Source organism: Colwellia sp. MB3u-8 (genome assembly GCF_014076985.1).
Classification (GTDB): domain Bacteria; phylum Pseudomonadota; class Gammaproteobacteria; order Enterobacterales; family Alteromonadaceae; genus Cognaticolwellia.
The window spans coordinates 115,344-173,014 of sequence record NZ_JACGVA010000059.1 but is presented as its reverse complement, the minus strand read 5'-3'; the positions used below and the strand labels follow the sequence as shown (position 1 = coordinate 173,014).

At 39.6% G+C, this 57,671-nt stretch carries 43 protein-coding genes (1 of these 43 only partly in view); 9 read left to right on the top strand and 34 right to left on the bottom strand.

Translation table 11 applies throughout. The features are described from left to right. Positions 1-367: 367 nt before the first annotated feature. A complete protein-coding gene (gene lon, locus H4J54_RS07435) occupies positions 368-2,836 on the bottom strand; it encodes an endopeptidase La (protein WP_182190262.1) in 2,469 nt (822 codons plus the stop codon). A gap of 335 nt (positions 2,837-3,171) precedes the next feature. Here lon and H4J54_RS19685 point away from each other — a divergent pair, with 335 nt between their 5' ends. The 4 genes from H4J54_RS19685 to H4J54_RS07415 all read left to right on the top strand — a co-directional run bounded on the left by H4J54_RS19685 (position 3,172) and on the right by H4J54_RS07415 (position 8,692). Then, complete coding sequence (locus H4J54_RS19685; RefSeq protein ID WP_182190261.1) at positions 3,172-3,840, top strand: response regulator transcription factor; 669 nt, start codon at positions 3,172-3,174, stop codon at positions 3,838-3,840. 85 nt (positions 3,841-3,925) lie between these two features. Further along, positions 3,926-7,540 (top strand): CheR family methyltransferase, encoded by a 3,615-nt coding sequence (locus H4J54_RS07425; protein ID WP_182190260.1) that lies wholly within the window; start codon positions 3,926-3,928, stop codon positions 7,538-7,540. Between the two features lie 272 nt (positions 7,541-7,812). Further along, positions 7,813-8,082, top strand: coding sequence for a DUF211 domain-containing protein (locus H4J54_RS07420; protein ID WP_182190259.1), 270 nt, complete (start codon positions 7,813-7,815; stop codon positions 8,080-8,082). Between the two features lie 22 nt (positions 8,083-8,104). Continuing rightward, entirely contained in the window at positions 8,105-8,692 is a 588-nt protein-coding gene (locus tag H4J54_RS07415) for a hypothetical protein (RefSeq protein WP_259367162.1), read from the top strand. Between the two features lie 135 nt (positions 8,693-8,827). Here H4J54_RS07415 and H4J54_RS07410 read toward each other — a convergent pair whose 3' ends face one another. The 7 genes from H4J54_RS07410 to H4J54_RS07380 form a co-directional block, all read right to left on the bottom strand. Continuing rightward, positions 8,828-17,344, bottom strand: coding sequence for a GH36-type glycosyl hydrolase domain-containing protein (locus tag H4J54_RS07410; RefSeq protein ID WP_182190258.1), 8,517 nt, complete (start codon positions 17,342-17,344; stop codon positions 8,828-8,830). Next, positions 17,344-18,333, bottom strand: a complete 990-nt coding sequence (locus H4J54_RS07405; RefSeq protein ID WP_182190257.1) for a universal stress protein — start codon at positions 18,331-18,333, stop codon at positions 17,344-17,346. Before H4J54_RS07405 ends, H4J54_RS07410 begins: the two co-directional genes overlap by 1 nt. 808 nt (positions 18,334-19,141) lie before the next feature. After that, positions 19,142-19,843: a Crp/Fnr family transcriptional regulator gene (locus H4J54_RS07400; RefSeq protein ID WP_182190256.1), complete on the bottom strand. Its 702-nt coding sequence runs from the start codon at positions 19,841-19,843 to the stop codon at positions 19,142-19,144. A 370-nt stretch (positions 19,844-20,213) separates the two neighbouring features. Then, the gene (locus H4J54_RS07395) at positions 20,214-20,930 is read right to left on the bottom strand and encodes an SGNH/GDSL hydrolase family protein (protein ID WP_182190255.1); all 717 of its coding nucleotides are present in this window, start codon (positions 20,928-20,930) and stop codon (positions 20,214-20,216) included. 187 nt (positions 20,931-21,117) lie between these two features. Continuing rightward, positions 21,118-21,384: a hypothetical protein gene (locus H4J54_RS07390; RefSeq protein WP_182190254.1), complete on the bottom strand. Its 267-nt coding sequence runs from the start codon at positions 21,382-21,384 to the stop codon at positions 21,118-21,120. 92 nt (positions 21,385-21,476) lie between these two features. Beyond that, a complete protein-coding gene (locus H4J54_RS07385; RefSeq protein WP_182190253.1) occupies positions 21,477-21,911 on the bottom strand; it encodes a universal stress protein in 435 nt (144 codons plus the stop codon). 257 nt (positions 21,912-22,168) lie between these two features. Continuing rightward, positions 22,169-23,239 (bottom strand): NAD(P)-dependent alcohol dehydrogenase, encoded by a 1,071-nt coding sequence (locus H4J54_RS07380; protein ID WP_182190448.1) that lies wholly within the window; start codon positions 23,237-23,239, stop codon positions 22,169-22,171. A 194-nt stretch (positions 23,240-23,433) separates the two neighbouring features. Between H4J54_RS07380 and H4J54_RS07375 the strand changes: the two genes are divergently transcribed. Continuing rightward, positions 23,434-26,121, top strand: coding sequence for a cation-transporting P-type ATPase (locus tag H4J54_RS07375; RefSeq protein ID WP_182190252.1), 2,688 nt, complete (start codon positions 23,434-23,436; stop codon positions 26,119-26,121). A 223-nt stretch (positions 26,122-26,344) separates the two neighbouring features. Here the strand turns inward: H4J54_RS07375 and H4J54_RS07370 are convergent, their stop codons facing one another. The 3 genes from H4J54_RS07370 to H4J54_RS07360 all read right to left on the bottom strand — a co-directional run bounded on the left by H4J54_RS07370 (position 26,345) and on the right by H4J54_RS07360 (position 28,071). Further along, entirely contained in the window at positions 26,345-26,773 is a 429-nt protein-coding gene (locus tag H4J54_RS07370; protein ID WP_182190251.1) for a TerB family tellurite resistance protein, read from the bottom strand. A 66-nt stretch (positions 26,774-26,839) separates the two neighbouring features. Further along, a complete protein-coding gene (locus H4J54_RS07365; protein WP_182190250.1) occupies positions 26,840-27,157 on the bottom strand; it encodes a hypothetical protein in 318 nt (105 codons plus the stop codon). A 95-nt stretch (positions 27,158-27,252) separates the two neighbouring features. Then, a complete protein-coding gene (locus tag H4J54_RS07360) occupies positions 27,253-28,071 on the bottom strand; it encodes a formate/nitrite transporter family protein (protein ID WP_182190249.1) in 819 nt (272 codons plus the stop codon). Between the two features lie 228 nt (positions 28,072-28,299). Between H4J54_RS07360 and fdhF the strand changes: the two genes are divergently transcribed. The 3 genes from fdhF to H4J54_RS07345 are packed head-to-tail and all read left to right on the top strand — an operon-like array spanning position 28,300 to position 32,369. After that, a complete protein-coding gene (fdhF, locus tag H4J54_RS07355) occupies positions 28,300-30,411 on the top strand; it encodes a formate dehydrogenase subunit alpha (RefSeq protein ID WP_182190248.1) in 2,112 nt (703 codons plus the stop codon). After that, positions 30,392-31,432, top strand: a complete 1,041-nt coding sequence (locus H4J54_RS07350) for a 4Fe-4S dicluster domain-containing protein (RefSeq protein WP_182190247.1) — start codon at positions 30,392-30,394, stop codon at positions 31,430-31,432. Before fdhF ends, H4J54_RS07350 begins: the two co-directional genes overlap by 20 nt. Beyond that, positions 31,425-32,369 carry an FAD-binding oxidoreductase gene (locus H4J54_RS07345; RefSeq protein ID WP_182190246.1) on the top strand — a complete coding sequence of 315 codons (945 nt, stop codon included), beginning with the start codon at positions 31,425-31,427 and terminating at the stop codon, positions 32,367-32,369. The genes H4J54_RS07350 and H4J54_RS07345 overlap by 8 nt, the downstream gene beginning before the upstream one ends. Before the next feature lie 3 nt (positions 32,370-32,372). Here the strand turns inward: H4J54_RS07345 and ppsA are convergent, their stop codons facing one another. From ppsA to H4J54_RS07255, 19 genes are all read right to left on the bottom strand, one after another. After that, positions 32,373-34,886, bottom strand: coding sequence for a phosphoenolpyruvate synthase (ppsA, locus tag H4J54_RS07340; protein ID WP_182190245.1), 2,514 nt, complete (start codon positions 34,884-34,886; stop codon positions 32,373-32,375). 54 nt (positions 34,887-34,940) lie between these two features. After that, entirely contained in the window at positions 34,941-35,186 is a 246-nt protein-coding gene (locus H4J54_RS07335) for an acyl carrier protein (RefSeq protein ID WP_182190244.1), read from the bottom strand. Continuing rightward, positions 35,183-36,469 carry a dihydrolipoamide acetyltransferase family protein gene (locus H4J54_RS07330; protein WP_182190243.1) on the bottom strand — a complete coding sequence of 429 codons (1,287 nt, stop codon included), beginning with the start codon at positions 36,467-36,469 and terminating at the stop codon, positions 35,183-35,185. Before H4J54_RS07330 ends, H4J54_RS07335 begins: the two co-directional genes overlap by 4 nt. 51 nt (positions 36,470-36,520) lie before the next feature. Continuing rightward, positions 36,521-37,522: an alpha-ketoacid dehydrogenase subunit beta gene (locus H4J54_RS07325; RefSeq protein WP_182190242.1), complete on the bottom strand. Its 1,002-nt coding sequence runs from the start codon at positions 37,520-37,522 to the stop codon at positions 36,521-36,523. After that, on the bottom strand, positions 37,519-38,538 hold the full coding sequence (gene pdhA / locus H4J54_RS07320; protein WP_182190241.1) for a pyruvate dehydrogenase (acetyl-transferring) E1 component subunit alpha: 1,020 nt from the start codon (positions 38,536-38,538) through the stop codon (positions 37,519-37,521). Before pdhA ends, H4J54_RS07325 begins: the two co-directional genes overlap by 4 nt. Before the next feature lie 50 nt (positions 38,539-38,588). Next, positions 38,589-40,367, bottom strand: coding sequence for an acetate--CoA ligase (gene acsA / locus H4J54_RS07315; protein ID WP_182190240.1), 1,779 nt, complete (start codon positions 40,365-40,367; stop codon positions 38,589-38,591). 328 nt (positions 40,368-40,695) lie between these two features. Next, positions 40,696-41,025 carry a YbaB/EbfC family nucleoid-associated protein gene (locus H4J54_RS07310; protein ID WP_182137031.1) on the bottom strand — a complete coding sequence of 110 codons (330 nt, stop codon included), beginning with the start codon at positions 41,023-41,025 and terminating at the stop codon, positions 40,696-40,698. A gap of 64 nt (positions 41,026-41,089) precedes the next feature. Further along, the gene (gene dnaX, locus H4J54_RS07305) at positions 41,090-43,279 is read right to left on the bottom strand and encodes a DNA polymerase III subunit gamma/tau (protein WP_182190239.1); all 2,190 of its coding nucleotides are present in this window, start codon (positions 43,277-43,279) and stop codon (positions 41,090-41,092) included. 9 nt (positions 43,280-43,288) lie between these two features. Beyond that, entirely contained in the window at positions 43,289-43,834 is a 546-nt protein-coding gene (gene apt / locus H4J54_RS07300) for an adenine phosphoribosyltransferase (RefSeq protein WP_182190238.1), read from the bottom strand. Positions 43,835-43,888: 54 nt separating this feature from the next. Next, positions 43,889-44,272, bottom strand: a complete 384-nt coding sequence (locus H4J54_RS07295; protein WP_182190237.1) for a response regulator — start codon at positions 44,270-44,272, stop codon at positions 43,889-43,891. A 21-nt stretch (positions 44,273-44,293) separates the two neighbouring features. Beyond that, a complete protein-coding gene (locus H4J54_RS19410) occupies positions 44,294-44,416 on the bottom strand; it encodes a hypothetical protein (protein WP_259363252.1) in 123 nt (40 codons plus the stop codon). Between the two features lie 230 nt (positions 44,417-44,646). Continuing rightward, positions 44,647-45,906 (bottom strand): tetratricopeptide repeat protein, encoded by a 1,260-nt coding sequence (locus tag H4J54_RS07290; RefSeq protein WP_182190236.1) that lies wholly within the window; start codon positions 45,904-45,906, stop codon positions 44,647-44,649. Between the two features lie 2 nt (positions 45,907-45,908). Next, positions 45,909-46,526 (bottom strand): energy transducer TonB, encoded by a 618-nt coding sequence (locus tag H4J54_RS07285; protein ID WP_182190235.1) that lies wholly within the window; start codon positions 46,524-46,526, stop codon positions 45,909-45,911. A 3-nt stretch (positions 46,527-46,529) separates the two neighbouring features. Continuing rightward, positions 46,530-46,931 (bottom strand): biopolymer transporter ExbD, encoded by a 402-nt coding sequence (locus H4J54_RS07280; protein WP_081149207.1) that lies wholly within the window; start codon positions 46,929-46,931, stop codon positions 46,530-46,532. Positions 46,932-46,943: 12 nt separating this feature from the next. Continuing rightward, positions 46,944-47,468, bottom strand: a complete 525-nt coding sequence (locus H4J54_RS07275; RefSeq protein WP_182136962.1) for a MotA/TolQ/ExbB proton channel family protein — start codon at positions 47,466-47,468, stop codon at positions 46,944-46,946. Then, positions 47,468-48,811: a MotA/TolQ/ExbB proton channel family protein gene (locus tag H4J54_RS07270; RefSeq protein ID WP_182190234.1), complete on the bottom strand. Its 1,344-nt coding sequence runs from the start codon at positions 48,809-48,811 to the stop codon at positions 47,468-47,470. The genes H4J54_RS07275 and H4J54_RS07270 overlap by 1 nt, the downstream gene beginning before the upstream one ends. Beyond that, positions 48,811-49,590: a DUF3450 domain-containing protein gene (locus H4J54_RS07265; protein WP_182190233.1), complete on the bottom strand. Its 780-nt coding sequence runs from the start codon at positions 49,588-49,590 to the stop codon at positions 48,811-48,813. The genes H4J54_RS07270 and H4J54_RS07265 overlap by 1 nt, the downstream gene beginning before the upstream one ends. 510 nt (positions 49,591-50,100) lie before the next feature. After that, entirely contained in the window at positions 50,101-50,793 is a 693-nt protein-coding gene (locus tag H4J54_RS07260; RefSeq protein WP_182190232.1) for a 2OG-Fe(II) oxygenase family protein, read from the bottom strand. Positions 50,794-50,800: 7 nt separating this feature from the next. Further along, positions 50,801-51,532, bottom strand: a complete 732-nt coding sequence (locus H4J54_RS07255; protein ID WP_182190231.1) for a 2OG-Fe(II) oxygenase family protein — start codon at positions 51,530-51,532, stop codon at positions 50,801-50,803. A 131-nt stretch (positions 51,533-51,663) separates the two neighbouring features. On the opposite strand from H4J54_RS07255, the gene H4J54_RS07250 reads away from it, so the two are divergent. After that, complete coding sequence (locus H4J54_RS07250) at positions 51,664-53,508, top strand: tetratricopeptide repeat-containing sulfotransferase family protein (RefSeq protein WP_182190230.1); 1,845 nt, start codon at positions 51,664-51,666, stop codon at positions 53,506-53,508. On the opposite strand, the gene H4J54_RS07245 is transcribed toward H4J54_RS07250, so the two are convergent. The 4 genes from H4J54_RS07245 to H4J54_RS07230 all read right to left on the bottom strand — a co-directional run. After that, entirely contained in the window at positions 53,484-54,662 is a 1,179-nt protein-coding gene (locus H4J54_RS07245; RefSeq protein ID WP_182190229.1) for an aspartyl/asparaginyl beta-hydroxylase domain-containing protein, read from the bottom strand. The genes H4J54_RS07250 and H4J54_RS07245 overlap by 25 nt on opposite strands. Continuing rightward, positions 54,659-55,564: a class I SAM-dependent methyltransferase gene (locus H4J54_RS07240; RefSeq protein ID WP_182190228.1), complete on the bottom strand. Its 906-nt coding sequence runs from the start codon at positions 55,562-55,564 to the stop codon at positions 54,659-54,661. Before H4J54_RS07240 ends, H4J54_RS07245 begins: the two co-directional genes overlap by 4 nt. A gap of 1 nt (position 55,565) precedes the next feature. Next, entirely contained in the window at positions 55,566-57,401 is a 1,836-nt protein-coding gene (locus H4J54_RS07235) for a tetratricopeptide repeat protein (RefSeq protein ID WP_182190227.1), read from the bottom strand. A gap of 175 nt (positions 57,402-57,576) precedes the next feature. Further along, positions 57,577-57,671, bottom strand: the final stretch of a protein-coding gene (locus H4J54_RS07230; RefSeq protein ID WP_182190226.1) for a TonB-dependent receptor. Its footprint extends 256 nt past the window's final position; 95 of the gene's 351 nt are visible here — the last part of the coding sequence; the start codon falls outside the window, past its right edge; it ends in the stop codon at positions 57,577-57,579.

The following is a 57,671-nucleotide window of genomic DNA, read 5'->3' as shown; positions in this document are numbered from 1 at the left end:
ACATCTGTAACGGTATTATTTTTATCGCTTGGCCGTTATGCCAATGACGGTTAAATTTCATTTAACTTGATGGACTAAAGTCCATCCTACATAAGCCCTAGGGGTGTTCATCTGGCGTTGGGCGATTTTTTTGTCGATCTGACTTTAGTCCGTCAGACGTTAAACCGGCAATTAACCTGATGTGTTAACCAACATCTGCAACGGTAGTATTTTTATCGCTTGGCCGTTATGCCAATGACGGTTAAATTTCATTTAACTTGATGGACTAAAGTCCATCCTACATAAGACCTACTAAACCCTACGGGTGTTCATCTGACGTTGGGCGATTTTTTTAGGTCGGACTTCAGTCCGTCAACCCTTAAAAACCCTATTGAATCGGCTTTGTTAATGCTTCATCTAATACAGTATCGACATGTTCAGCCAACACAAAACGCATTTCGTTCTGAATTGATTCAGGTAAATCAGTCAAGTCTTTCTCATTTTTACTGGGTAAAATAACCGTGGTTAAACCGGCTCGGTGTGCAGCCAAAATTTTATCTTTTATTCCCCCCACAGGTAACACTAAACCCCGTAAGGTAATTTCGCCCGTCATGCCAATATGATGAAAAATCGGCCTATCCGTTAATAACGACACTAACGCGGTAATGATAGCAACGCCAGCAGACGGCCCATCTTTTGGTGTTGCCCCAGCGGGTACATGCACATGAATATCAGTATGCTCAAAAAAATCTTCAGCAATACCTAATTGCTTGGCTTGGGATCTTACGTAACTTAACCCCGCTTCAACTGACTCACGCATTACATCGCCTAATTGTCCGGTAATGGTCAAACCCTTTTTACCTGGCATAGCGCTGGCTTCAATAAATAATATATCGCCCCCAACGGCGGTTACCGCCAAACCCGTTGCTACGCCTGGGCGTTCAGTACGTTCAGCGAGATCATAAGAGAACGGCGGTTTACCCATTAATTCTTCCAACATAGCGTTATCAACAGTGAGCGACTCACCACTTTTTGTGGCAATTTTTATCACTAATTTTCGACAAATAGCGCCTAAACGTCGATCCAAACTACGTACGCCCGCTTCTCGGGTGTATTGACGAATAAGTGTCAGCATCGCCGTGTCACTTATAGTTAACTCATTAATATGTAAACTGTTTTCTCGTAATTGCCGAGGTAATAAATAACGCTTCGCTATATGAAATTTTTCATCATCGGTATAGCCCGATAAGGTTATAACCTCTAATCTATCTCGTAACGGCCCAGGAATGTTATCGAGTTGATTAGCCGTGGCAATAAACATTAACTGACTAAAGTCAAAAGCGACTTCTAGATAATGATCACGAAATTCGCTATTTTGTTCTGGATCTAAAATTTCAAGTAGCGCCGACGCAGGATCACCGCGCTGATCGCCAATAATTTTATCAACTTCATCTAACAATATAACCGGATTATTAGTCCCCACGTCGCGCAATGCTTTAATAAACCGACCCGGCATCGCACCAATATAGGTACGACGATGACCCCGAATTTCAGCCTCATCACGTATGCCTCCTAAACTGATACTGACCAACTTACGTCCCAAGGCATGTGCTATTGAATGTCCTAATGACGTTTTTCCAATACCTGGAGGCCCGACAAAACAAAGAATAACGCCTTCTCGTTCTCGTCGAATATGGGGTGACGATGCACTCTCATCTAATGGCTTAGTTAATAACCTTTTCTGCCGCAGCTGCCTGACCGCCAAGTACTCTAAAATACGCTGTTTTATTTTTTCCAAGCCATAATGGTCTTCATTAAGAATTTTCTCAGCCTGTTTAATATCAAGCGTGTCTTCCGTCGTTTTTTTCCAAGGTAACGCGAGTAACCAATCAAGATAAGTTAATATCACGCCCGACTCTGAAGATGATTGTGGGATATGTTCTAAACGAGAAATTTCCTGCCTTGCTTGCTCTTCTGCTTCGGTTGACATGCCACTGGCTTCGATTTTCTTAAGGTATTGCTCTATTTTAATTTGTTGACTATCTTCTTCACCCAATTCGCGTTGAATAGCCTTCATTTGATGGCGCAAAACATAGTCACGTTGTGCCTTGTCCATTTCACCATGGGCTGCACTTTGTATTTTCTTACCTAGCTCAAGTACCTCCATTTCGTGTTGGATAAGATCTGTTAGTTTAAGCATTTTTGCCACAACATCTTTCATATTAAGTATATCTTGAGCATCAGCCATCTTCATTCGCATACTCGAACTGACTAAATAAACCAGTTGACGACAATCTTCTGTTTGGCTTAATGCACTCACTAATGATTTAGGTAAATATGAAAGTATGTTAATTAATTCGCTAAACGACTTTAACAAGTTATTTCGTATTGCTTGTGCTTCAATATCTCCTGCTTCTGGTTCAATATCAGTAACAAGATGAATTTTTGCCCGTAAATAGGGCTTTTCGCTCAGCCAAGCGTCAACCGAAAATTTATCAAGCCCTTGTAACAACACTGTGGAGTGATTATTTTCACCCTTTGAAATTCGTAATATCTGTGCAATACACCCCACTTGATAAAGATCTAAAGGTGCTGGCTCTTCAACGTCTTGATCTTTATATGCAAGAGTTGCCAATAAATTATTACCTGCGGCCACATCCTCGAGCAATTTCAACGAGCGCGCTTGACCAACAGAAATAGAGTTGACGTTGTAAGGGAATAAAACTAGATTTCGTAATGGCAATACCGGCAGGTTATCAGGAATAGCGACTAAGGCTCTAGGCTGTTGATTTACATCAACTGATTGCTGCTGATTATCCTCTTTTACTTTAATACCTTTAACATTAATGTCTGACATCTGGGTTCCTTAATATTACAAAATTATAAATTTATTTTTCGTAACATGATCATTACTGCTTGGGTTAATTCACCAAGCATAATGCTAATCCCAGTTATTAATTTACACGCTGATATTTATCAGTTCAATTTCGTATTATTCTGTTTAAAATTGTTTTAGTGTTTTAAAGTTATAATGTGTTTACATTAGCGATATTTATAGCTATTGCTTATTCTTAATGAGAATCAAGCCATTTAAACTACAAAATGTTGACGCTAAAACTTGATATAAATGGCGAAAATAACTTGATGAGATGGGCAAAACAATAAGTACAATATTGTTAAGGAGTGGATCAAGTGTCTGGACTAAAAGTACAAAACATTTTTATTGTTGACGATCATGAACTCGTTCGCCAAGGACTACGTCAGTTGGTTAATGGTGAAGCAGACATGCATATTTGTGGTGAGGCCGCCAATGTCTATGACGCACTTAACATGCGCTCTACCCTAACAGCAGACGTTGCTATTGTTGACTTATCATTGCCCGACGGTAATGGTCTGGATTTGATCAAACAGCTTCATGCTTGGCGACCACAAATGGGGATTATCGTCTTATCAATGCACGATGATGAATTGTATGCAGAAAGAGCATTAAATTGTGGTGCGCTAGGTTATATCAATAAACAAGACTCAGCTCAAAAATTACTCCTTGGCATAAGACAAGTAGTAAAAAATAAAATTTTTATTAAAGCAGAACTTCTTGAAAAAATACATAAAAACCCATCACGATCAATAACCTCTAAAAATACTATCAACATTCAGATACTGACCGACAGAGAGTTGCAAGTTTTTGAAGCTATTGGTCAAGGCATCACAACAACAAAAATTGCCCAATTACTCAATGTTAGTGTAAAAACTATTGAAAGCCACCGGCGTCACATCAAAGACAAATTTCACTTAAGCTCTGGTTTAGAGCTAACGCGCTCAGCGATAATCTGGAGTTTAGAAGTCATTTCAGCTGAATAAAAATATTTTTATTCTTAGCACAACACTTAAAATGAAAGAAATCACTTTAGAACACACTCACTTTCCCACCGAAACTAGGTGCTACATGTCTGGAATAAATGCAACTAAACCTAAGCTGATTGTGGCTATTGGCGCTTCTGCTGGCGGGCTTGAATCATTTAGTGCCTTCTTTGCTCATATGCCAAATGACAGTAATATAGCCTTTGTTTTATTACCTCATTTAGACCCAACACATAACAGCTTGATGCCAGAGTTAATATCCAAAACAACGGCTATGCCGGTTTGCGAAGCGATAGAAAATATGCAAGTGCAAGGGGATCATGTCTACATACTCCCGCCCGGTAAACTGCTTTTTATCAGTGACGGGCGACTGCACCTTTCACCGAACGTTAAAAATCGCACCCAGTGGATTGCGATTGAATATTTTTTACGCTCTTTAGCGCTCGATCAAGGTGAACATTGTGTTGCCATCATTTTGTCTGGCACTGGCAATCATGGCACATTAAGTTTTCGTGACATAAAACTTGCAGGTGGCATGATCATAGCTCAAGACCCAGCTAGCACTACCTATAATCAAATGCCTATAAATGCCATTAATAGCGGATTAGTTGATGTGATTGCCCGACCTGAAAACATGCCAATCTTGTTAACAGAGTTTTCCAACCACCCTTATTTGCAAAGTAAAGCTGACCAAACTGATCAACAGGTATTTAATTGCATCTACTCTATACTGTCATTATTGCACAGCCGCACAGGTTATGATTTTAGTGGCTATCGGAAAAATATGTTATTAAGGCGCATTCAACGACGCATGTGTGTGTGTCATACCGAAACAATACAAGACTATCATCAGTTTATGAAAAATAATCCAACCGAAACCAGCTTATTAAACAAAGATTTATTGATTGGTGTTACCGCATTTTTTCGTGATGAAGAGGCATTTTCAGCATTAGAAACCCATGTTTTTCCTGAACTTGTCGCGCGAAGTAGTGCAGATAATCCTGTTCGTATTTGGATCCCTGCCTGCGCCACTGGAGAAGAAGTTTATACCATCACCTTATTAATGTTTGAGGCTTTTGACCAAGCGAAGAAACAAATTAACCTGCAAGTTTTCGCTAGCGATATTGATGAAAAGTCAATAAATGTTGCTCGCAGTGGGATCTATGCTAAAAATATCGCTGAAATTATCTCTGCCGAGCGCTTAGCAGGTTTTTTCGACGTGACTAATAAGGGAGATTATCAAATTAAAAAAGTCATTCGCGAAAAAATTATTTTTTCTAATCAAAATTTGCTAAACGACGCGCCATTTTCTCGACTAGATCTAATCAGCTGTCGTAATCTGTTTATTTATTTACAGCCAGAGCTGCAAGCTAACGTGCTCGATTTATTTTATGTTGCACTGAAAACGACAAGTTATTTAATGCTAGGTCCGTCTGAGTCTCTGGGTAAAAATAAACATAAATTTGTAACTATATCCAAAAAATGGCGTATTTTTAAAAAGATTAAACCGTTAATTAAAAGCCCATTGGCTTTACCCGTGAGCCGCATGTCAACACCAAATATCTCAATAGATCAAAGTACTATAAGCAATAAATTTAGAGCTGACTCACCTTCTCGTTATAATGAGTTGGTTAATCGTGATTTACTTGCCGCTTATGCGCCAGCGGCTGTATTGATTAATCGTTCATTTGAAATACTCCATTATCAGGGCCCTACGGTTAATTTTCTTGAGTTTCCAAAAGGCTCCCCTTCTAATGATCTATTAGTCTTATTACGTGAAGGACTCAGAGCCAGGGTGCGTTCAGCAATTAATTATGTACAAAAAGAAAATCAGGCTATTACAGATCACCAAGCCAGAGTAAAACGTAATAATCATTATGTAACTTGTACACTTACCGTTCGCCCCGTATATGAGCCAAACCTTTCAACTGAGTTGCTACTGATCACTTTTGAAGACAAACATCCTTTACAAAATAACTCGCCAAAAAATATTCCAGTAGAAGATACTCTTAGCCCCCCCCTCCCTGATCAGTATTTAATAGCAAACAGTGACACCGCAGCAAACACAAACATAGTCACTCAACTTGAGTATGAACTAAACGCTACTCGCGAAGATTTATACAGTACGGTTCAGGAACTGGAAAACTCCAATGAAGATCTACAAGTAAGTAATGAAGAAGCCATGTCGATGAATGAAGAGTTGCAATCTACCAACGAGGAATTGGAGACCTCTAAAGAAGAACTGCAATCGATGAATGAAGAACTCAACACCGTTAATACCGAATTACAATATAAAGTTGAAGAATTAGAACGAAGTTACAATGATATCAGTAACTTACTTTCCAGCACAGATATTGCCACTGTCTTTCTTAATCGCGACATGCAAGTGATGTTATTCAATCCACCCATTGGTGAATTGCTCAACTTACGTGAAAGCGATATCGGTCGTCCTATTAGTAATTTTTCTGCCAATGTATCCAATAAAGCTTTAATGACTGACGCAAAAAAGGTGCTGGAAACATTAACCCCGATTGAAACCGATGTATGGAGTCATCATAAAGATCAAAAGCGGCGCTGTTATTTACGTCGAATAGTGCCCTATCGCACCTTAGATGATCATATTAACGGTGTTGTGATCACTTTTGTCGACATTACTGAGCGCCATCATCAAAAACAAATATTGGAACAATGTGTGCAAGAACGTACGCATGCGTTGCACGAACGAGAAGCACGGCTAAGCGCCATAATGAATTATGCTTTTGAAGCTATACTTGTTTTAGATTTATCAGGCAAGATTACCGAATTTAATGACTCAGCCCAAACAATGTTTAATTATAATAATAAAGAAATTATTGGCAAAAACATTCAAGCATTAATTCCCTCAATCAATATTAAACAGCTAACTAGCCAAGCACATACCCTTGAATCATCTGCTCTGTCTACCTTGATTCTAGCAAAAAAAGAATTGATAGGATTAAGGAAAAATGCGCTTGATTTTCCCATCGCACTCTCCTTAACCAAGGTCAAGGGTCGAGCACTTTACATCGGTATTATTAATGACTTGAGCGAACCTCAAGCATTAAAAAAAGCCTTAATTAACATCAGCACCTATGAGCAGGAAAAAATTGGCCATGAAATTCATGATAATTTAGGCCAACGTTTAACTGGGATTAACTTACTGGCGAGTAATTTAAAACGCTCTTTGCCTAAAAGTGACATAAAAAACAATCAAGCAATGGACCTTATAATAGAACAATTGAGTCAAGCCATTGGTGATACACGAGATTTTAGTCATATCTTAGCCCCTATTTTATTACCTCCGCATGGCTTACAAGACGCCTTAACCACCATGATGAAATTATTTGATTCATCAGGTATTAAAAAGAAAATAAAATTATCTTCAAACCTAACCATTGTGGATTCCATAGTAACAACTCAAGTCTACCGCATCGCCCAAGAAGCCATTAATAATACTTTAAAACATGCTAAAGCCCGAAAGGTAACACTGCAACTACAAGCGCAAGGAGAAAACACCTGTTTAGAGATCACTGATGATGGCCTAGGTTTTGATATCAATGATCCAAAATTTACTCAAGGTATAGGTATACAAATAATGCGATATCGGGCATCTAATATTAATGCGACCTTAGACATTGTCTCATCCAAAGGCAAAGGTACAAGTGTGCGTTGTGTGTTTTAACACTCAAATTTATTTTCATCACTTCAATAAACCTAACTAAATAGTAAAGTAGTAAAGTAAGAATATATCAAAATAAAGCCACAGCACATCACAAATGATGTGGGCAGACTAATAATAACCCGCATGCATTTTAGTTTTTTATACTCGTATTATCTTAGCATTACCCGTGCATTCGATAATTTGACAGTATCATGGATAAGTCTATAGTTATAAATGATGACATCCAAAAGTTAAATAACGAATAATTATAGTCAACATTAGGAGTTAGTTTAATGGTTCGCGTTAAACGTTTGGTACTCGATATTCTAAAACCCCACCAACCCAATGCGATAGAATTTTGTCAAGTTTTAGCTTCGGTAGGTGGAGACTATCATGTGACTTTAACTGTAATCGAGATGGATGAAGAAACAACCACAACCGAAGTGGTAATAGAGGCAAACCATATTGATTTTGATGCAATTTGTGCTGCTATTACCTCAGTAAGTGGCTCAGTTCATAGTATCGATTTTGTCGAAGTACAAAACGACACTCAACAAGAGTAACCGATGAATCTGGAATAGCATTTTGATTAGCACTTTAAAACAGGTTGCCTTATTGTTGAGGATCACTAACTCGCAAGACATTATACGCCGGTACTTTGTGGTTAACGGCTTCGATGGTGCGCTAACAATGCTTGGCATCATTGTCGGTTTTAGTCTTGGTTCCACCGCCAGTTTGACCGTCACCATTAATGCTTGTGTAGGAGCTACTATTGCGCTTGCAATTAGTGGTTTGAGTAGCGCATATATCAGTGAACATGCAGAGCTTAAACGCACGTTAGTAGAACTTGAAAACATTATGTTAGTTAACATGGAAAATACGGCTCATGGACAAGCAGCACGCTGGGTACCTATTTTTGTTGCGCTAGTTAACGGTTTGTCACCTTTGGTTATATCATTATTAATTATTGCTCCGCTATGGTTGGCCGATGCTGGATTTTCGTTAATTGTCCCACCTCTGTTAATGGCTAGCATTATCGCGATGACATTAATTTTTTTTCTTGGTATATTTCTAGGCCATGTCTCCGGAGTGTCTTGGTTAATAAGCGGTCTAAGAACCTTGCTGATCAGTTTAGTGACAATCTTTCTTATCTATCTGTTTAGTAAAAAATAATCTCAATGAAATTAGTCTAATATCCATCAAAAAAAAGAGACCGTATTTTATGCGTTTACCCGCCGAGTAACTTCAACCTATTAACCTCAATGTATGCGCTTCCAACCTTAGTCTATTTTAAATTAATGAGTAGCTTTAATTCGTCTCTTTCCCCAAGAGTACTTCAACCCTTAATAGTTCATTATCACTCGGTAATGCGACTTGCTGCCCTGTTATTACCTTGCCATTAACGCTGATTTTAATGACACCACAGCCGACTCCCTCAGGGTCTTTCACTGCAAGCTCAATAGTGCCGTCTTCTCGAGTTAACCTAGCGCTATAACTGCCCCATGACTTAGGAATACAAGGGTCAATCAAGAGATATTTATCACGATAACGTATCCCTAAAATGGCTTCAGTTCCTAAGCGATAAGCCCACGCCGCTGAGCCCGTATACCAAGACCAACCCCCGCGACCAATATGAGGCCCAGCCGTTGCTATATCTCCTGCCATTACGTAAGGTTCTATTTGATAAGTGGTCATTTCTTGTTCCGTGCTAGAACGCTCAATAGGGTTGAGCATATTAAATATTTGCATCGCCCCATCTCCGTCTCTGTCTTTTGCCAACGCCCAACCTAACCAAGTAGCCGCATGCGAGTATTGTCCACCATTTTCTCGAGTGCCCGGAGGATAAGCCTTGATATAACCAGGGTCTCGCATGGTTGCGTCAAACGGGGGCCATAGCAGTCGAACTAATTTATGCTCTTGATCAATTAATTCATTTTGAGCCGAGGTCAATGCCTGCTTAGCACGCGTTTTATCAGCTTTACCACAGAGGGTTGCCCACGATTGTGCGATAGAGTCGATACGACATTCTTGGCACTCACTTGAGCCCCAAGGGAGTTGCATATCATCGAAAGCGCGTCGATACCAAGCACCATCCCAGCCATTATTTTCCACAGCGCGGCAAAGGTCTTTAGCTCGCTTACGCCATTGTAAAGACAAATCATTTCGCTGTTGTTGATCGCATAAAACAGTAAATGCATCAATCACAGCAATAGCAAACCAGCATAACCAGACGCTCTCACCCCTACCTCGAACACCCACTCGGTCCATGCCATCATTCCAATCACCCGTACCTATTAGCAATAAACCATGCTCTCCAGATGAATCAGTGCCACGTTCGATTGCCCGTTGGCAATGTTCAAAAAGCGAATAGCTTTCGCTTGAACGTTCATACTTACTGTATCGGTCTGCTTCCTGTGTGGTTAAGGGCTCTCCAAGTAAAAACGGAACTTTCTCATGCAATATCGAACTATCGCCACTGGTTTCAACATAATACGAGGTGACAAAAGGTAGCCACATCAAATCATCAGAACAATGTGTTCGTACACCTCTACTATAAGGTGGATGCCACCAATGGAGTACGTCACCACGGTCAAACTGATGTGCTGCACACTCAAGAATATACGCTCGAGCCAAAGCAGGCTCTATGTTTACTAGCGCCATCATGTCCTGAAGTTGATCGCGAAATCCATAAGCACCGCTTGATTGATAAAAACCTGAACGCGCAAATATTCGACACGCTAAAGTTTGATAGATAAGCCATTGATTCATCATTAAGTTAAAAGACAGTGACGGTGTTTCTACCTTAATGGCATTACATACCTTTTGCCAGTGCGCCTTCATTAAGGTCCAATCTTGGTTAATAACACCAGCAGAGCGCCATTTCTTAATGAGTTGTTGCACATGATTATCATTTTTACCTTGACCAAAGATAAAGTGGATATCGACTTGTTCATGAGGGGCTAAATCAATATGCACTTGCAAAGCGGCACAGGGGTCAACTGCAGATCCTACTTTGCCACTCATCCCCCAACGAGCTAATGCGGCAGGCTTAGAGAAATGCCCTTCACGACCTATAAATTCAGCTCTGTCTGTAGTGAAAGCATGCACTGGATAATCAGAGAATAAAAAACTTACATCAGTCGAAAAATCACTGCTCCAACGATTTTTAGCTAAAATTACGCCCTCATCAGCTGAGTATTCGGTAAATATATGCGAACCACTATGGGCTCGACTGACCCCGTTAACAAGTTCAGCATAATAAGTAACCGTTAAACGTCGAGCGACACGGCTGGTATTATTTAAGCGCAGACGGGTGACTTTAATCGGGTCTTCATGGGCAACAAATACGCTTAGTTCTTGCTCTAATTGATGCCAATGGCTACGCCAACGACTATAACCCACGCTATGGGTGACTTCACAAGGGTTACCTGTTCCTACGGGATTTGGGGTAACTGTCCACACTTGTGCTGTTTGTTCATCACGTAAATAAACCGCTTCACTGGGTTGGTCAATAACGGGATCATTCGTCCAAGTCGTGAGTCGATTTTCACCACTGTTGCCAGCCCAGGTATAACCACCACCAACTTCGCTAACAATACTGCCAAAATTAGCATTAGCTAACACGTTACACCAAGGTGCTGGTGTTGATTTATTTGCCTCAAGATAAATAATGTATTCATTGTCGGTAAAGCCACCAAGGCCGTTAAAAAAAGCCAAATCTTTGCGGCGCTGTAATTTTGGTATGTCAGGTACTTCATCAGGGACCACCATTCCCCGAAAAGGAGGCAAGAGTTCTGTCTGAGGATAAGCGAGCGCTAGCTGCTGTTTCAATGAAGAATGAGCGCCTAAAATGACATGAGCACTCGCCTCAAGTAAATGTGTTTGCGGATCTGAGATTTGATCTGAATGAATAACATGAATACCCGCCCTTTGCGCCACTAAAGTTTCGATGTCTAACTCATGTATAAGTTGCTGTATTTGCGCACCAAACTTGTCTTCATAACCAGAAGGGCCTTCTTGTAATATCACAAAATCAATCTTGACCCCTTGGTGATGCCAACGTCGATAAGCAAAAAATAGCAGTCGCAATAACGCCACATTAGTTTCATCAACAAGTCGCAACAACAAAATGGGAAAATCACCCGAGATACCAAATGGCCAAAGTGCTGACTGGCCCAATAAATTATCCGTGATCACTTTATTTGCGGCGCGTAATACGTCAACCGGATAAATAATGAGTGCCAATAATTGCTGTAATTCGGGTAAATAAGCAACGGCATAATCGAAGGTTTTCATCTCATTACTGACTTTAAATAAGGCATCATGAAAAAGTAAATCAATGGCAGAGTAAACTTCATAACATTGGCAAACATCAAACAATGCGTGTCGCGAACTGGCTGCAATAGTAATAAAGGCAAAAGATTCACTATGATAAGGCGATAATTCAACATTAACCTGTAGAGACATAACCGCATCAAGTGTCCAGCCAAGAGTTTGCGAAACACCATTAGTGACTCCTTGAGGACTTTGTATCGAGCCATTTCTACCCATAAATTTAGCACGGTCAGTCTCATAGCCAACCAAGTTTACCGCGTCACTATCGGTCAGTAATCTGTGCATCATAGCAGGAGATTTTTCTTGTGGTGAGCGCGCACGACGTTCAAAAATCAATGCATTCATGTTGCTGGCTAATTCACTGTGAACAAATAATTTGCTAAAGGCTGGATGACTTTGGTCGGCGTCGCTTGGGGTTAAGACCACCTCAGCATAGGTGCTTACTTGAAGCCTTCTTGACGCGGCTGTTTCATTTATAAAACTTAATCGTCTGACTTCTACATCATCATTTGCCGCGACCGCGACTTCCATACGTAAGCTAATGCCTTTATCGTGGCGATTAAATTCTACCATATGAGCATGGAATACCACTTCGTATTTATCAGCGCGTTTATTTACCGGTTGTCTACCTGCAGACCAAACTTCGCCACTATCAAGGTCACGGATGTAGATCCACAAACCCTGATTATCGAGCGTTGAATCCGCTGACCAACGTGTTAAAGCGTTATGGCGCCATAATATACCTCCTGATCCCGAGTCGGTCAGCAAGGTGGTGAAACGACCATTACTTAAGGTATGCATCTGCGGAATAACGCCATGCAGTTTAGGTTTCCAAGTGGGTAAGTGTGGCAATTGATGCATGGGTACATGATTGATTTCCGCTTCGGTTATTTCATCAATAGGAAACTCAAGGGCATGGGTTGTCGGTATTTGTTCATGTAAAAGCAATTCTACCGTTTGCACCATTGGACACGACTGAAAACGCTGGGCAACCTGATCATAAAATATCGCATTATCTAACGCGGTTAATATCATGCCTTGATGATGCGCCATATGAGAACGAACGATAGAAAAACGTCGATTCTTAGCGACTCGCCCTGGGGTGTAATCAATTGCTTCATACATACCATAAAGGCTCATCATACCGAGCTTGGTTAATTTTTTAAGGTTTTGCACGGCGCGAAGTGGATAAATAGCTAATGCCAGTGCGGTAGAATAAGGTGAAATAACCGTATCTTCCTCTAAACCACGCTTATAGCCTAAACTGGGTACGCCAAAGGCACGATATTGATAGTTATGTTGAAAATCAACTGCCGCATACCCAGACTCAGAAATTCCCCAAGGGGTATTGCGTTTTTCAGCTAATTTAATTTGTTCATCGACCGAAACTTGTTCACTTTGAGCCAATAAAGTTCCAGCGTGACTTCGCAGTAATATGCGCGGCATCAAATACTCAAACATTGTGCCTCCCCAAGAAAGTAAAACACTCCGGCCAGCAACTTTGGTGACAGAACGCCCTAAAGTAAACCAGTGTTTTATCGACACATCTCCCTTTCCTATCGCGACAAGACTCCCCAAACGCGCTTCTGATGCGAGTAAGTCATAATGGTGTGTATCCATAATTCCGGTAGTGGCATTCCAACCAATATGAAAAAGTGCAGCGTCTTTATCATAGAGTAAACAAAAATCCATCGCCGATACTTCTTCACTCGCCAATGTAGCGATAGTATTTAATTCTACTTGCAGGGTTTGGGCATTCTTTTTCGATTCACTTACTGCAACCGCCAGCCGATTAAGCCATAAGGTAAAATCATTCGCAGGTTCCTCTAGCCAAAGACTCGGCTTTTCGTCACGTAAAGTGGCAATCATCGCTTGGGCTGACTCACAAGCGAAAGGCACTTCAGCCAAGCTTAGCGTTGGCGTTAAGACTTGATTAAAAGCACTTATGGCTTGATAGTAGCTACTTGTATCTTGGTGCAAGGTTTTTGGCTGGGTTTGCAATAACACAGACAACCAAGGTAATAAGCGGTCAATATCACGTAACATATCACGTAGATGTTGGTGTAAACGCCCTAACCAAACACGGACATCTCGTAGTTGTGAAACCCTTGAAACCAAAGACTTTTTAGTCAGTGTTGTCACCAAAACACGGTCAAAATTAACGCAGTCATCTTGACAAAGTTCGTGTATGGTTAACCACCAAAGATCTGAACTTTTTTTGGCTTTATTAGCCTTATGACGGATATCAGCTATTAATGTTACTAATAGGGTAAAGTCATGGTGTTTGTCTGTGTTAAGTAACGCCAAAGACTCTTCAATCAAGGCGATATTATCCATCAAGCCATCCCAACGTGAATAGGTAAATATGGCAGTGTTTTGCACTTCTTGGCAGCTTTTTTCAAGGGTCATTAAAGCCGCCGCCAAATTACCGCTATCAACCATTGAAATGTAACGAGGTGAGAGTACTTCTAATGTTTGAGTGTCATACCAGTTGAAAATATGACCACGATAATGCTCAAGTTTAGTCAGTGTATTCATGCTGGCCAGTAAACGAGCAGCCAAATCTGTTGGGCCAAGGTAACCAAAATCCCAAGCAGAGACATTAGACAAAAGCATCATGCCAATATTGGTTGGAGAGGTACGATGTGAAACAGTACCATGCGGGTCTTCTTGATAATTGTCAGGCGGTAACCAATGATCAGACGGTCCAACAAAGGTCTCAAAAAATAGCCAGGTTCGTCGAGCCAAACGGCGTAAAAATATCACCTCATCATCGCTTAAGCTTTCTTTGTCACTCGATAGTGTACGCCCTAGTACCCTGGCTATTTCTGGTGCGATAAGCCACAAAAACAACAAAGGTGCAGCAATAGGTAATACGGCTAAATTAACACTAGCAACGGCTGCAGCTAGCGATAAGGTCAGCAGTATACTTGTGCTCATTTCACGCCAATAAAACAACCGAGTATCCTCACCATTGAGCTGATTGTCAGTATCAGACGCGGTTACCCATTCCAACATTTTACCCCGGCTAACCGTCATTCTATAAAGTGTTCGAGCAATAGCATCGGTGGCAATAATCGCTTCATAAGGCAGAAATATGAGTAACAATAACCAGCGACCCGCCACCTCACGTGGCACGATAAAAGAATGCATCAAACTTTTAAAATTAGTCGCACGTGCGACCCCTAGCATGAAATGACAAAAATTATGTCCAACAGGGGCAAGTAGCGCCATTGCGGTCCAAACTAGGGCGTTACCGGGCAACCATAGCCAACCCGCAATAATCCATAAAAGCAATGTTGGCGCAAAAAGGCTGCGTCGTAAATTGTCGATTATTTTCCATCGTTCAATCACACCAAAACGGTTTTTAACCTTGGTGCCATCAGCCTGAAATACACTATTGGCTAGCCATGGCATAAGCTGCCAGTCTCCGCGTATCCACCGATGTAAACGGCGACTAAAGCTGAAATAACCTGTAGGGAAATTTTCATAAAGCACAATGTCAGAAGCCAGTGCTACCCGGCCCAAGATCCCCTCGAATAGATCATGACTTAATATGGTGTTTTCCGGAATACATTGCTTGAGGCTGCGCTCAAAACTAGCGACCTCATAGATGCCTTTGCCAACAAAAATGCCAGTACCAAAAAGATCTTGATAAACATCAGACACGGCATGGCTATATATATCAATAACACGATCGCCAGAGGCCAATCGAGTAAACCAAGTGTGGCGGTGCATGGTAGGAGCGATTTCAATACGGGGTTGAATAATGGTATAACCTGCAATAACCTTGCTTGTTTTATCATCAAAAACTGCACGGTTCAGCGGATGCGCCAAGGTACCAATTAGCTTAGCCGCAGCACCCCGACAAAGCTGTGTATCACTATCAAGGGTGATCACATAACGAATATCATTCAGCCCTAACGGCTCTCCCTCATGAACAAAAATAGCTTCACTGTTTTTGTCGCTAAGAAAACGATTGAAATCGCTTAATTTACCGCGTTTTCTCTCCCAGCCCATCCAGCAATTTTCACTGAGGTTGTAACGTCGCTCCCGATGTAATAAGTGAAATGGCTCGGTATTGACAGCACCGTATTTACTATTGAGTGCTCTGACACCTTGAGTAACACGATTAAGATAATCCGCGTCACTGGCAATACTTTGAACTTGCGCGTCAAGATAATCCGTTAACAACACAAAACGTAGTGCAGGATCGCTATTTGACAAATAATGAAGCTCTATTTGTTTCAGTAATATGTCAATATCGCTATCACTACTTAACATGCTAGGTATAACAACAGCCGTTTTATATTGGGGGTCTATACGCTGATCAAAGTCTAGCTTATTTAAAACTCGACTTGGCCATAGTAGGGTAATCAACCAATTAATAATAGCAATCGATAACATGGACGCGGGTATTAATGTTAATGCCAAACCCGCAAAATATGTTAAGGCTTGAGCATCGTTTTGATAGAGATAAACAACAACCACAACTTCTGCCAATATCAAAGAGAATGCTAGCGCTAATAAATATAATACGCTGGAAAATTTTCCACAAAAACGTTGAAAACGCTGCCACCAAGACACCTGATAACCTAAATCATTTTCTAACGCCATTAATCCTTCATCAACCAGCCAATAACCTACATGGGAATAACGTTCGCCATTAGCACTTTCACAACAGGCTAATGCTACCGCTCGCTCGGCAATATGAGCTTCATCATGGGCAGTTGCCCTTGCTAAGTTTTCAATAACTTTGCAATACCTATCACGGCTGTCAAAGTCAAGGCTTTGATATATGTCTGCCGGCTCATGGCGAAGCTTTTCCTCAACCACACTGACTTGCTCAAAGAACTTACGCCATGGGATTGTTTCTATCACTGAAAGACAATGAATAGCTCGACTTAAATAATCAATTTCATCACGAGAAACCATTAAAGGCTGGCTAATATCGTCACGCGAATAAGGCACAGTGAGTTCAGGCACTATATTGTCTACCGCTTCGACAATTAATTGGATACAAACCAAACGCAATAGTGTCGGTAAGGCCCATAATTCAGAAATATTGAGCGTCGTTTCTTGTTGATAGCCTTTAACAAATTTAACCAAAAAATTTAACGACAGTTGGATACCTGTGGCCGCTAATAAGCCACTAGCCAGGGAATAAGCCCGCGGTAATGACTGACCACTGGTGTTTTGTAGACTAGGTAACAGCCGATAATAGCTGGTTGGCATATCGATTTGTATTTGAGTAATGGCGCGGTCAACAACATAGCCATTGTCATAGACCCACTCAGCGACTTTCGCGGTATTAACATCACGGGTATTAAACAAGAGTTTTGCCTGCTCAAGCCACTTGGGTATTTTGGGCAGTGCATTAAGTAAAGGGATTTGAGCAGGCGGACGATACGACACGGTTTGACTTTTAGCCAACTCCTGCGCCTTTATCGCTAACAAAACTTCATTAGATATTTCCGCCTGAGGATTCATTAATAAGCCCTCTGAGGATAACGTCCTTCTAACTCAGGTTGATCAATATTGCTAGGCCTGAGTAAATCATCTTGCGGTGTTATACCTCTGACCAACAACACAGGCACCTTACTATTTGCCAAAAAATCCATGGCAATATTACCATGGTAACGCCCTGCTCTAGCAGAACGACCATGCGCGTTCATAATCACCATATCGATGTCATCTTGGGCTACCACTTGTAATAATTCGTCACACACACCATGTTTGGGGATCAGCATCGAACTGATGTTTAGAGTGCTTAACAATGATAATTGTTTTCTCACCTGTTCTAGATAATTGGCTGCAACTTGTTCATTATGTCGCTGAATACTATTTTCCAATGCTATTTCATCATTGTTAAACGGCATAATATGAGTCAGTCCAGATTCTGGTACAACATGGGCTAATAGTATTTCTGCCTGCTGATCTTTGGCGATGCTTAGCGCAACAGGCAGTACACTTTCTGCCCAGACGGAACCGTCTAGCGGCACCAGTATTTTTTTACAGTGAAGAGGTTGCTCTTGATGTTTTTGATATTGTTGATGCTCTTTTGCTGGCACCAATAATGTTGATACTTTGCTGCCAAAAAGTAGTTTTTGACTATTACTGGCTAATGGCCACTGCGAATAACCATTAGCACCATGACTGCAAAGTACGACCAGATCGACAGGGTGTTTTTTTATCCAATGACTAATTTCTTCTGCCGCTTTACCTTCAACAATATGGCTAGTAACTATGTTAGTGTTTGCTGGGAAATTTGACATAATATCATCAAGATATATTTCTATTTCTTGTTTTTGTAGCGCCCAAAGAAAAGGGTCAACCGGTGTTTTAATATTATTGTCTGAAAATTCCAGAACATGTAGCAGGGTAATTTTTGCTTTAAAAGCATGTGCTATCGCCAATGCATAGGGAATAGCCTGCTTAGAAATAGCGGATCCATCAAGGCAAATTAAAATATCACGCATGATATACATCTCCTTCATAGTTAAGGACACAATTATTGAGCCTCTTTTTTAGGGATAAACGTAAATACAAAGGAATTCGCTGTAATACGCTAAACATTGTCAGTGCTATATTTCAGGCACAGTTGAAATGCGCCAAGGCAGTAATAATGTATGTTAAGTGGACTATAAATAAGAAGGGTATTTTTTAAAATGATAATAATCAGGTCAAGAATGATTAACTAAAGTATAACGTCTTAAACTGTATTAATCTTGATGTAATCTCTTGATGAGTCGCACTTAATTATTAAGCTGAGACAACAATTGCCATGATGAGTTTAATAACTGAGTTTTAATAACTAAGTTTTAATAAAATATCAAAAAAAATTTATCCTGTTAAGCGAATTAATACCAGTTCTATTTCTCTCCACTAATTAGTGACCAGTATTTCAACAGCGATTACTGCCATTGCCCTATGTTAATTGGCTTTACTGACCATAAACGTCATACGCTAACTTGTTGCTCAACTATTTAAATCTCATCTTAAATTATCGCTGCTCAATTCACCCAGAGATAATAAAACATGTTTATTTTCTCCAATGGCTTGTGCTCAAATAAGTACATTAAAATTGAGTCACTCAGTAATAAATAATAACAAGTGACCTACTTCACGAAATAACCAGATAACAGCAGCATTTATAAAGCCCTGAAAAATATCAGGGAAGCATAAAAAAGCGTTTTATGCTTCCCTTTCGACAAACTCAACGCATTTATTTAACCGAGACCTTAACCGAGACCAACAGGTGATTTTACAATAATCATCCTATTGTGCTTAGCGATGTTGCGCCATTTCACTTAAGTGCAGCGCATTTATAATCGTTACATTTCTCCGTTCCATTTTTACTGAGCCTTCTTGTTGTAACTGAGTCAATGTTCTGCTGACTGTTTCTGATGCTAGCCCTAGATAATTACCTATGTCATCACGAGACATACTTAATTCAAAATTCTTATCTGAACAGCCAAGGGATTTGTAGTTATCAGCCATATCCATTAAAAATGCCGCTATCCGTGCTTTAGCTTTTTTCTTATTTAACAAAGCAATATTACGACCCTGTTTGCTCAAATTATCGGTGGCAAGCTTGATTAACCAACCCGGTACTAACTCAGCGAGTATGTTTCTAAACTGTTGTAATGAAATGGCACAAACTGCCGTGGTTTGTAAGGCAATAGCCGACGAACCATATTGCTGTGTATCTAAACCATCAAGCCCAAGGATATCGCCTGGAATTAAAAAGTTTAAAATTTGTTCATCACCATCATTATGGGTAACATAACTTTTAATTGCCCCTGATTTAATTATATAAAGGGCACTCAGCTCATCACCCGCATGATATAAGTGTTCATGAGCACTCAGTAAATATGAATTAATGGTTTTAATATAAGGCGTACTAGCTAATAACTGTGCGGCAACGCAATTTTGATATCTAATACAACGTTCACATTTACTTGCTTCCGCGTATTTAAGGTGTTTCATGGCTTTCCCTAAGATGTTTTTACGATCATGTATTTATTTCTACTATTAATCATTATTCAAAGGATAAAAATTAGTAATAAGGGAAAACCTGATATAAAGCTTATTAGTTAACTCTCAAGAAATATTGATGTCTCCTTGTTTGCTTATACCTAAGTTAATTTATGTAAAAATAGCGATCGCTGACCTTATTTTCAATGACAATAAGTAGACGAATTACAACATTAATCAGCTTGAGGCAAGCCGAGTAAACATCACAAGATAACGAAGTTTTAAGCAGAAAATAAACTGTGTGAACAATAGCCTTAAATAGGATTAACAACCATCACCCATATATTCAGATCCTATATAAGATAATCAACAAAGTCATTTATTACGCGTTGATGTCATCTAAAGATGATGTAATTGTTTTAGCTGCCTGATTCGCCCAAGCTTGATAGGCTACCTTTGATGGGTGAAATCCATCCTTGGCGATGTACCTTGGTTCAATAGGTCCATCGATATCAAAGCTAGTACATTGGCTAAAGTTTTTAACAACAATAGTGAGCCGGTTATTTAACTGCTTAGAACGCTGCCCCCACCACCAACGTAACGGTAAAGGAAAGGTGGTAAATTCTTGCATGGGTGGTAAGTTTGATAGCAGTATTTTTTTTACTGAAAATTTTGATACTAGGATATTGATCATCACATTCATACTCTTTTCCCATCGACTTAAATGAGTAAAATGCGTTACGTCATTAACACCAATCGATACGAGTACCACATCAAACACTTGCTCTTGTTGATGATGTAACATAACCAGTACATCTTCAGCAGTGGCCCCGGTCTTTGCAAGTAACTGCCAATTAACACTATAAGAACAGCCAAGTAATGATGATAGCTGTCCGGCTAGAGCATCTTCCTGTCCATCGACACCAACACCTAACGCTGCTGAATCGCCAATGATGAGTAATCTCAGTTCATTACCCGCACCACATACACCTAAACGAGCTCCTGTTGGCTCGGGCAGTGATACTGTCATTTTATTGATAAAAATGGCTTGTGGTATCAATACCGGCATTAACAAAACGGTTGTTATTTGATGGAACATATTAATCACCCTCCCTGAATTTTTTACCTCTTTGTGTTTTTACCTCTTTGTGTATTACTATCGATAAACGGGAAGTTGAATGCTATTACAGCTTATGCGGCTAATAGATAATATTCACCCTTTCATCATTAATACTGTTATTAACAAGCTTAGGTGACAGCGAGCAATCATATCCTTGTTGCGGTAATCACTTTAAAAAAGCTTTAGCCTCATAAGCGTCATCTAATTCATTTCCATGGTGTTGAACAATCACCTTATACTCTAGCGCTTCAAGTTCTTGTAATTCTTGTCGTGTTGCATTTTCGTTGGCTTCTTTCTTGGTTAGTACCAATAAACGGTTATAATCACGTTTTTGCATAATCAGCTCTATTAATAAATAAAGATCATAGTCTGCGGTATACACGCCAAGGATAAAATGATAAATATCAGCCGAGTTAACATATAAATTTCGCAAGCCTATCTAACCTCAAAATGATTGAATTAGTCGCAAAAATCACAATAAAAATACCTTATTGATACGATAATAAAAATCTCAACAAACCTTATTCAAGGTACTAGCACTATAGGTATACCGATAGAGTGAGCCAGTTTATTAGAGACACTGCCAACAATAATTTCAGAAAAACGCGAACGTCCTCGTCGACCCAAAAAAAGCATATTGGCATGTTCCGTTTTGGTCTTATCATGTAAAATTTCAGCTGGGTCTCCCCTTAGCACTTCACTGTCTAAATGAACATTTGATTTCTTATATTGATCACACAAAGACGACAGCATGTTCAAGGCAATTTTTTTTTCATCTTCATTTTTTATCATAGGCACAATACCGCCATCAACAACAAATGGCTCAGATAGGATCGGGGTAATAACTTGCACCAATTTAACCTTAGCACCTGTTTTCTCAGCTAATAAAATAGCACGTTCTAGCGCTCTTTTTGCCCATTCACTGCCATCGATGCCAACAATATACATAGGTTTGTCCATACTATTATCCTCATTTATTAAGACCTAATGCCAAGCCAATAATCAAAAATCGTTATACTGAAAAACTACTCTATTATTAACTTGCCACTTATATTTTGCTTGTAAGAGTGTGATTAAATCCATTAGCGCGATAACAATCATAGCCATTAAAATTTTCACATGGTTGATCTACCCTTTTTTGGATAGCGCACTAAGGCTAACCTTTTTAATTGACTTTATATGGCTAGTATTTCAGTCGTGTGCCGTTCTTAAAATATTCAATTAGGGGTTATCGCAATTTTCAGCACGCCGTCACTTTGATTGGCAAATAGCGCATAAGCATCTTCTATCTGATCAAGCGAATAATGATGAGTAATTAAGGCTTTGAGATCAATTCGCTCAGATTCGATCACATTCATCAATCTACGCATCCGCTCTTTTCCGCCAGGACATAAAGAGGTAATTATTTTATTGTCGCCTAGTCCGGCATGAAAAGCATCGAGGGGGATAATTAAATCCTCAGAATACACGCCAAGGCTAGATAATGTGCCTCCAGGCTTGAGTGCTCTTAGGCAGTTTTCAAAGGTTGACTGCAGCCCTAATGCCTCAATGGCCACGTCGACACCGCGCCCTTGGGTAATGCGCATAATTTCTTTAACGGGTTCAGTTTTTCGATAATCAATGACAAAATTAGCCCCTAACTGTCTGGCCATTTCCATTCGCCGTGGTACTGTTTCTATTGCAATGATGGTGGTTGCACCGCGCAACTTAGCCCCTGCGGTAGCACATAAACCGATCGGCCCTTGGGCGAATATAGCCACACTATCACCAATTTTTATGTTGCCTGATTCAGCTCCAGCAAAACCGGTAGACATAATGTCTGGGCACATAAGCACTTGCTCGTCGGTGAGATTATCAGGTACCAGCGCGAGATTTGCCATCGCATCTGGAACCAATAAAAATTCAGCTTGAGCACCGTCAATAGTATTGCCAAAACGCCAGCCACCAAGTGCTTTTAGGCCATGTCTACAGCTGCCACCATCTTGCGAATGAAGTCCATCAAGGCAAGCGTGTGAATAGCCGCTAGGGCAAATTGCACCCGCAATAACACGCTGACCTTCTTGATAACCAGCAACATTAGCGCCTAACTTCTCTATTATCCCGACCGGCTCATGGCCTATTGTCAGGCCTCTGGCGACTGGATATTCTCCCTTCAATATATGAACGTCTGTGCCACATATTGTTGTTGTAGTTACCCTTATTAACGCATCATTAGGCCCAATATTGGGTATAGGTTTGTCATCAAGAACGATTCGACCAGGCTCAACAAAAATAGCCGCTTTCATCATCTCAGCCACAGGAATTTACTCCAAAAATTAGTCTTGAATATAAAGGCTATCATGGCTGCTGTGGGTGAGAACTGATATTTGTCAGTTCGACAATGAGTGTAAACGCGTATTCTTTAGCTGGTAATTCAGAAATTGATTCAGATGATGAATGTTTAGTGCATTCAAAAATTAGTATAGCTATTGGAGGGATAAGGATGTCAAACAGTTATCATACTGAACAGGTACAAACAGTCTTCGAATTACTCGAGGCAACACCGAGTGGACTATCAAAAGATGAGGTAAATAAAAGACTGACAAAATATGGACCGAACACCTTACCCGAATCAAAGGGACGTGGTTTATTAGTGCGTTTTTTATACCAACTGCATAATATTCTCATTTATGTCTTAATAGCAGCGAGTGCTGTTACCGCAATCTTGGGTCATTGGATAGATGCCAGTGTGATCCTAGCTGTTGTTTTGATTAATGCCATGATTGGCTTCGTGCAAGAGGGTAAGGCCGAGAATGCTTTGAAGGCCATTCGGCGGATGCTTTCTCCAAATGCCATGGCGTTACGTGATGGCAAAAAAATAAGTGTTGCTGCACAAGCCTTAGTACCTGGCGATATCGTCATGTTGCAGTCAGGCGACAAGGTCCCCGCAGATCTACGACTATTTTATGTTAAAGGGCTTCAAATACAGGAGGCAGCGCTAACAGGAGAGTCGATAGCAGTAGAAAAAATCACAAGTCCTGTTGCACAAGAGTCCATGATAGCTGACCGTCGATGTTTAGCTTACTCAGGCACTCTAGTGACTCATGGTCAAGGCAGCGGCGTGGTTATTGCAACAGGTGCACAAACTGAGATTGGTCACATTAGTAAACTTGTATCACAAGTAGACTCATTAACAACGCCATTATTACGTCAAATAGCCCAGTTTGGACGCTGGCTTACACTCGCCATTTTAGCGATTGCTATGTTTACATTCATTTTTGGTTCACTAGTAAGAAACTATACACTCTCTGAAATGTTTCTTACCGCTGTCAGCCTTGCTGTAGCGGCAATTCCAGAAGGTTTACCTGCCATTATGACAATCACCCTGGCCATTGGTGTACAGCGTATGTCAAAACGAAATGCCATTATCCGTAGATTACCTGCCGTGGAAACTTTAGGGGCCGTGAACGTCATTTGTACTGACAAAACAGGTACCCTGACGCGCAATGAAATGATGGTTCGAATGATTGCCACGACTAGCAGTTTATTTGAACTAACTGGCACCGGCTACGATCCTCATGGCTCAATAATGTTATCAGATATGGATGTGTTTCCTGAAGAGAAATCACTTCTGTTGGAGGCTATCAGGGCTGCGGTGCTATGCAATGATGCATCACTAGAACTAAAAGAGGGAGAATGGCTAGTGCATGGTGATCCTATGGAGGGGGCTTTATTAGTATCAGGTATCAAGGCTGGATTAGACCTTGAGGCAGAGACTAAGCTATATCCCCGCACAGATCTGATTCCTTTTGAATCCGAACATCGCTTTATGGCGACACTTCACCATAAACACACAGGTGATGCCTTTGTTTTCCTAAAGGGTGCCCCCGAGCGTATTTTAAAGATGTGCACGTATCAGAAAACAGCACAAGGTGTTCAGACATTAGACAGTGATTACTGGTTAAGCCGTATTAATGAAATGGCTCATCAAGGCCAGCGCGTATTGGCTATTGCCGTTAAGCCAGTTAATGATAAGCAGCTGGAATTAAAGTTTAGTGACGTTGAGAATGGTCTCATTTTGTTAGGCATGTTTGGCTTGATTGACCCGCCTCGTGAAGAAGCTATAGAGGCTATAAAAGTCTGCCATGCAGCGGGTATTCGGGTAAAAATGATTACAGGAGACCATGGTATTACAGCCCGTGCTATCGCCCAGCAACTCAACCTGATTAATGTCGACGATATACTGACCGGACAGGAACTGGACCTCATGAGTGAAGAGGAATTACGCCAGCGCATCCAAGATATTGATGTCTACGCACGTGTCAATCCGGAGCATAAGTTACTTTTAGTTAGGCTGTTGCAAGAGCTGGGGCTAATTGTTGCCATGACCGGAGATGGCGTGAATGATGCCCCTGCCCTGAAACGTGCTGATGTCGGCACAGCTATGGGTCATAAAGGTACAGAAGCGGCCAAAGAGGCCGCTGAAATGGTATTGCTTGACGATAATTTTGCCTCTATCATTCATGCGGTAGAAGAAGGACGCACCGTTTATGACAATATCAAAAAATCGATTCTTTTTATTCTGCCCACCGGTGGTGGCGAAGCACTGATCATTTTGGCGGCAATTTTATTTGGTTTTCATCAGTTACCGTTAACGCCAGTACAAATTCTCTGGGTCAATATGGTGACCGCCGTTACTCTAGCATTGTCATTATCATTTGAGCCGCCCGAAAAAAATGTCATGAAACGCCCGCCACGTAATTCTAAGGAACCTATGCTGACGCCCCACTTAATTTGGCGTATCAGTTTTGTTGCTGTTATTTTGATGAGTGGAACAGTCGGCCTTTATATTTGGGAAATGAAACAAGGTATGAGCATTGAGCATGCACGCACAGTAGCGGTGAATACCTTGGTTATGTTTGAAATATTCTATTTATTTAACTCACGCTATTTAAAAAATAGTGTCTTAAATTGGGCCGGACTAACCGGTAATCGTTATGTATTAATCGCTATTGTTATACTTATTTTTTTACAGTTAGCTTTCACCTACCTAATACCCATGCAGACTTTGTTTGGCACAACAGACATTGACTTAACTGTATGGCTACGTATTTTTCTCGTTTCTTCTTCGGTATTGTTTTTAGTTGAGGGGGAAAAATATTTTAGGCGACGTGCAGAACGAATGACATAATGAGTTATATATAACCACTGTCTAATTTTCCCAACGGTTAATCGTCATATGGGTTGGAGGATAATGATAGGCAAGGGCTTAAAAAATTGTTTGGTTAGCTTTTTATATTGTTGGAGAAATGCATAGCACATCAGCTTTAGTTGCTTTAGGTAAGAAATTTAAACCAAAATCAGCTAATGAGTATTTGGCTTACTGCTCAGTAAATTTTTTAAAACCCTATTCATTATTTATCCCTAAGCTGCTTAACAAGGTCTGGGAATATAACTTTCCATGTTTCATAATATATCTTCAGTTCTTCGCTATCGACACCATCAACGCCAATCAATTGATTTAATTTAGCCATGAATGCCATACGTAAATTAGGATTCTTCTTTAGGTACATATCAACCGTTAATAAATCAGATTCTAAATCACTTTTAAGGTTTTTCACATAGTGATAAAGCAGCATAATTTGTTGTTCTGACAGCTGAAGCTCCTTGGCCATAATAATTTTGAATTCTTGCTTTTCATTATTATCTTCCAAACCGTCAGCACTAATCACATGATAGAGCAAAGCAGCCAATGCGATATGAAGGTTCAGTGAGTTTGGATGCTCAAATAATTGGCTTTCTTGATCTCTGGCTTCAAACCATTGTTTAAATGATTCAAACATACTTACCTCCTATGTTGATATTTGTGCAGTTCGTGGTGCTGACATTGAAATTAGATAATCTGAAATTCAAACAAAAACCACTGAACTGCTAATGGCAACACAGCCTTTTTTTATCCAAAGCAGGACCATAACCGCATCTTCGCCATGGCTATTAATAAGATTAGGTAGTTTTTCAATCAAGCCTATATCAGCACTATTAAATTCATAATACTGCGTATTTTTGGCATAGGGTTCTGCAATTAATACCACTTTATTGGTATCATAGGGGTGTTTACCCAAAGCACCAGAAAAAGCCACATGCTCATTTTTAAATGCCGTAATATTAAAAGCGAGATGATATTTAACTAATTGAGTACCTTGGGCTGCAATAATAAAATATGACATAACCGACCTTATTTAGCTGGGAGCTTAGACCTGAGCTTAGACCTAAACTTAGGCCTGAGTTTAACTGTGAGCGATGCAATTATTTTAAGTTAATATTAACTAGGATTGCGCCGATAAATAATGTGATAAACAAAAGCAACAAAAAAACTACCACCCACAAGATTACCCATAATTACCGGTACTAAATTACTAAAAAATCCAGACCAAGTTATCGCAGCAACAGCCAAATCGGTGTTGCCAAAAGTCTGCGCTAACATCGCCAAAGGAATGATGTACATATTAGCAATGCAATGCTCGAACCCTGCGGCAACAAAAGCTGAAATAGGAAAAACAATAGCCATCACTTTATCGATAACGCTTCGTCCCGCAAAGGCCATCCAAACTGCCATACACACCAAGACATTACATAAAACGCCTTTAAAAAAAGCACTCCAAAAGGGCAAATTACTTTTAATAAGGGCTATTTTGATATATTGCTCAGCAATAGCCCCCTGGTTCATGTCAAGATGACCCGACAGAAAAACTAATACGGCAAGACCTGCTGCCCCAATAAAATTAGCAAAACAAACAATAAACCAGTTTTTTAAGATCTGGGCTGTCGATATCTTACCTTCGGCCCACGCCATCACTAATAGGTTATTACCGGTAAATAATTCCGCGCCAGCAACAATGACTAAAATTAAACCCAGAGAAAATGCTACCCCTCCTAGCACTTGGCTAATAGCAAAACCCAGGCTGGCATCTGACTTTATCAAGACAAAATAAAGGGCGCCTAAGCCAATAAATGCCCCCGCAAGCATACCCAACATCAATAACGATAATAATGGCAAACGTACTTTAGCAACACCTACATCATTAATACGCTGGGCAATTTCTTTTGGTGAAAAGGCATCAGAACCAAATATCTCAGACATATCAACAAACCTTATGCGATCAAATATGAATAATTTCAAACCTAAGAATAAACCTTAGCTGTTCACAAAATATACTTATCTCAGTGTTGGCTGATTTATATCAGGCAAAGCAAGGTTTGGCCGATAAGCAGACGTTTTTTAAACTCTATACTCAATGTATTAATGTAACAGTTGGCTTTGCCGGTGAATTTTAATCAAATTTTAATCAAAGTAACGGGGGGATTAGACGTGGCTAATAAACTCATAAATACTATTTGTCCCTTTTGTGGCGTAGGTTGTGGTATAGCTTTATCTGTAGACGAAAAAGGTAAACTTATCGGCGTTGAGCCACAACCCTCACACCCTATTAGTCAAGGGAAACTCTGTGAGAAGGGTTGGAGTACCGCCTATGCCATCACGGATAAAAACCGCTTAACACAACCGCTAAAACGTATTAATCATCAATTTTTTCCTATTAGTTGGCAAGAAGCCCTTGTGAGCATTGCTGAAGAATTAAATCAGATTATTGAATATAGTGGTACTAACAGTGTCGGTGTTATTAGTAGCGCTCGAGCGACTAATGAAGATAACTACGCCGCACAAAAATTCGCTCGGGCGGTATTAAAAACAAACAATATCGACCATTGTGCCCGTATTTGCCATAGCCCAACTGTTGCCGGACTAAAGCAGTCTTTAGGCTCTGGCGCAATGACCAATAGTGCCAAAGATATTTTCGACACTGATTTGATTATGGTCTTTGGCGCCGACCCGACAGAAAACCACAGTATTTTAGGTGGGCATATTATGCAAGCACACCTCAATGGCTGTAAATTAATCGTCATAGATCCAAGGAAAATACGCCTGGCGAAACTAGCGCCACTGCATTTACAGCTCAAGTTAGGCAGTAATATTGCGCTGATAAATGCAATGTTACATGTCATCATCAAAGAGAAATGGTATGACAAAGATTTTATTGATCAACGTTGCGAAGGTTTTGAGCACCTAGCTAAACACGTTGAAAATATTACACCAATATCAGTTGAAGCAATAACAGGCCTTAAAGCCGCAGATATTTACCAAGCCGCAAAGCAATATAGTCAAGCAAAACGGGCAATGATTTTCTATGGCATGGGCATCACCCAATACATGAGCGGTACCAATAATGTTATTTCCTTAGCTAATTTAGCGTTAATCTGTGGCCATATTGGCAAGCCGGGTACTGGGGTCAATCCACTTAGAGGACAAAATAATGTTCAAGGTGCTTGTGACATGGGCTGCTTACCTAATGTTTATCCAGGCTATCAAAATGTTGATGATGAAAAAGCGCATGAAAAGTTTAGTAACGCTTGGCATACAGAACTAGCAAAGGCCCCAGGATTAACCTCATTAGGCATGACCAAGGGCGCTTTATCGGGAGAGTTTCGCGCACTTATACTGTTTGGAGAAGACCCCGTAGTGACCGACCCAGATCAAAATCATGTTAAAGCATCACTCAAAAATTTAGACTTATTGGTTGTTGCTGAGCTCACCTTAACCGAAACAGCGAAGCTCGCCGACTTTGTTTTACCCGCGGCTTCTTTTGCTGAAAAAGAAGGTACCTTTACTAATTGTGAACGCCGAGTACAGAAATTAAACCAAGTTATCCCACCTGTTGGGCAAGCAAAAGGTGATTGGCAATGGCTACAAGCGTTGGCAAAACAAATGGGGTCTGAGCAACTAAACTGGTCAAATTCACAAGAGGTATTTAATGAAATGACCTCCCTAACTCCGCCATATCAAGCGATGAATTATCAAAAACTTGAGGATAATTACGGCTTACAATGGCCCTGCACTAATGACAGCCCCAAGGGTACCGCCATTTTACACAGCACAAGTTTTCCTATTGGCAAAGCAAGATTAATTGCAGTAAACCATAGTGATATCGATGAAATGCCTGATGAAAACTTTCCATTGCAGCTGACCACTAATCGGCTACATTTTCATTATGGTTGTGGCTCAATGACCCGAAACTCGCCTTTGTTAGAAAGAGAAATACCCCCTGGTATTTTATTTATTAATCCCATTGATGCCAACAAGCTTCATATCAGCCATCAAGACGCTGTCAGCGTTAAATCGCGTCGAGGTTATTTAGAGACCAGAGCGATAGTCACTAATGACGTGCCTGTTGGACTGGTTAGCATGCCTTATCATTTTAAAGAAGCGCCATCGAACCAACTCACCAATACCGCGCAAGATCCGATCACTAAAATGCCTGAGTTAAAAGCCTGTGCGGTCATGGTTGCAGCATTAGCGAAAGGGCAAATACCAAAAACAATCGAGCAATTGCAGCAGGAGCCAAAATATGAAAATTTATTTACTTGATGACTTGCAGCATTTGCAAGCACATTTAGCTCAGGATTATCAATTTCATCAGGTGGTCACAAACAACAATGGCCAATATCATTGGCAACAACTCGCCAGCGACGAAACTCAACCTCTAGTACATGACAAACCACAGAGCTCAGCCAAAGGCTTCTTTTTTGCCGAACAAGAAAGTTTACTGGTTTTTAATGGTGAATATTTTCAAGAAACCTTACCTACACCCAAGCCTTTTGTTTTATTTGGCGTACAAAGCTGTGATTTAACGGCTATTCATTATCAGGATAAATTTTTTAAAGACGATCGCTATTATCAGGCAAGGCGCCAGCAATGCTTATTGGTAGGGCTTGATTGCATTAGTCCTTGCGAGCATGGTTTTTGTCCGACGGTGAATGCAGGGCCAGGTGTAAGAGAAGAGCACGCAGATATTATTTTACACCCGCTAGGTCATAAATGGCTAGTCATTGAACAAACGAGTAAAGCTGCAGAAGCATTACAAGCATTAGCCCTGATAGAAACACACTGGCATTATTTAACCCAAAGAGACTTAGCATTACATCAATGTGAACAAAAGTTTCCTGACGATAAATATATCACTGATGGTATAAAAAAGTTAAATTCAGGGACAATAACGAATGAGTTTTGGCAAACGTTAGCCATACAATGCTTGGGTTGTTCTGGTTGCACCACGCTCTGCCCAACTTGTTCTTGTTATGGCACCAGAGCGATAAAAAAAGACAACAATGAGTTTAGTCAGCAGCGTTTTTGGGACTCTTGTCTTTATGAAGGTTTTCAACGAGAGGCAAGCTTTAATAATCCCTCGGCAGAAGCAGGCACAAGAGTAGAGCGTTTTTGGCAGCATAAGTTTGCTGATGAATTTTTCACCGAATTTTCTCGCCATGGCTGTGTAGGCTGTGGTCGTTGTGAACAAACCTGTCCGGGTGTTATTGGCGTACATTCAGTGATGAAGCGCATCACTAAAGAAGGTGGTCAAGAAAATGGGCCTGAGGTGACTCATGCTTAGTCATATTCCTGATTGTATTGAGTTAGTGGATTACATTGATGATGGTGAGCAGGCACGTCATTATTTGTTTCGGCTTTTAAATTTAGCACAAAGTAAAAATAAAAATCATCCACATGATTGGCAACAAGTACAACCAGGACAGTTTTTTATGCTCAATGTCCCTAGCATAGGCGAAGCCCCCTTCACCTTTACCGAACCACCCAATGAACGAGGTGAGTTTAAAGCTTTTATTCGACAAATGGGGCAAGTCACCTCAACTTTATTCTCTATGCAACGCGGTGCTATTCTTGGTGCGCGTGGCCCTTTTGGCCGTGGCTGGCCGTTGGATAAAATTGTTAATCATAATACGCTCATTATTGCCGGTGGCTGCGGATTAGCGCCTTTAGTGACTTTAATTGACAAATTAACTAACAACTCACATGACAAACCAACTGATAAACTAGCTAATAAAGCCAAAAATAAACAGCAACTCATCTTAATCTATGGTGCTCGTAATAAAGCCGCGCAGATGTTAACCCCAGAACGTGCGCGTTGGCAAAAGCAGATCAAGATATATAATACTCTTGATGCCATTGATGAACATCCTAGTGCTAATGCCAATGACAATACCCGTGCTAATACCAGTGTTAATACTAATGATGAATTATGGCCAACTACTGTTCAAGGTAGCCCTTTAATGATGTTACCCAAAGCACTGAGCACTTTTACTCGTCCACCCACAACGGCGCTGCTTTGTGGCCCAGAACTGATGATGAGTAGTGTCGCCACTTATTTAACTGAGCAAGGCATGGCAAGTGATGCTATTTTCCTTGCGCTTGAACGACGCATGCATTGCGCCGTTGGTTTATGTGGCCATTGTTACATCAAGCATCAATATGTTTGTAAAAGTGGTCCCACCTTTAGCTGGCATGATTTACAGCAACTCAAAGCACATTAATCATTAAAGATTTTTTTGCTTATTTATCGTGTTTTCTGCTAAGGCAATATGTACGCTAGCCTTAGCAACTGAGTCAGGGTTCAATGAAATAGAATCAATACCGCATGCCACTAAAAACTCGGCGAACTCAGGATGGTCCGAAGGGGCTTGTCCGCAAATCCCTACTTTGCAACCACACTCATGAGCGACTTTTATCACTTGTGCAATCATACTTTTAACCGCATCATTCCGCGCATCAAATAAGCTTTTTAACTCAGTTGAATCACGGTCTATACCTAAAACAAGTTGAGTTAAATCATTGCTGCCAATAGAGAAACCATCAAAACGCTGAGCAAACTCTGCTGCCAAAATAATATTAGACGGTATTTCACACATAACATAAACCTGCAAGCCCTTTTTACCACGCGTTAACCCCGCTTCACTCATCACAGCAAGCACTTTATCCGCTTCATCGGGTGTGCGACAAAATGGGATCATCACGATGACATTATCAAACCCCATTTGCTCTCGCACTTTAACAATCGCCTGACATTCCAACATAAAGGCTTCGCGATAAAGTTTATGGTAATACCGTGAGGCCCCCCGTAAACCTAGCATAGGATTTTCTTCGATCAGTTCAAAAAACTCCCCGCCCAATAAACCACGGTATTCGTTAGATTTAAAGTCGGACATACGCACAATGACAGGTTTTGGGTACTGTGAAGCGGCAATTTTAGCGACGCCAAGCGCAAGATTATCAACAAAATAATCTCCACCTTGTGCATAGCCACGGCATAATTCGCTAATTTTTTGTTTAACTTTACTATCAGTCACTTTTTCAGGGTGTAATAACGCCATAGGATGCACCCCTATTTGACTGGAAATAATAAACTCTATGCGGGTTAAGCCTATCCCCGCAACTGGCAAAGCGCTCCATTTAAAAACACCATCGGGCATCGCGGCATTGATCATAATATCTGTGTTGGTGTGAGGTATGTCAGCTAAATTTACCTCTTCAGTTTCAAAAGCTAATCTGCCTTCATAAACAATACCGAGTGTGCCTTGGGCGCAACTTAAGGTAACTTCTTGATCATTTTTTAGCACTTGGGTGGCATTTTCACAGCCAACAATCGCGGCAATTTTTAGCTCGCGACTAACAATCGCTGCGTGACTAGTTGGACCACCCGTATCAGTAATAATACCTGCCGCTTTACGCATTAAAGGTAACCAGTCAGGATCAGTTTTTTGGGTCACTAACATAGCGCCTTCAGGAAAATGTTCAACATCTTCAGGGTTAACGACTTTAAACACCTTACCCGTAGCAATAGCACTGCCAACACTGGCACCTTGCACAAGTATTTTTGATTTTTCTTTCAGTTTATAATTGACTAATACCGAATGATTTTTCTGTGATTCTACTGTTTCAGGACGGGCCTGAACGATGTAAAGCTGCCCTGAACCACTATCTTTTGCCCATTCCATATCCATGGCTTTGCCGTAATGTTTCTCGATTATCACCGCCCAGTTTGCCAGTTGCAGTATTTCATCATCAGATAAAACTAAGCTAGTACGTTCTTCAATACTGGTTGCTAGCGTTTCAGTACTTGCTTCTACTTTACTGATATGGATATTTTTCGATTTATCCGCATGGGCAAAGCACATTTTCTCTAATTTGCTGCCACATTTTTTTTCAATAATAGGTCTAAACTTCTGTTGTTGCTCATTAGAGGTAACTTTTATATTTTGTGCTAACAATGGCTTAAAAACCATAAATCTGTCTGGCGTAACGCTCCCTTTTACTATTGTTTCGCCTAATCCCCATGACCCATTGATTTCAACAACATCACTAAAGCCGGTTTCGGTATCAAGCGTGAACATCACCCCTGCTGCTTGAGCATTAATCATTTGTTGAATACCAATCGACAAGGCGACTTTCTCATGTTCAAAGCCTTGTTTTTCCCGATAAACAATGGCTCTATCGGTATAAAGCGAAGCAAAACATTGTTTACAGGCGATCAGTAAATGTTCAATGCCGATAACGTTTAAGTAACTCTCTTGTTGTCCGGCAAAGCTTGCTTCGGGTAAATCTTCAGCGGTAGCCGAACTTCTTACCGCAACACTGGCCATATAAGGGGCTTGGTTTACTAAGTCATTTTGATTAAGTTTGTTGTGTTGAGTTGCTTGTATTCTTTTTGATAAGTCTTGATAGGCTTGAGTAACCTCACTGCTTTGCTGCTCGGTAAAGTCACCATGAGCAATTAATTTTCTGATCGCACTGCCGGTAGTGGCCAAGTTTTGTTGTGCTGAAGCATAGGCATCAATATGATGTTTTATTTTTTCATTGAGCTTATTTTGTTGTAAAAAATCGACAAATAATTGTGCGCTGGTCGCAAAACCAATAGGTACCTGCACTGCTGTCTCACTCATGTTGGCGATCATTTCGCCTAAACTGGCGTTTTTTCCACCCACTTGTTCAAGGTTAGCGAGCGTTAATTGCTCAAACCAAAAAATAGTTTGTGCTTGTTGTTTTGATTGCATATTTATCACCTTTATCCGCTCGACATTATCCACTCGATATTACCGACTATAAACTTAGCTTTTCTTATCGTTAAGAAAAGCTAACGCACTATTAATACTATGAAATTTAGGGTAATCACCCTCAATAATTTTTATTCCCGTTGATTTTTGCAACGCCGCTAAATAATTAATAAAGTCCATTGAGTCTAAGTCACACTCTTCACGGATATCTTCATCAAAATCAATGGTGTTTTTTTCAACTTCAGGCGCAACTTCCTTTATAGCCTCGATAATCAAGCGCTCGATTTCTGTTGTATTCATAATTGCTCCGGTTTTTGTAAATTTTTAGCCAAGCTATTTAAAAACTTCGCCGCGAGCATGCCATCAACGACTCGGTGATCGGCACTTAAACAAAGCGTTATTTGCTCACCAATATCAATTTTTTCATCGCATACTTGCGGAACTTTTTTTACTTTACCAAAACCGATAATAGCGACTTGTGGCGGATAAATAATGCCAAAAACTTGATCAACACCACGCTCCCCCATATTAGTTATGGTAATTGTGGCGCCCATCAGTTCTGAGCTACGTAAACGCTCACCACCTTCAATCGCTCGACTTCGACGCGTGATATCACGCAAAGCAGACATAATTTCTGGTACCGATAACTGTTCGACATGGTGCAATGCAGGTACAACGACCCCACCAGCTCGTAAACTAATGACATTGGCAATATTGATTTCACTCGCTGGCTCAAAATTCCCCTGTTGGTAAAAGCCATTTAATTGCGGATATTTTTGTAAGCTTATAGCAACCGCTTTAAGTACTAGTGCAATAAGTAGAATATGTGTTTGGGGTGTTTTGTCTTTATTGGCTTGTTGTAGCCATTGCTGTGCCTTGTTTATAGGCAGGTCTACACTCAGATAAAAATGGGGGATTTCTTGCTTAGATTTCGTCATAGCAGCCGCGATCGCACTACGCATGTTTGCTAATGGCTCGCCCTCAGTTAACCGCGTTTTGGGTGCTATCTGCGCAATATCTTTTAGTATGATGCCACCATTAGGACCACTGCCTTTAATCCTCGACAAATCCAGCTGCTGTGCTTTTGCTATTTTACGAACAATGGGCGAAGCAAGTACCCTATTGGTTTTGTTATTGCTATGAGTTTTGGTATTGATGTTTAGCTTTTCAGTCGATTTTTTTTGCGATTTTATTAACGGTTTTTCTGTCAAGGCTTCTGCCAATAATGAAACCGGCTCATCAATTATTTTCTCGGGTGTTGTTTGTTCAGTGGTTATTGGTTCTTTGATGATGTCTTCAGTGCTAGTGTTTTGATTTTTAGATTCATTTAGTGACTTTTCTTCGGTGTCTATCCTTGCCAATACGCTACCGACAGGAACAGTGTTTACCGGTTGAACTAATAACTCGGTAATAATGCCGTCGTGGTAGGCTTCCATGTCAATAGCACCCTTTTGTGTTTCAAGCACGGCAATAACATCGCCATGTTTTACCTTATCACCTACCTTGACTAACCACTCGACCAACATGCCCTCGCTCATATCTGCCCCCAGTGATGGCATGGTAATGTCTATGGATTTTTTCATGCTTGCCTTCCCCCCTATTTTACCTGACCTGCTGAACGTTGGAGCGCAGCGTTATTGTTCACCTGCAAATAAAATTGTTGCACAACGGATGATTTGTTCTACCTGAGGTAAAGCCGCTTGTTCGAGGTGACTTGGGTAAGGAATAGGCACTTCTTGAGTACAAACTCGCTGTACTGGCGCATCTAAATACCAAAAAGCTTGCTCCATAATAATAGCGCTGATTTCACCTGCTACACTGCCGGTTTTCCAGCCTTCATCAATAATAATAGCGCGGTGTGTTTTCTTAACACTGGCTAAAATGGTGTGGTTATCTAATGGTCGCAAACAACGTAAGTCAACAACCTCGACATGAATATTCAATGCCTCAAGCGCAGAGGCGGCCATTAAAACTTTAGGTAAGCTGCCCCCATAGGTGATCAGAGTAATATCTGTACCTTGCTTACGCACTACGGCTTTTTCCATATCAGCGTCTGGTGCATTAAAGACTTCACCTTGGTTATTTAATAGCATGACATGCTCAAAAATAAGCACAGGATCAGGGTCTTGTATTGCTTGTGATAGCATATAACGGGCATCGTTATGCGTTGCTGGGCTTAATACTTTTAAACCAGGAATATGGGCGTATAAATTTTCCCAGCTATGAGAATGTTGCGCGGCAAGTTGTAAACCGGCACCACATGCCATGCGAATAACAATGGGGACATTCAGTTGACCACCTGACATATGACGTAACGTGGCGGCACTATTAACAATTTGATCCATTGCCAACAAGCTAAAATTAACCGTCATCACCTCTACTATTGGCCTCATTCCCCCTAACGCGGCGCCGATACCTACCCCGACAAAACCTGATTCGCATAGCGGCGTATCAATAATTCGCTCTGCGCCATAATGTTCAAACAAGCCTTTACTTACGCCATAACAGCCACCATAACGTCCAACGTCTTCACCCATTAAAAATGTACGTTCATCGTCGTTTAGGCATTGTTCAATACCCGCACGTAAGGCTTCGCGGTAAGTCATTGTTTGACTGCTGTTTGTTTGAACCTTCATGCCAAGCCTCCTTGTTCTGCCTTGATATTTATTTTCGGTGTTGCTGGGCTATAAACATCTTTACAAAGATCTTCAACAGGCTCCCATTGTCCTTGCTCGGCAAAGTTAATGGCTTCGATTATCTCTTGTTTAATTTCTGATTCAATGCCGTTAAAGTCACTATCACTGAGCTGATGATTTTGTATCAACCAGTGCTTTAATTGCTTTACAGGACCGTGCTTTTTCCACTGTTCTATTTCTGCTTTATCACGGTATAGCTGACCATCAAAGCTTGAATGTCCTCGAAAACGATAAGTCTGACACTCTAAAAAATAAGGTTGTTGATGACTTCTAACGTGCTGAACGGCTTTAGTCGTTGCCGCTTCCACGTTGACCACATTCATACCGTCAACTTGCTGCGCTGGCATGCCATAACTTTGTGCTTTTTTGGCAATATTGATTTCTGATTCAGATAAGGCCAATGCTGTACCCATGGCATAACCATTGTTTTCACAAATAAATAGTATGGGTAATTGCCATAACACGGCAAGATTCATTGCTTCATGAAACTCACCTTCTGCCACGGCTCCTTCGCCAAAAAAACACACGGCTATCGCTGATTTTTCCAGTTGCTTATTTGCCATAGCTAAACCTGTGGCCAAAGGCAACCCAGCTCCAACAATGGCATTGCCACCATAAAAGTGCTGCTTTTTATCAAATAGGTGCATAGAGCCGCCACGCCCTTTACTGCAACCATTCGTGCGACCATACATTTCAGCCAACACAGACTTCATTGATAAACCACGCGCAAGCGCGTGACCATGTTCACGATAAGTGGCCACAATGTTATCTTCTGGGGAAAGCGCCGCCATCACGCCTACGGCTACAGCTTCTTCGCCAATATAAAGATGAAGAAAACCTCGTATTTTCTCTTGTGCATAAAGCTCAGCGCATTTTTCTTCAAAAAGACGAATACGTAACATTTGTTTTAATTGTTCAAGTAAGTGCGCTTTATCAAGATGTAATTTATCATTCATTTTTTATTACTCTTTTTTCTTACTATTTTTCATTACCTTCTTATTGAACATTATTGTTCATCACTTTCTAAGGTGGAAATATCACCTTCGGGTAAATTGAGTTCACGTGCCTTTAATAAGCGCCGCATTATTTTACCACTACGAGTTTTAGGTAAATTTTTACGAAAAATTATTTCCTTAGGCGCAACTGCCGCGCCTAATTTTTTACGGGCAAAACCTTTTAGCTCTTTTTGTAATGCGGCTAAGTTGTGCTCACTGCATTCAACATCAGGGTTTAACGTCACATAGGCTTTAACCTTTTGCCCGGTGATTTCGTCAGGAATACCAATAACACCCACCTCAGCGACAGCTTCATGCTCCATCAAGGCACTTTCAATTTCAAATGGGCCAATTAAATGACCTGACGATTTGATCAAATCATCAGCCCGACCTACAAACCAGTAATAGCCTTGTGCGTCTCGCTTAGCGAGATCGCCAGTTAAATACCAACCGTCTTGAAAACACTGTTGATATTTTTCTTCACGATGCAAATAGCCACGAAACATTGAAGGCCAGCCTTGTTTTAATGCCAGCTCACCAATTTGCATAGCTTGCTCTATCGTTTCAATACGCCCTTGTGCATTACGCTTAACAATAGCGGCCGTTATACCCGGTAAAGGTAAGCCCATTGAACCGGGTTTTATTGGCTGACTGGCAAAATTAGCAATCATGATGGCGCCTGTTTCTGTTTGCCACCAGTTGTCATGAAAAGGTAAACCCAGTACTTTTTCACTCCATCGCACGGCCTCAGCATTCAAAGGTTCGCCAACACTAGCGATGAAGGTTAACGCGGATAAATCATATTGTTCACGAATAGCGGATCCTGCTTTCATCAACATGCGAATCGCGGTTGGCGCGGTATACCAAATGGTTATTTTTTGTTGCTGTAAAATGTGATACCAACGCTCAACTTCAAATTCAGCTTCATCGACAATCATTGTTACGCCCAAACAAAGTGGCGCAATAATGCCGTATGAGGTACCCGTCACCCAGCCAGGATCAGCAGTGCACCAATAAATATCGTCTTGTTTTAAGTTTAAGGCGTACTTTGCCGAAGCTTGATGGGCAACCACCGCTTGATGCACATGAATAACGCCTTTAGGTTGACCCGTTGTACCGCTAGTAAAGTGCAGCAAAGCCATGTCATTAGCATGAGTTTTAGCACAGGGATATCTGTTGTCAGCATCAGTAAGCAGTATGGTTAACCAATAACAGCCTTTGTCTAAGGGATGAGAAGAGGGAGCTGAAATGTTTTCATGTTCAGGACTATCGATGAATAGAATAACTTTAAGATGAGGCAGTTCATGCCACCAAGTGGCAATTTTTTTATCATATAAACGCTTAGTGGTAACTAATACATTAACTTCGCCTATCTCCATGCGAGAACGAATAGGCTCAGGGCCAAAGGCAGAAAATAAGGGGGTGAAAACGCCGCCAAACTTTAACGTCCCTAGCGCTGAAATATACAGTAGCGGTAATCGCCCCACTAAGCTAAATACCCGTACGCCTGGCTCAAAACCCAACTTAGCTAACACACTAGCAAAAAGGCTGGTTTGTTCTGCTAAATCACGGTAACTATAATCAATTAATTGTTCATCTTTACCAAGCCAGCGAAGTGCTACTTTGTCTTCAATGCTGGTATTTAAATGCTTATCAACGGCTTGGTAGGCAATATTAAGTGTTTTTTTGGGGTCGGTTTGCCCATTAAAGTCATCACAAGACTGCTGATAATCATACAAATTTGTATCACGACTATTATATGACATCTTATTAATTATATTTTCAGACATACGAGCAAGATCAATCAAGTAAACGATACAAAAAGTATAGTGTTCATCTAATTTTCTACGTTTGCTTTTACTGATCTACATCAGGTTAAAACACAATAAACAGCAGGCGTTATATCGAAGCGTGTAAATAGGGTGATGTGCAAATTTCAGAGAGAAATTACCCCTTAGGTATCGTAAAGTAAGCCAAACTATATTTCAGAAATGGCAGAGAAACTTGGCCAGAACTACGAATCATCACTTTATGAAAAACTTTATTCTGTTTTTTGACCCACATATGACCCATACAAAAAAGCCCGCCTTAAAAGCGGGCTTTTTCATGCACTTAGAACTAGAAAGGCATTTTCATCCCTGGAGGCATTTGCATACCACCGGTTAAAGCACCCATTTTATCTTTATTTTGCTCTTCAACACGACGCACAGCATCATTCATTGCTGCGGCGACTAAGTCTTCAAGCATATCTTTATCATCGGCTATTAAGCTGTCATCGATAATAACACGACGTACGTTATGGTTACCTGTCATAGTGACTTTAACCATACCTGCACCTGCTTCGCCGGTCACTTCCATTTTGGCTAGCTCTTCTTGTGCTTTTGCCATTTTAGCTTGCATGTCTTGGGCTTGCTTCATTAAGTTACCCATGCCACCTTTCATCATAATTTTTCTCTCCAAATGTAATATGCCGCCAAAGATAGTAGTTAACGGCTAAAAGTTCAAGTAGCGATTAACGCGCTACAACAGTTTCTTGGTCAAGCTTAGCTTGAAATTGTTGTTGCAGGGCAATAATAATTTCATCTTCAGCTAATACTTGTTTTGCATATTCATAGCGCTTGGCATTAATATCTGCTTGGATCTGATAAGGATCAGAAACGGTTTTCTCAACAATATTTACTTCAACGGTAATTTTACGTTGTAAATATTCAGATATTTGTGCTTCTAATTGCTTATGTGCAGTATCACTATTTAAGTGTTTAATTGATTGATCTAGTTGTAAAATCAATAAATCATCAGTAGACCTATCATCAATAGTAGCGTGGATTGCTAGCTGCCTCAGGCGCGCGAGCAAAGACATACTATCAATCATGTGTGCCCATTTATCAACTTGGTTTGCTAATTTAATCGTCGCTGGATTGATAACACCTTCATTATAAGGTTGCTCAGGTAATCTTGCTAGCTCAGGAACACTAGGCTGCTCTACAGCGGCATTTTTTACCGGGTTGACACTGGTATTTTCTCTAGTGGCTAATGATGGGCGCAAGGCAGCGCCATTAGACTTTTTTCCACTATCCTCCATTGACTTCTTACGACTTCTGAGCATATTTCGTGTCGCGATTGCTGCCGCAACGGGTGATTCGAATACTTTTTTGTGATCTGTACCCAGTGGTAAGTCTGAACAATTGTTAGTGGTGCTAACAATAGTTTTATCTTCATCATTATGATTAGCAGTAAGGTTTTGCTCAATAGGACTTTGATCAACAGGGCCTTGATCCATAGGGCTTTGAACACTATTGCTCTGCTCAGGTTGTAATATATTCTCTGCGGATATTGGCTCAATAAGCGTATGAGCTTGATGTTCAATTGCCCGCATTTCTTCTGCTAAAACATCATTCGCTTCAAGTTCTTGATCAGGGGCTATACCTGCGTCTGAAATCGATTTGTCTTCATTTATATTAACGCTTGCTTGCTGTTGATTCTCTGGTAAGGCTGATTTTTTTTCTGGATTGAGGTTTTCATCCATATTAGCGCTAGCATGAGCTGCTGACGTTGGATCACTAAGCGAGATATCATCAGATATTTCTTTACCTGCTTCGGGTAAATTATGGCTATTAACAACCGGTTTGAAAGCAAGTAAGCGAAGTAACATCATATCAAATGCAGCTTGTTCATCGTCTGCATAAGGTAAATCTTTTCTGGCAGTTAACACTATTTGATAATACAGCTGAACATCTTCAGGCGACATTAACTGACAGAAACGCGTTAGCAGTTGTTGGTGCTCTACCGGTAAGCTAAAATTAGCTTTAACCACTTGTGTCATCGCTATTTGATGCAGTAGTTGGATTAGATCAGCTGACAATCGGCTATAGCTTGGCGCATATGAGGCAATCACAAGTGAAAGCTGCATTAAAGCGGCAGAGTCTTGTTTTAATAAGGCGATGATAATTTTAAAGACCCAGTCGCGGTCAACACCACCTAACATTTGCTGCACGTCATTTCTGGTTATATGGCCATTACCTTGCGCAATGCATTGGTCGGTCAAACTTAAGCAGTCACGCATGCTGCCACGGGCCGCTTTAGCGAGCATAGCAATTGATTCATCATCAAATGATACGGCTTCTTTTGTGAGTATTTCAATGATTTTATCGCTAATTTGTTTAATCGTTAGCGCTTTTAAATGAAACTGTAAACAACGAGAAAGTACCGTAACGGGTAATTTTTGTGGATCAGTAGTGGCAAGGATGAACTTTACATGCTCTGGCGGCTCTTCAAGTGTCTTTAATAAGGCATTGAAACTACTGCGCGACAGCATATGAACTTCATCAATCAAATAGACCTTATATCGACCTCTTGTTGGTGCATATTGTACGTTATCTAAAATTTCACGTGTATCGTCAACTTTAGTGCGAGATGCTGCATCAATTTCAAGTAAATCTACAAAGCGACCTTGATCTATATCCACACAAGCATCGCAAGTGCCACAAGGCGTTGCTGTGATGCCTGTTTCGCAATTTAAGCTTTTAGCAAAAATTCTTGCAATGGTAGTTTTGCCAACACCACGAGTTCCAGTAAACAGATAGGCATGATGTAATCTTTGTTGGGTCAGGGCATTAACCAAAACAGTCACAACATGTTCTTGGCCCATCAACTCACTAAAGGATTTTGGTCGCCATTTTCTTGCTAAAACCTGATAGCTCATTCTTCAGCCTTAATCACCAGCGTATTGTAGTAAAGAGAACACAGATAAATCCATGTCTTCGAGTTTTTTTTCACCACCTAAGTCTGGCAATGATATAACAAATGCAGCATCAGTTACCTTCGCACCTGTTCGTCTTATCAGCTTGGTAGTTGCTTCAATAGTCCCGCCTGTTGCCAATAGATCATCAATAATTAAAACATTATCATCTTGGGTTAACGCATCTTGATGAATTTCTAAGGTGTCGTGACCATACTCTAGCTGGTAGTCTTGCCTATAAGTAGCTCTTGGCAACTTACCTGGCTTGCGCACCGGAACAAAGCCTAAGCCCAATGCTAATGCTAACGGAGCTCCAAAAAGAAAACCACGCGCTTCAGTACCAACTACTTTAGTAAAACCACCCGCTTTGAATTTATTCACTAAGATGTCTATGGTGAGTTTGAATGCTTCCGCATCATCCAAGATACCCGTTACGTCTCTAAACATAATACCGACTTTGGGATAATCTGGAATGGTGTGAATTGCGGATTTAAGTGTATTGATTTGTGTTTCAGTCATATTCTAAGCGTCGAAAAATATTTTAGTTACAGAATAAAGCAATTCATTGCAAGATTATAGTGACTGATAGCGAGTATTTACCGATAGTAAGCCGTTTATCAATTTAAGTAGGTTTGGTACGTCAATCGGTTTATCAATTACCGCTGAGAATAAGTTGGTATTACAAATCAGCTTTAACGATTGATGACCTTGCGTTGTCATCAAGATAACTGGTGTATCTAGATAAGTTTTATGCTGGCGTATGTGTTTAGTTAGCTGGATACCATTCATGATAGGCATCAAGTGGTCGACGATCACTAAATCGTAGTATTCGTTTTGTAACTTTTCAGAGGCATCTAGACCATGACACCCTGTATTGACAAAATAACCTTGAGCGAATAACAGATCACTCAGGCTATTGAGTATTAACGGATTATCGTCTACAACAAGAATTTTCATTTTAAATAAAACTGTTGTTGGTTAATTTGACAATAATGTAAACCAACCGGCCAACATGGGTAGTAAAGGTGCTGCGAACATCACAAATAACGCGGCAAATAAATGACGCTTAGACGAACTATCTTTGAAGTTTTCTTCTGACATTGAAATTCCAATTGATTGACTAAACGGCGCGAATTGTAGTCTAAAAAGGCTATTAAAAGTAGCTTTATTTGATTTAGAACAACTAATTTAACTCTAGTTTAAAGTTTTATTTGAGATTTGGAATTGATGTGCTAAGAAGTCATGATTGAGTAAGTGACTCTTCAAGATATAAAAAAACCAGCCTAATTGGCTGGTTTTTAGTGTCATATCTATTAATTAAGTATATAAAATTAGATAGAAACGTTCTTACGTCGTGCTGTGTCTTTAATAAAGCTTTCCCAACCCTTAGCTGACTTACGGGTTTTAGGATCTTTCCTTGCTAAACTAATCGCTTTATAAGCTTGTTTATATTGTTCTAAATAAAAGTGAGATTCTGCGATACTCATTTGCAGTCTACCTTCATTTTTAACACCAAGCTCTATTGCTTTAGTTAACGCTACGATCGCTGGCTCAAATTGCTCATTTTGCTTTAATAACATACCTTGTTTGCTGTAATGTTTAGCAAGGTTAGTCATTTTAGCTAATTCGCCATAATATTTAGCCGCTTTATCAATATTCTGCGCAGCGTGCCAAGCGTTAGCTACTGAAGATAAATTTTTATCATCACGTGGTACTAAGCCAGAATCGATATGCTTTTCTAACAGTATCGCTGCTTTATATGGCACTACATTTTGCGAATATAAACTTGCTAGTGTTTTAATTTCAGATTCTTTAACAAGGAAACCTTGTTTATAAGCCAGATCAAGTGTTTGTAAAGCTTTCTGGTAATCTTCAACTAGCAGATAGAACATACCTAACTGCGTCCACCAAGTTTTATCTTCTGGGAATATTTGGATGACAGTTTCAAGCGTTTTAACAGCATCTTTATATTTTTTATTTTCATAAAATGAAGTAATCTTCAATATATAAGGATTTTTGTTTTGCTTGTCACCATAAGCTGCAATCGCATTATCTGCTGGCACAATCATTTCATCTAATTGTTTCAACGCATAATGAGCATTAGCTATTTTCGTCCAAGTATTACCGTCAGATTCACCGGTAAAATCCATCCAAGCTTGATAATTAACTAATGCTTCTTCATAAGCCTTGGTCTGCATCTGTAAATCAGCTAACAATTTAATTGCAGCGCCATGATCACCCTCGTTAAGAAGATCAGGTTCAACCGCTGCTTTTAAATATTTAATTGCATTAGCTTCTTCATCACCCATGGTTGCATACATAACTGCTATAAAACGGGAAACATAAGCTTTGTCGTAGTCTTTACTCGCATCAATATCTAAAAGAATAACTAAAGCACCTGGAATATCATCCGCTGAATAAGCTTCAAAGGCTTTTGCTACTTTTTTACCGACACTAGGACCAACAAGCTGTGTTTTACGCTTTGGTTTTTCAGACTTTTCAGCACCAGCTGCAGATACTTCTGCAGCTATTGGCAATTGAATTAGAACAACTGAAATAATTAACAGTAAAGATGAAAAAATCTTATTCATTACTAATTCCCTCCATCCATTTTAAAGTCAAGTCTTACGGTCAAACCTGTTTGTCTCATAGCTTTGCCATCAACAACTTTTGGTTTGTATTTCCATTTTCGCAAAGCTCGTTTAGCTTCTCTGTCGAAAACACGTCTTGGCTCTGCTTCAATGACGTCAACATCTTCAACACCACCAATTTCATTGATAGTAAATGAAAGCGTAACCCAACCTTCTTTACCATCACGAGCAGCTTGTATTGGGTATTTAGGCTCAATACGAACTATGGGTGTTGCATCTCCGTCACGACCAAAACCAGCACCAGGTGCAGAAATACCTGCATTTGCTCCGGCTAACTGTACACCAGGCATATTAAACGTTAATCCACCCGAGTCGTTATTAGCTTCAGGCTCTGGAGCTTGAGGCTTAGGTGGCGTTTTAGGCGGCGGCGGCGGCGGCGGCGGAACACGTTGACGGCGTTCAGCAGCTGACTTAGGTGGCGTCGTATTAACTTCTACAATGATATTCTCTAATCCTACTTCCTTGGTTCTATCACCGCTAGAAACAAGGAAGGCCATAAAAGAAAACAAAGCAAATGTTACTGCCGCGCCTAGTAGTATAGATACTAAAAAGCGAACCATAGACTACCCCTTAGCTGCAGCGATAGATATTCTGTCTATGCCCGCTTCTTTAATTGCATCCATTACTTTAACAACTACACCATGTTTAGCGTCTTTGTCAGCTTGAATGATTACAACGTCAGTTGGTTGCTCAGCCAATAATTTTTCAATATTGGCCGCTACGCGTTCAACATCTACACGACGCTTATCTAACCAAATTTCACCATTATCTTTAATTGCAACAAAGATATTAGCTGACTTTTGCTTCGATTGATTTGCCGCTTTAGGTTTATTAACTTCAATACCAGCTTCTTTAACAAAAGAAGTAGTTACGATAAAGAAAATCAGCATGATGAATACGATGTCAAGCATCGGTGTCATATCTATTACTGCTTCTTCGTCCTCACGAATACGTTTACGTGCCATTCGAATATCTCTCTAGTGATGAGGTAAACTGTCAACCAGTTTAGCCTTTGCTAGTTTAACTTTAGCGTCTAACCTTGAACTGAAAAACACCCCGGATAATGCTGCAACCATACCCGCCATTGTCGGAATTGTTGCCATTGATATACCAGACGCCATCAGACGCGGATTACCAGTACCTTGTTGTGCCATTACTTCAAACACACCGATCATGCCGGTTACGGTACCAAGTAAACCAATTAGTGGACACATTGCCACCAAGGTTCTAATTGTGAGCATACGTTGCTCTAGTAGTTCTGTCGCTTCGGAGATCCAAGTATCTCTAATTCGATGTGCATACCAAGAAGTAGTATCTTCTCTTGCATCCCAACGTCCGACAATATCGTCTTTCATTTTAGGATAGATTTTAGATAGGAACCAATAACGCTCTATCATCATTATCCACATCAATAAGAGTGCGAAGGCAACAACGTAAAGTACGTTACCGCCAGTCGCAATAAAACTCCTGACAGATTCCCAAAGCTCTATCAGGAATAACATTATTTAGACTCCTTCTCTGCAATAGCAGCGATCAAGCCAGCACTTTGCTCGTCTAGCTTTTGCAATACAGATTTACTTTTACCAGCAACAACGCTGTGGATTAAGATTAATGGCAATGCACAAATCAAACCTAGGGCAGTTGTTACAAGCGCTAGAGAGATGTTACCCGCCATAATTTTCGGGTCACCTGTACCGTATAATGTAATCGTTTGGAACGTCATAATCATACCGATTACTGTACCTAATAGACCCATTAGTGGTGCAATTGCCGCGAACATTTTGATTAAGTTAATACCACGGTCAACTTTAGGTGTTTCGCGTAAAATAGCTTCATCAAGTTTAAGTTCAAGTGTTTCCGCATCAACCGCTTTGTTGTCAAAGTAAACTTGTAACAAGCGACCCAGTGGATTATTGTCGTTTGGTTGTTCAAGATTCTTCTCTTGAGCGCGAATTTTAGAACTCATGCTGCCAAGAACAATCATACGTTCTAAAGCAATAAGAAGACCAAAGAATAGCAATACAGTGATGGCATAGCCTACTTCTTTACCTTCATGATAGAATTCCATCAATGTTTTCTTACGCGTTTCAAGCGTTAAGATAGCACCACGAGATGGATCAACATAAAGAGGTGAATAACCAGAAGTTTCACCAAAGAAAGAAGCCGCAGTATCAGCGATATAACCAGCAGGTTGCTTAGCTAGTGGCTGTACTTGACCAACTTCATCATTATAGTTTAAGTAACCGTTTTCAGATACTAAGTTGAAAGTACCAATACGTGTTACTGATTCAGTAGACTTTGAACCATCTAAGTTAGTTACTTCTGTAGTAAACTTAGATACTTCACCTGACTGAGTCATTTCAGTTTGCAGAGCAAACCATAATTCTTCAAGCTGCTCAAGTTCAGGGATAGCTTTTGAATTAGCAATCTTGTCCAACGTGTCACCACGACCAGGGTATTCAGCTGAAACAATTGACGTTACAATTGAACCATAAGCATTAGCTGCAGCTGCACGACTTACGCCGAACATTTCACCTAAAGTACCTTGGGCATTGTCTAACTCTACAGATTTTTGCGCTAAAGTAATTTCATTAGCGGCATACTCTTTTGTCAAACGTTTGTTTCGTGCTTGTTGATTTGCTAGTTCTGTTTTAGCTGTGTTCAATAACGATTGCTTGTCAGAACGCGCAGAAATAAATTCCGCTTCACGTTTTTTATCAATTTTAGCTTCAGAAATACGGTCATTTTTAACTTGTTTTAATAAGTCATCTAACTGGTTCGCTGATGCTGAAGCTGCTAATGTCATTGAAGCAGCAAATAATACGAAATTAATAACTTTTTTCATTATTCTGCTCCTGCTGCAAATACGGGTAGTTTAGCTAGATCAAGTGGTAATTGCTTACGCGCCATACGAACGGCATCAGTCACTGGTTTCAAGTATTCGTCACCTAAAGCATCCCAACCACGTTTTTCATTGTTCCAAACCCAAGAGTTTTTCATGTCAAGAGATTGAGCAACAAATGAAATACGACCCATATGAACAAAATCAGCAGTGATCATACGATCACCTAAGTCAAGCTCACCTTGATACACACCGAATATGGTGCCGTAACTGGCTTCAATTTCGTATGCTTCAAGCACTAAACGAAACTGTTCAGATACTGATACATCTGAATCACCCATTACATCACGTAAACCAGCAATACGCTCTTTACGTGCATCAATGTTCATAGGAACATCAAGGTCAACAAACTTCTCTAATGTGTCAATCATTTTGTACATCAATGGCACAACGCCTTGCTTGGTTTTATCTATACCAGCAATTTGTTTTTGTAATGATTTAATATTAGCTTCTTGATCATCAACCATAAGTTGAACATGATCGTTATAACCGTTTAACACGTCAGCTTCATCGACTGTATTACGGTACTCAGCAAGTAACTCTTGAGTTTGTCCGTAAATGTTGTCTATTTTGCTTTGTGATTGACTTGAAGCTTTAAAAATCTGAGCTTCTGCTTTTTGTAGATCTGTTAATGCATCTGCAGCAGCGAAGTTGCTTGCTGAAAATGCTAGTGCGCCAATTATCGTCGTTGCGATAAGGCTTTTCTTGCTTAATTTGGACATAGTTCCCAACCATTGCTATTGAATTTTGATAACAAACTTTATTGTTAACGCAAATTTAATAATCTGCCATTTAAAGTTTTATTATTCTAAAATAAAACTACGACAATATTCCCAGACGACAGCCTAACTGTCAACTAAGTACAATAAAAAGACCATTTATTTCGCTTTTAAAGAGTGAAGTAAATTTTTTTGTAACGAAAATTTAACAATATATTCTTTTAATACAGAAAATTATTAATTTAATCGATGTTACAGAAGGCCGCTTTATTGTAAAAATATGTGCTGTTCATGTTTTACTAACTCTTTCGTAGTAAGTCAAATTTTATTAGCTAATTGCTGCTTAATTTCATTAATTTGCCTTTTAATTGAACAAAAATAAATCTTTTAAAAAAATCAAGTAATATGCAGCTTCATATTTTCTCCATCACTTCATAGGAGCGAATTTAATAATAACCTTGCTAAAGCGCCCTATTTTTCACCTGTTTTAGCTGCCTTAAACTGCAAGCTACCTTAACTTCTAAACCAACCTGTTATTGAATATCTATTTTTTAATGCAAATGGTGTCACTGAGGTCACTGAGTGTACTTTGTCGACATTAAATAAAGTCAGTGAATTAATAGCAGGCGACCAAGATCTTGTTGGGGTTCCATCTTTTTCAAAAAATTGTAACAGCCCTCCCCAGTCTGGATGCCAATCCTCTGTTAAACCTAAAACATAAGCAATACGCCTAGTTTCACCAGAAACATTGTCGATATGGCGAGTTAGAAAATCGCCTCTGCGAAACTTTGTTGCTTGTCCGTCGGCATATTGCAATCCTGACATGCTGGTTATTTCTCTAATCAGGTTTAGGGTATTTTCTTTATTGAGTAACTCAAGTGTATTGCTAAGTTCAGCTATAGAACTTTTTTCTATTTTATGGCGCCCATATAAAAAACCAGCCCCTTGAGAGGCAGCCTTATGGATGTCTCTATGTAGTTGTTGTTGCGTTGCCACAGGCAGTGCTGCTAACTCGGCATCACTTGGTTGTCTATTTTGCCCACTTAAATAAAAGGCATTAGCGTAAGCAACACTAGTTTCCATCGATTTTTTCAATTTTTCTAGGCTATTTTGCTCTAAGAAATTGAATACTCTAACGATACCATTTTCCAAAAACTCATTTTTTAATTCCAACACGTTTGTAATGTCGTTAGCCTGAATAGTCATTTTTTTCCTATAATTTTTTTGGGTTGTCACCGCTTCTTAGCCAACCTGTTATGGATAAACGATGCCCAGTGGCAAATGGTGAAACATATCCGACTAGATGTTCGACCGGGACTTTAAATATATTTATTTCATTAAACGACGGGACGAAACTTTGTTCAATTTCTAAATCATTATTGAGTATATGAAGTGCCCCTCCCCAATCAGTACGCCAATCTTTAGATAAGTTGATGACAAACGCAGCCACTCTATTTTTGCCTTTCACGTTATCGTTATGGCGATTCAAAAAGTGTCCAGCTTTAAATCGAGTGATCTGAGCATCCAAAAAAGTAATTTCTGGTGCTTCTAGAATTTCTCTAAAAAAATTTAATGTCTCTTCGCTATTTAAAAACTTAACAATATCGTTAAAGAAGTGTTTTGGCATTAACTTATCATAGTAAATATCGTAAATGGGAATAGTTTCATAAAAATACTGAAAAGCATTTACCGCTTGCGTATGTACCAATTCAGTAAGATTATTCTTTTCCTTATCATCCCAACGTTCTACTGCTAAATTATTTAAATCTTGATGAATGCCATTATTTCTAAAAACTAAATTCCACTGTTCTTGCTTAGCTATGTTTGCATAAAGTAAGCTAGCAGTATCATTTGATAAAGCACTCTCTAACTTAACAAAGCCGTTATTGAGATAACTATGCTTGAGTTTTGCTATATGTTGATTTTTATTCAAGGATAATTTCATTTTTTGCCTCAAGGTTATACTGTGAAACACTTTTATTAGCGCGTTACTTTGCTGTATTATCTCATTCCTATATTAAATAACCAGTATGTGTCAGTGTCTCTTGCGACATACATAAATAAAACATTATCAATATGACATTAAATGAAGCAATCAAAATAGCAGAAACAGCTCATCAGCAAGGCAAGTTTGAGGTAGCTGAGCAAGCATATTTAAATATTCTTAATGATTTTAAAAGTAATGACGCTACCTTTGGATTAGCGACCTTATATACTCATCTTAAAAAATACGATCGTGCCATAGCTTTATTTACTGCCGCATTAGCCGAAGAACCTTTAGCTGTCGATATTACGCTTAACTTTTCAATGTGTTTAATCGCCACAAATAAAACTGAGCAAGCGCTAAAGTTAATTAATGATTTTAGACCACATATGCCAGACGATACCTATATAATAAATTCATTCGCCCATTTAGCACTATCATTAAAGCAACCTGCCTTAGTACTTGATATTGCTACTAAGTACCCAAGTGACAATTTACAGACCAAAATTATTATTGCAAAAGCACATATGCAAAACGAAAATTGGTCTAAGGCTATCAGTGTATGGCGAAAACTCAGTACACTGGCGCTGAATCAAGCTGATATTCAAAAAAACCTTTCGATCTGTCATGCAAAATTAAGAGAGTATAAAAATGCTATCTGTGCTTTTGATGCTTTCCTTCAGTGCAGTAAACCTGATAGTAATAATTTTTTAAAGTTCGCCGATTTGTATCTACTCGCTAGAAACGTAAAACAAGCAAGAATTCAGCTAGACAAAGCTATTACTTTAAAAAACCTTAGCCTAACAAGATATGAAATTGAAATACGTATTTGTCGATTTGAAAGCAACAAAGAAGCCACACTAATAGCTGCCGACAAAGCTTTAAACTTCAATCCTTATAGCTATATTGCCTGGGGTGCAAAACAAGAAATAGGCGCTCAGCACCAGCAAACAGTGAACCAGCTAGCAAACTTATTAGAACAATCTGTAGGCAATGATTATGAATATCAACAAAATTTATTTATTTTAGCTAAAGCCTATGAAAAATTAGCGCAATATCGTCTTGCCTTCCGTTGCTTTAACAAAGCAAACAACTTACAAGAAGACGTTATCAGCAAGAGTAATTTGCCTTATGATTCTCTTAGCGAGGTAAATCATGGTCAATTTCTTCAACAAGTTTCATCACCTTTGCATAACACCCCCCCTTTAACTACAAACAACATTTTCATTGTTGGCATGCCAAGATCGGGCACTACGCTGATGGATCGTATATTATCTCAACATCCTAAAGTAGAAAGTAGCGGCGAAAATGAAGCGCTACCGCTATTTATCGAAAACAAAATTAATGCTCAAAAAAATAATAGAAAGGTTAATTGGGATTTGTTCTTTGAACAAAACAGTCAAGCGTTTAGACAATCATACCTTACTAAAACAGCGCTTAACGCTGACATTATCCTTGATAAAATGCCACATAATTTTCGCTATGTTGGTGCTATACTGTCAATTTTTGATCAAGTAAAAGTCATTCAAATGAGAAGAACACCAGAAGATTTGGCTTTATCTATTTTTTGTCAGCCCTTTGCTCCACACCACAACTATGCCGCAAACTTAAAAACCATTGCCCATGCCATTTTTCAGGCAAATCAATTAATGGATTTTTGGAGTCAAAGTTTCCCAAAACAAGTAATTGATGTAGATTACAATCAATTAACAAATAACCCCATAGATGAAGCAAGTCGTGTTTTTGATTTTTGCGCTTTGGATTGGGATGATGACTATCTAAACTTTCATAAAAAACATGTCAATAGCTTTACCTTCAGTGAACTGCAAGTAAGACAGCCAATTAATACTGCTAAGCAAAATTTTGCTCGACACTATGAAAAAGAATTAGCCTTATTTAGAGGTTTTTATAATCAGTTATCACAAGCTAAATATTGATAGCGATTTTGCAGCCACTCAGTGCGTGCGCGAAAGCTGGCTAAAATATCTTCTTGCTCTGCGGTTGATAAATTAGGATGCCAAATAGAAAAAATCAACACGACGCGATCTTCCGCGGACAGATTAATAGCTTCATGTTCGAAGGAGTCGTCGAAAATAATTACCTGACCTTTTTGCCACACTACTTTTCTTCCTGCAACCGTTAGGTACCCCCCTTTTGGTACAATAATGGGTAAATGTACCGTTAAGCTATGATTAGATTGTCCAAAGTGTGGTGCGATATGTTGACCGGCCTTTAATAAGGAAAAAAACACTTCAAATGGATTGTTATCCACTTTATATAAAGGTAGTTTTTCCAATAACTTTGTCGTTTTTGGCATTAGCGACAACAAACTGTTATTGGCAACACCGTCCTTATAAAGATTAAGCGCAGTCCAGTTTTTTGAACCTATAAGTGACTCAAACCCTTTAGCTTGATAACTGCTATCCAAATAAGGAACTCCTTTGTCTTTAATTAGACTTAGCAGTTCAGCTAACTCACTTGTGAGGTCATTAAAGCTTGCTTCAAGAAAATGGCACCAATCAAAACTATCGTTATCATGAATGGGCTTAGCGGCTAACTCAGGAATATAAAACAAATGAGGTTGTTGTTGCACTGTTAAATACTCAACAGCATCGTTATGTGTTTGTGGCCATACTGCAGCCGCTATTTTTAAACTACCCTGACCATTTTCAACACTGACGTTATGAAGGCTGGTAAATTTCTCTCTAAGTGCAATATTTGCTGTATAAGATCTAAGCCGTGTTTCATAAGATAAATTTTCGTTTTGATGTAATAGACTCAGCCTAGCATCCTGATCATTGCCAAGTGAATATAAGGCAAGTGCTTTTTGCATTTGCCCATGTTGCTGAAAAAAATAACCGCCATATAGATAAGCTTTTATAAAGCTCTTATCATTATTTATGCAGGTTAAATATGCATTAGCCGCATTTTTCTCTAAGCCTATTTGCTCTTCAATCACGGCTAAACGATAAACTTGTTCTGTATCTTTAGCGTTATGAGCAACATACTCTCTAAGCAACTCTAAACCCCGCTGATTATTACGGTTATCAAACGCTTGGTCTACTTGTTGTAACAAGTTTGCTTTACTCATAGCTTACTTCCTTTAATTTTCCAGCCTAATACCCCAGCGTTACCCGCTAAGTCTATTGACTGAAAAACTGTATTCGTGCCCAAATTTTCGAGTATTTTACAAAGTGCTATGACTTCTTTTTTAGACAATGACGCAGAAATTAATTGCTCCAATCTTGAGCTTTCTGCAAAGACTCTTGTTTTCATTACTTGGTATGTTTGCATCAATACCGCAGTTTTTTGCCCTTTTTCTTTCAATTGAATAAGTTGATCAATAGCTGAAAAAATTTGTCCTGTTATCGCTTGGCTTTTTACCCAGGTAGCATCATTAAGGATCTTTTCTCCCGTAGCATTAAGTTGTTGTAAACAGATATCTCCATTTAGAAATGATTCAAAACTTGCCAGTAAGTCACTTTTAAACAGTAAGTCAAATTCTTTAACTTTACTGCGCGCAGGAGCAACAACCTCACTATCCTGATGATGCATAATAAACAAAAACTGACCCTGAGGTTTTAACACACGTACCAGTTCACTAGTTGACAAGCCAAGTGCTGAATACTCTAGACCAAACTGGCTAGTAATAGCATCAAAAATACATGGTTTAAAAGGCAGCTTTGTGATGTCAATATTAGGAATAAATTCAACACTTTTTAATGAAAAATTATCTTCAATATGTTTTTGAGGATTTATATTTGCACGGTCAACCGCTGTGATATCTAGTAATGGATTAAATTTTAATAAATTATTTGGCACACTGCCATTCCCAGTTGCCAGGTCAAGTACTGTCGAGCAATCCTTGAGGCTTAACGCAAAGTCTCGCCAACTATCTAAAAGGATAGATTGGTCTTCAGCACTATTATTTGCAATACAACTCTCTTGATGGCTGCCTTGCCAATATAATGACCAAGCATCGGTGTTTTCCATACTAGTCCTCTCTTGGTGTTATATCACATGGCGCTGTTAGTCGAAATACACCGTTAGGTCCATTAAATGGAATTGTTCCATGCCAGACATAAGACGGAAATATAGCGACCATGCCCGGTTTAGGTGTCACAATTCTTGCTATTTTTTCGCGTTCTTTTAATTGCATAGAACTTTCACCAAATTTTATTGCCCCGGCGTGCTCTGAAGTTTGTGGGTAATGAGAAAAGTCTGGTACTTGTACATAAAAAGCAGAGCTTAACCAACCTTCAGGGTGAACATGATTAACATGAAAACCATTAGGCTTAAGCTTAACAGACCAGGAACCCGCAAAACTGATTTGGTTAGTTTTTCTCGATAACAGAGGATGTAAGTTATCTTTAGGAAGTGCAGATATATATTCTCGCGTTACCTCTTCAAAGGCATTTTTTAATTCAACAATTTGCTTAATTGGTTTATGGAAAAGCCGACCCGGTGTCTGAGTGCCAAATTTTAAGGTTTGCTTTAAAGGTTCATGCTCAGTTTGATGCATTGACAACAAAACCCCCTGTAATTCGTCTAAAAACGCAGCCCTAGAGCTATAACCCTTAGGAACAGGAATATCATAAATTTGAATGTGTTTTTGATAATCTATTAGCCATTCATAGCGCTGGTCATTGGTTAATCTCCAACAGATACTTTTATAAGCTATTAATAATTGGTTTTTTGGCGCTATTTGCTCTGCATAGGCTATTTGAAGCAAAGCTTTTTCATAATCAAAATCTATGATTAATAACTCAATTAAGTCTAGCGCGTTTGAAAGCTTATATTGCTTGAGCAGTGAAGACTCTATGAGTAATACTGCCGCTTTTATGTCACCAGCAGAAGCTAATAACTTACCTTTTAAATGTAAAAGATCTGGCGTTTTTTCTAACTTTAATGCTTGCTCCACTATTATTATGGCATGTGCTTGATTACCTGCAGATAACAAACTTTCAGCATAAGCATGTCGTAACAAATAGTTCTTAGGTAAATGTTCAATAGCTAATTTAAAACTTTTACCAAACTCACTTTTTTTACCTATTTGCCAATAAAATTCATTAAGGGTTTCATGCACTTCGCAGTTTCCGGGTGCTTTATGCAAAGAGCGCCAATAAGCTTGTTCGGCTTCCTGATAATTACCCATATCAAACTGAGCATTGGCTTCATTATAATCAAGATCGGCAAGGTTAGGAGCAATGATTTGTGCTTTTTTAAAGCAGTCGATAGCCAATAAAAATTCACCTGACATGCGATAAGCAACACCTAAATTATGTAACGCATTTACGTAATTAGGGTTTACCATAAGCGCTTGTTGATAATATTGAATTGCGGTTTGAAACTCATGCTGTGCTTTAAATATGTTACCGAGCGATGTTAATGCTGAAACATCATTTTTTGACAAAACAAGTACTTGCTCAAAGTTATTTTTTGCTAACCCAAGGTCTTGTTGATTTAAATACAATAAACCTAGGTTTTTCAGCGCATCTATATAGCGAGGATGTAAACTTATCGCTTTTTTATAATGCTTTACGGCAAGTTTACTGTTCAGGTTTTGTTTGTAGGTATTGGCAAGGTTATTATGAACTTGTGGCTGATTATCATTAATATTGATAGATTTAATAAAATAATCAATAGCCTTGTCTATAGCGCCATCAGCTTTGTGTGCCATAGCCGCTAAATGCATAACATCTGCATTGTCATCCACAGAGCTTAACAATAGAGTAAGTTCTTCAAGTACAACTTTTGTTTGGCCTTTTTGTAATAGCGAAAAAAGTTGCTGCAGTTTTTTTGTTATAGTTGATGAACTAATATTTTGCATATTTATCAGGCTTTATTTTTATAAATAAAATTATAAATTAGAATAGTGACATTACATCTTATTACCATACCTCATCTAACCTTAGATTAAAAAAAAAGTGACCAACAAATGTTGGTCACTTTTAAATTAATTAATACTTAATTAAAACTAGATAAAATATAGTCTTAATGAGTGATTAATCAAACGTGTAAGAAGCACTTAAGAATACACGTGGACCAATAACATCATATGTTTCTGGGAACGTGTTAGCTTGTGATTGTGAATTACCTA

Bases quoted from the DNA above. Each gene is read 5' to 3' on its own strand.
- lon (WP_182190262.1), bottom strand. From the start codon at position 2,836: ATGTCAGACATTAATGTTAAAGGTATTAAAGTAAAAGAGGATAATCAG.
- H4J54_RS07425 (WP_182190260.1), top strand. From the start codon at position 3,926: ATGTCTGGAATAAATGCAACTAAACCTAAGCTGATTGTGGCTATTGGC.
- H4J54_RS07420 (WP_182190259.1), top strand. From the start codon at position 7,813: ATGGTTCGCGTTAAACGTTTGGTACTCGATATTCTAAAACCCCACCAA.
- H4J54_RS07410 (WP_182190258.1), bottom strand. From the start codon at position 17,344: ATGAATCCTCAGGCGGAAATATCTAATGAAGTTTTGTTAGCGATAAAG.
- H4J54_RS07405 (WP_182190257.1), bottom strand. From the start codon at position 18,333: ATGCGTGATATTTTAATTTGCCTTGATGGATCCGCTATTTCTAAGCAG.
- H4J54_RS07400 (WP_182190256.1), bottom strand. From the start codon at position 19,843: ATGAAACACCTTAAATACGCGGAAGCAAGTAAATGTGAACGTTGTATT.
- H4J54_RS07395 (WP_182190255.1), bottom strand. From the start codon at position 20,930: ATGTTCCATCAAATAACAACCGTTTTGTTAATGCCGGTATTGATACCA.
- H4J54_RS07385 (WP_182190253.1), bottom strand. From the start codon at position 21,911: ATGGACAAACCTATGTATATTGTTGGCATCGATGGCAGTGAATGGGCA.
- H4J54_RS07380 (WP_182190448.1), bottom strand. From the start codon at position 23,239: ATGATGAAAGCGGCTATTTTTGTTGAGCCTGGTCGAATCGTTCTTGAT.
- H4J54_RS07375 (WP_182190252.1), top strand. From the start codon at position 23,434: ATGTCAAACAGTTATCATACTGAACAGGTACAAACAGTCTTCGAATTA.
- H4J54_RS07370 (WP_182190251.1), bottom strand. From the start codon at position 26,773: ATGTTTGAATCATTTAAACAATGGTTTGAAGCCAGAGATCAAGAAAGC.
- H4J54_RS07365 (WP_182190250.1), bottom strand. From the start codon at position 27,157: ATGTCATATTTTATTATTGCAGCCCAAGGTACTCAATTAGTTAAATAT.
- H4J54_RS07360 (WP_182190249.1), bottom strand. From the start codon at position 28,071: ATGTCTGAGATATTTGGTTCTGATGCCTTTTCACCAAAAGAAATTGCC.
- H4J54_RS07350 (WP_182190247.1), top strand. From the start codon at position 30,392: ATGAAAATTTATTTACTTGATGACTTGCAGCATTTGCAAGCACATTTA.
- H4J54_RS07345 (WP_182190246.1), top strand. From the start codon at position 31,425: ATGCTTAGTCATATTCCTGATTGTATTGAGTTAGTGGATTACATTGAT.
- ppsA (WP_182190245.1), bottom strand. From the start codon at position 34,886: ATGCAATCAAAACAACAAGCACAAACTATTTTTTGGTTTGAGCAATTA.
- H4J54_RS07335 (WP_182190244.1), bottom strand. From the start codon at position 35,186: ATGAATACAACAGAAATCGAGCGCTTGATTATCGAGGCTATAAAGGAA.
- H4J54_RS07330 (WP_182190243.1), bottom strand. From the start codon at position 36,469: ATGAAAAAATCCATAGACATTACCATGCCATCACTGGGGGCAGATATG.
- H4J54_RS07325 (WP_182190242.1), bottom strand. From the start codon at position 37,522: ATGAAGGTTCAAACAAACAGCAGTCAAACAATGACTTACCGCGAAGCC.
- pdhA (WP_182190241.1), bottom strand. From the start codon at position 38,538: ATGAATGATAAATTACATCTTGATAAAGCGCACTTACTTGAACAATTA.
- acsA (WP_182190240.1), bottom strand. From the start codon at position 40,367: ATGTCTGAAAATATAATTAATAAGATGTCATATAATAGTCGTGATACA.
- dnaX (WP_182190239.1), bottom strand. From the start codon at position 43,279: ATGAGCTATCAGGTTTTAGCAAGAAAATGGCGACCAAAATCCTTTAGT.
- apt (WP_182190238.1), bottom strand. From the start codon at position 43,834: ATGACTGAAACACAAATCAATACACTTAAATCCGCAATTCACACCATT.
- H4J54_RS07295 (WP_182190237.1), bottom strand. From the start codon at position 44,272: ATGAAAATTCTTGTTGTAGACGATAATCCGTTAATACTCAATAGCCTG.
- H4J54_RS19410 (WP_259363252.1), bottom strand. From the start codon at position 44,416: ATGTCAGAAGAAAACTTCAAAGATAGTTCGTCTAAGCGTCATTTATTT.
- H4J54_RS07290 (WP_182190236.1), bottom strand. From the start codon at position 45,906: ATGAATAAGATTTTTTCATCTTTACTGTTAATTATTTCAGTTGTTCTA.
- H4J54_RS07285 (WP_182190235.1), bottom strand. From the start codon at position 46,526: ATGGTTCGCTTTTTAGTATCTATACTACTAGGCGCGGCAGTAACATTT.
- H4J54_RS07280 (WP_081149207.1), bottom strand. From the start codon at position 46,931: ATGGCACGTAAACGTATTCGTGAGGACGAAGAAGCAGTAATAGATATG.
- H4J54_RS07275 (WP_182136962.1), bottom strand. From the start codon at position 47,468: ATGTTATTCCTGATAGAGCTTTGGGAATCTGTCAGGAGTTTTATTGCG.
- H4J54_RS07270 (WP_182190234.1), bottom strand. From the start codon at position 48,811: ATGAAAAAAGTTATTAATTTCGTATTATTTGCTGCTTCAATGACATTA.
- H4J54_RS07265 (WP_182190233.1), bottom strand. From the start codon at position 49,590: ATGTCCAAATTAAGCAAGAAAAGCCTTATCGCAACGACGATAATTGGC.
- H4J54_RS07260 (WP_182190232.1), bottom strand. From the start codon at position 50,793: ATGACTATTCAGGCTAACGACATTACAAACGTGTTGGAATTAAAAAAT.
- H4J54_RS07255 (WP_182190231.1), bottom strand. From the start codon at position 51,532: ATGAAATTATCCTTGAATAAAAATCAACATATAGCAAAACTCAAGCAT.
- H4J54_RS07250 (WP_182190230.1), top strand. From the start codon at position 51,664: ATGACATTAAATGAAGCAATCAAAATAGCAGAAACAGCTCATCAGCAA.
- H4J54_RS07245 (WP_182190229.1), bottom strand. From the start codon at position 54,662: ATGAGTAAAGCAAACTTGTTACAACAAGTAGACCAAGCGTTTGATAAC.
- H4J54_RS07240 (WP_182190228.1), bottom strand. From the start codon at position 55,564: ATGGAAAACACCGATGCTTGGTCATTATATTGGCAAGGCAGCCATCAA.
- H4J54_RS07235 (WP_182190227.1), bottom strand. From the start codon at position 57,401: ATGCAAAATATTAGTTCATCAACTATAACAAAAAAACTGCAGCAACTT.